The organism is Chitinimonas sp. (assembly GCF_036568685.1).
Taxonomy (GTDB): Bacteria; Pseudomonadota; Gammaproteobacteria; order Burkholderiales; family Chitinimonadaceae; genus Chitinimonas.
Genome location: NZ_DATCSC010000145.1, coordinates 1 through 57078, shown reverse-complemented (window position 1 = coordinate 57078; position 57078 = coordinate 1). Strand labels below are relative to the sequence as shown.

Annotated in this window: 51 protein-coding genes and 1 pseudogene (1 of these 52 only partly in view); 32 read left to right on the top strand and 20 right to left on the bottom strand. The window is 63.7% G+C overall.

Annotation, left to right across the window (positions count from 1 at the left end):
- From VIM95_RS21325 to VIM95_RS21295, 7 genes are all read left to right on the top strand, one after another.
- On the top strand, window positions 1-10 hold the 3' end of the coding sequence (locus tag VIM95_RS21325; protein WP_331989771.1) for a response regulator. 437 nt of this gene lie to the left of the window's left edge; 10 of the gene's 447 nt are visible here — the last part of the coding sequence; its start codon lies off the left edge, out of view; the stop codon is at window positions 8-10.
- Between the two features lie 9 nt (window positions 11-19).
- Window positions 20-2533 carry an EAL domain-containing protein gene (locus VIM95_RS21320; RefSeq protein WP_331989769.1) on the top strand — a complete coding sequence of 838 codons (2514 nt, stop codon included), beginning with the start codon at window positions 20-22 and terminating at the stop codon, window positions 2531-2533.
- On the top strand, window positions 2530-3690 hold the full coding sequence (gene nosP, locus VIM95_RS21315; protein ID WP_331989767.1) for a nitric oxide-sensing protein NosP: 1161 nt from the start codon (window positions 2530-2532) through the stop codon (window positions 3688-3690). Before VIM95_RS21320 ends, nosP begins: the two co-directional genes overlap by 4 nt.
- Entirely contained in the window at window positions 3683-4855 is a 1173-nt protein-coding gene (locus VIM95_RS21310) for a histidine kinase (RefSeq protein WP_331989765.1), read from the top strand. Before nosP ends, VIM95_RS21310 begins: the two co-directional genes overlap by 8 nt.
- Window positions 4856-4881: 26 nt before the next feature.
- Window positions 4882-5721, top strand: a complete 840-nt coding sequence (locus VIM95_RS21305; protein ID WP_331989764.1) for a response regulator — start codon at window positions 4882-4884, stop codon at window positions 5719-5721.
- A complete protein-coding gene (locus VIM95_RS21300; RefSeq protein ID WP_331989763.1) occupies window positions 5691-6500 on the top strand; it encodes an HDOD domain-containing protein in 810 nt (269 codons plus the stop codon). The genes VIM95_RS21305 and VIM95_RS21300 overlap by 31 nt, the downstream gene beginning before the upstream one ends.
- 398 nt (window positions 6501-6898) lie before the next feature.
- On the top strand, window positions 6899-9352 hold the full coding sequence (locus VIM95_RS21295; protein ID WP_331989762.1) for an alpha/beta hydrolase family protein: 2454 nt from the start codon (window positions 6899-6901) through the stop codon (window positions 9350-9352).
- A gap of 247 nt (window positions 9353-9599) precedes the next feature.
- Here the strand turns inward: VIM95_RS21295 and VIM95_RS21290 are convergent, their stop codons facing one another.
- The gene (locus VIM95_RS21290) at window positions 9600-10283 is read right to left on the bottom strand and encodes a hypothetical protein (RefSeq protein WP_331989760.1); all 684 of its coding nucleotides are present in this window, start codon (window positions 10281-10283) and stop codon (window positions 9600-9602) included.
- A gap of 305 nt (window positions 10284-10588) precedes the next feature.
- Here VIM95_RS21290 and VIM95_RS21285 point away from each other — a divergent pair, with 305 nt between their 5' ends.
- Window positions 10589-11071 carry a GAF domain-containing protein gene (locus tag VIM95_RS21285; protein WP_331989758.1) on the top strand — a complete coding sequence of 161 codons (483 nt, stop codon included), beginning with the start codon at window positions 10589-10591 and terminating at the stop codon, window positions 11069-11071.
- Window positions 11072-11123: 52 nt separating this feature from the next.
- Here the strand turns inward: VIM95_RS21285 and VIM95_RS21280 are convergent, their stop codons facing one another.
- The 4 genes from VIM95_RS21280 to gloB all read right to left on the bottom strand — a co-directional run bounded on the left by VIM95_RS21280 (window position 11124) and on the right by gloB (window position 15991).
- Window positions 11124-11885 (bottom strand): LytTR family DNA-binding domain-containing protein, encoded by a 762-nt coding sequence (locus VIM95_RS21280; protein WP_331989756.1) that lies wholly within the window; start codon window positions 11883-11885, stop codon window positions 11124-11126.
- A gap of 21 nt (window positions 11886-11906) precedes the next feature.
- Window positions 11907-13220 carry a sensor histidine kinase gene (locus VIM95_RS21275; RefSeq protein WP_331989754.1) on the bottom strand — a complete coding sequence of 438 codons (1314 nt, stop codon included), beginning with the start codon at window positions 13218-13220 and terminating at the stop codon, window positions 11907-11909.
- Between the two features lie 194 nt (window positions 13221-13414).
- A complete protein-coding gene (locus VIM95_RS21270; RefSeq protein WP_331989752.1) occupies window positions 13415-15010 on the bottom strand; it encodes a lytic transglycosylase in 1596 nt (531 codons plus the stop codon).
- 222 nt (window positions 15011-15232) lie between these two features.
- Window positions 15233-15991 carry a hydroxyacylglutathione hydrolase gene (gloB, locus tag VIM95_RS21265; RefSeq protein ID WP_331989750.1) on the bottom strand — a complete coding sequence of 253 codons (759 nt, stop codon included), beginning with the start codon at window positions 15989-15991 and terminating at the stop codon, window positions 15233-15235.
- Here gloB and VIM95_RS21260 point away from each other — a divergent pair.
- Window positions 15990-16739 carry a class I SAM-dependent methyltransferase gene (locus VIM95_RS21260; RefSeq protein ID WP_331989748.1) on the top strand — a complete coding sequence of 250 codons (750 nt, stop codon included), beginning with the start codon at window positions 15990-15992 and terminating at the stop codon, window positions 16737-16739. The two genes, gloB and VIM95_RS21260, sit on opposite strands and share 2 nt — an antisense overlap.
- Window positions 16740-16748: 9 nt before the next feature.
- On the opposite strand, the gene VIM95_RS21255 is transcribed toward VIM95_RS21260, so the two are convergent.
- Window positions 16749-17666, bottom strand: a complete 918-nt coding sequence (locus VIM95_RS21255; protein ID WP_331989746.1) for a MerR family transcriptional regulator — start codon at window positions 17664-17666, stop codon at window positions 16749-16751.
- A gap of 273 nt (window positions 17667-17939) precedes the next feature.
- Between VIM95_RS21255 and VIM95_RS21250 the strand changes: the two genes are divergently transcribed.
- The 4 genes from VIM95_RS21250 (at window position 17940) to VIM95_RS21235 (ending at window position 21359) form a co-directional block, all read left to right on the top strand.
- Window positions 17940-18263: a cytochrome c gene (locus VIM95_RS21250; RefSeq protein WP_331989744.1), complete on the top strand. Its 324-nt coding sequence runs from the start codon at window positions 17940-17942 to the stop codon at window positions 18261-18263.
- A gap of 12 nt (window positions 18264-18275) precedes the next feature.
- Entirely contained in the window at window positions 18276-18596 is a 321-nt protein-coding gene (locus tag VIM95_RS21245) for a cytochrome c (RefSeq protein WP_331989742.1), read from the top strand.
- 75 nt (window positions 18597-18671) lie between these two features.
- Entirely contained in the window at window positions 18672-19292 is a 621-nt protein-coding gene (locus VIM95_RS21240) for a GNAT family N-acetyltransferase (RefSeq protein WP_331989740.1), read from the top strand.
- A 420-nt stretch (window positions 19293-19712) separates the two neighbouring features.
- On the top strand, window positions 19713-21359 hold the full coding sequence (locus tag VIM95_RS21235) for a diguanylate cyclase (protein WP_331989738.1): 1647 nt from the start codon (window positions 19713-19715) through the stop codon (window positions 21357-21359).
- Window positions 21360-21451: 92 nt separating this feature from the next.
- On the opposite strand, the gene VIM95_RS21230 is transcribed toward VIM95_RS21235, so the two are convergent.
- The 5 genes from VIM95_RS21230 to VIM95_RS21210 form a co-directional block, all read right to left on the bottom strand.
- Window positions 21452-22747, bottom strand: a complete 1296-nt coding sequence (locus tag VIM95_RS21230) for a DUF4397 domain-containing protein (protein ID WP_331989736.1) — start codon at window positions 22745-22747, stop codon at window positions 21452-21454.
- 339 nt (window positions 22748-23086) lie between these two features.
- Entirely contained in the window at window positions 23087-24541 is a 1455-nt protein-coding gene (gene glgA, locus VIM95_RS21225; RefSeq protein WP_331989734.1) for a glycogen synthase GlgA, read from the bottom strand.
- 37 nt (window positions 24542-24578) lie between these two features.
- Complete coding sequence (glgC, locus tag VIM95_RS21220; RefSeq protein WP_331989732.1) at window positions 24579-25859, bottom strand: glucose-1-phosphate adenylyltransferase; 1281 nt, start codon at window positions 25857-25859, stop codon at window positions 24579-24581.
- Window positions 25860-25986: 127 nt separating this feature from the next.
- Window positions 25987-26298 carry a GNAT family N-acetyltransferase gene (locus tag VIM95_RS21215; RefSeq protein ID WP_331989730.1) on the bottom strand — a complete coding sequence of 104 codons (312 nt, stop codon included), beginning with the start codon at window positions 26296-26298 and terminating at the stop codon, window positions 25987-25989.
- Window positions 26299-26514: 216 nt separating this feature from the next.
- Window positions 26515-28146: an alpha-D-glucose phosphate-specific phosphoglucomutase gene (locus VIM95_RS21210; RefSeq protein ID WP_331989728.1), complete on the bottom strand. Its 1632-nt coding sequence runs from the start codon at window positions 28144-28146 to the stop codon at window positions 26515-26517.
- A gap of 464 nt (window positions 28147-28610) precedes the next feature.
- Between VIM95_RS21210 and VIM95_RS21205 the strand changes: the two genes are divergently transcribed.
- From VIM95_RS21205 to VIM95_RS21195, 3 genes are all read left to right on the top strand, one after another.
- Entirely contained in the window at window positions 28611-29735 is a 1125-nt protein-coding gene (locus VIM95_RS21205; protein WP_331989726.1) for an ABC transporter substrate-binding protein, read from the top strand.
- 200 nt (window positions 29736-29935) lie between these two features.
- Window positions 29936-30508: a glycine zipper 2TM domain-containing protein gene (locus tag VIM95_RS21200; RefSeq protein ID WP_331989724.1), complete on the top strand. Its 573-nt coding sequence runs from the start codon at window positions 29936-29938 to the stop codon at window positions 30506-30508.
- A gap of 16 nt (window positions 30509-30524) precedes the next feature.
- On the top strand, window positions 30525-31232 hold the full coding sequence (locus VIM95_RS21195; protein WP_331989722.1) for a hypothetical protein: 708 nt from the start codon (window positions 30525-30527) through the stop codon (window positions 31230-31232).
- Here VIM95_RS21195 and VIM95_RS21190 read toward each other — a convergent pair.
- The 5 genes from VIM95_RS21190 to VIM95_RS21170 form a co-directional block, all read right to left on the bottom strand.
- Window positions 31229-31756, bottom strand: a complete 528-nt coding sequence (locus tag VIM95_RS21190; RefSeq protein ID WP_331989720.1) for a GNAT family N-acetyltransferase — start codon at window positions 31754-31756, stop codon at window positions 31229-31231. The genes VIM95_RS21195 and VIM95_RS21190 overlap by 4 nt on opposite strands.
- Window positions 31757-31826: 70 nt before the next feature.
- On the bottom strand, window positions 31827-33698 hold the full coding sequence (locus tag VIM95_RS21185) for a S9 family peptidase (RefSeq protein WP_331989718.1): 1872 nt from the start codon (window positions 33696-33698) through the stop codon (window positions 31827-31829).
- A gap of 110 nt (window positions 33699-33808) precedes the next feature.
- Window positions 33809-34333: an AAA family ATPase gene (locus VIM95_RS21180; protein ID WP_331989716.1), complete on the bottom strand. Its 525-nt coding sequence runs from the start codon at window positions 34331-34333 to the stop codon at window positions 33809-33811.
- A 9-nt stretch (window positions 34334-34342) separates the two neighbouring features.
- Window positions 34343-35113: an exodeoxyribonuclease III gene (gene xth, locus VIM95_RS21175; RefSeq protein WP_331989714.1), complete on the bottom strand. Its 771-nt coding sequence runs from the start codon at window positions 35111-35113 to the stop codon at window positions 34343-34345.
- 148 nt (window positions 35114-35261) lie between these two features.
- Window positions 35262-35777 (bottom strand): glutaredoxin family protein, encoded by a 516-nt coding sequence (locus VIM95_RS21170; protein ID WP_331989712.1) that lies wholly within the window; start codon window positions 35775-35777, stop codon window positions 35262-35264.
- A 182-nt stretch (window positions 35778-35959) separates the two neighbouring features.
- On the opposite strand from VIM95_RS21170, the gene VIM95_RS21165 reads away from it, so the two are divergent.
- The 6 genes from VIM95_RS21165 (at window position 35960) to VIM95_RS21140 (ending at window position 42366) form a co-directional block, all read left to right on the top strand.
- The gene (locus VIM95_RS21165; protein WP_331989710.1) at window positions 35960-36823 is read left to right on the top strand and encodes a DUF2520 domain-containing protein; all 864 of its coding nucleotides are present in this window, start codon (window positions 35960-35962) and stop codon (window positions 36821-36823) included.
- The gene (tsaA, locus tag VIM95_RS21160; RefSeq protein WP_331989708.1) at window positions 36820-37515 is read left to right on the top strand and encodes a tRNA (N6-threonylcarbamoyladenosine(37)-N6)-methyltransferase TrmO; all 696 of its coding nucleotides are present in this window, start codon (window positions 36820-36822) and stop codon (window positions 37513-37515) included. The genes VIM95_RS21165 and tsaA overlap by 4 nt, the downstream gene beginning before the upstream one ends.
- Window positions 37512-39542, top strand: coding sequence for an ATP-dependent DNA helicase RecG (gene recG, locus VIM95_RS21155; RefSeq protein WP_331989706.1), 2031 nt, complete (start codon window positions 37512-37514; stop codon window positions 39540-39542). The genes tsaA and recG overlap by 4 nt, the downstream gene beginning before the upstream one ends.
- 102 nt (window positions 39543-39644) lie before the next feature.
- Window positions 39645-40391 (top strand): transporter substrate-binding domain-containing protein, encoded by a 747-nt coding sequence (locus VIM95_RS21150; RefSeq protein ID WP_331989704.1) that lies wholly within the window; start codon window positions 39645-39647, stop codon window positions 40389-40391.
- Window positions 40388-41188 (top strand): NUDIX hydrolase, encoded by an 801-nt coding sequence (locus VIM95_RS21145; protein WP_331989702.1) that lies wholly within the window; start codon window positions 40388-40390, stop codon window positions 41186-41188. The genes VIM95_RS21150 and VIM95_RS21145 overlap by 4 nt, the downstream gene beginning before the upstream one ends.
- Window positions 41189-41487: 299 nt before the next feature.
- A complete protein-coding gene (locus tag VIM95_RS21140; protein WP_331989700.1) occupies window positions 41488-42366 on the top strand; it encodes a Kdo hydroxylase family protein in 879 nt (292 codons plus the stop codon).
- Window positions 42367-42652: 286 nt separating this feature from the next.
- On the opposite strand, the gene xseA is transcribed toward VIM95_RS21140, so the two are convergent.
- The gene (xseA, locus tag VIM95_RS21135) at window positions 42653-44008 is read right to left on the bottom strand and encodes an exodeoxyribonuclease VII large subunit (protein ID WP_331989698.1); all 1356 of its coding nucleotides are present in this window, start codon (window positions 44006-44008) and stop codon (window positions 42653-42655) included.
- Window positions 44009-44346: 338 nt separating this feature from the next.
- Here xseA and VIM95_RS21130 point away from each other — a divergent pair, with 338 nt between their 5' ends.
- From VIM95_RS21130 to VIM95_RS21085, 10 genes are all read left to right on the top strand, one after another.
- The gene (locus tag VIM95_RS21130) at window positions 44347-44955 is read left to right on the top strand and encodes a MotA/TolQ/ExbB proton channel family protein (protein ID WP_331989696.1); all 609 of its coding nucleotides are present in this window, start codon (window positions 44347-44349) and stop codon (window positions 44953-44955) included.
- Between the two features lie 12 nt (window positions 44956-44967).
- The gene (locus VIM95_RS21125) at window positions 44968-45381 is read left to right on the top strand and encodes a biopolymer transporter ExbD (RefSeq protein ID WP_331989694.1); all 414 of its coding nucleotides are present in this window, start codon (window positions 44968-44970) and stop codon (window positions 45379-45381) included.
- Window positions 45382-45456: 75 nt separating this feature from the next.
- The gene (gene lpxK, locus VIM95_RS21120) at window positions 45457-46491 is read left to right on the top strand and encodes a tetraacyldisaccharide 4'-kinase (RefSeq protein ID WP_331989692.1); all 1035 of its coding nucleotides are present in this window, start codon (window positions 45457-45459) and stop codon (window positions 46489-46491) included.
- Window positions 46472-46657, top strand: coding sequence for a Trm112 family protein (locus VIM95_RS21115; protein ID WP_331989690.1), 186 nt, complete (start codon window positions 46472-46474; stop codon window positions 46655-46657). The genes lpxK and VIM95_RS21115 overlap by 20 nt, the downstream gene beginning before the upstream one ends.
- The gene (gene kdsB / locus VIM95_RS21110) at window positions 46654-47427 is read left to right on the top strand and encodes a 3-deoxy-manno-octulosonate cytidylyltransferase (protein WP_331989688.1); all 774 of its coding nucleotides are present in this window, start codon (window positions 46654-46656) and stop codon (window positions 47425-47427) included. Before VIM95_RS21115 ends, kdsB begins: the two co-directional genes overlap by 4 nt.
- A 116-nt stretch (window positions 47428-47543) precedes the next feature.
- Window positions 47544-48200, top strand: coding sequence for an adenylate kinase (adk, locus tag VIM95_RS21105; protein WP_331989686.1), 657 nt, complete (start codon window positions 47544-47546; stop codon window positions 48198-48200).
- Window positions 48201-48342: 142 nt separating this feature from the next.
- Window positions 48343-48963 (top strand): PAQR family membrane homeostasis protein TrhA, encoded by a 621-nt coding sequence (trhA, locus tag VIM95_RS21100; RefSeq protein ID WP_331989684.1) that lies wholly within the window; start codon window positions 48343-48345, stop codon window positions 48961-48963.
- A gap of 313 nt (window positions 48964-49276) precedes the next feature.
- Window positions 49277-49846 carry an SRPBCC domain-containing protein gene (locus VIM95_RS21095; RefSeq protein ID WP_331989682.1) on the top strand — a complete coding sequence of 190 codons (570 nt, stop codon included), beginning with the start codon at window positions 49277-49279 and terminating at the stop codon, window positions 49844-49846.
- Window positions 49847-49864: 18 nt separating this feature from the next.
- Window positions 49865-51124, top strand: coding sequence for a 6-phosphofructokinase (locus VIM95_RS21090; RefSeq protein WP_331989680.1), 1260 nt, complete (start codon window positions 49865-49867; stop codon window positions 51122-51124).
- A 122-nt stretch (window positions 51125-51246) separates the two neighbouring features.
- Entirely contained in the window at window positions 51247-51654 is a 408-nt protein-coding gene (locus VIM95_RS21085) for a hypothetical protein (RefSeq protein WP_331989678.1), read from the top strand.
- 56 nt (window positions 51655-51710) lie between these two features.
- Here the strand turns inward: VIM95_RS21085 and VIM95_RS21080 are convergent, their stop codons facing one another.
- The 3 genes and pseudogenes from VIM95_RS21080 to VIM95_RS21070 form a co-directional block, all read right to left on the bottom strand.
- On the bottom strand, window positions 51711-53534 hold the full coding sequence (locus VIM95_RS21080; protein ID WP_331989676.1) for a phosphoenolpyruvate carboxykinase (GTP): 1824 nt from the start codon (window positions 53532-53534) through the stop codon (window positions 51711-51713).
- 225 nt (window positions 53535-53759) lie between these two features.
- Window positions 53760-56315: a TonB-dependent receptor gene (locus VIM95_RS21075; RefSeq protein ID WP_331989674.1), complete on the bottom strand. Its 2556-nt coding sequence runs from the start codon at window positions 56313-56315 to the stop codon at window positions 53760-53762.
- 517 nt (window positions 56316-56832) lie between these two features.
- Window positions 56833-57078: pseudogene (locus VIM95_RS21070) on the bottom strand (tRNA (adenosine(37)-N6)-dimethylallyltransferase MiaA); the annotation flags it as partial.

Sequence of the window (57078 nt, the reverse complement as noted above, 5' to 3'; positions counted from 1 at the left end):
TGCCCGCTGACTGATGACCATGGACCAGAGCACATTGATCAAAGTCTTGCTGCTGGAGGACCTCGCGGTCGACGCGGAGTTGGCCCGGGACGCGCTGCAGCAGGCGGGACTGCGCTTCGAGATGCAACATGTCGCCGAAGAAGAAGACTACCTGACCGTGTTGCAGTCGGGCTGGCCCGATATTGTTGTCGCCGACTACTCCTTGCCACGCTTTGACGGCCCGCAAGCGCTGGCATTGCGCGCCAGGACGGCACCCGATGTACCGTTCGTATTCCTCACCGGTTCCCTGGGGGAAGAAAGGGCGGTGGAAACCCTGCGCAGCGGTGCCACCGACTATGTGCTGAAAACCAGCCTGCCCCGACTGCCGGTCGCTGTGCTACGCGCACTGGCCGAAGCAGACGCGGCCCGCGATCAGGCACGGGTCAAACGGGAGCTGGAGGAGAAGAGGCAGCTGCTGGAAGCCGTCCTGACGACGACCGGGGCCCTGATCGTCGTCCTGAACAACGATGCCCGGATCAGCCAGCTCAATCCCTCGGCAATACATAGTTCGGGCAGGAACTACGAGTCGCTGCTGGGGCAGCCATTTGTATCGGTATTTGCCAACCAGGACGAGCGCGACTGGGTAGACACGCAACTGGCCAGGCTGGGCGAACTCAATACCGACGACGCGCGCAACGTAACCTGGCGTAGCCGCATCGGCGTCTCTTCCATCCAATGGGCGGCCAGCCGCTTGCCCAAGCTTGATGGCCAGGCACCGTTCGCCGTACTGGCGGGCATAGACGTGACCGAGCAGGAAATTGCCGAACAACAGGCCCATTTCCTACGCCACTATGACAGCCTGACCGGCTTGCCGAACCGGGACCTGCTCAAGCATCGCCTCACGCTGATGCAACTGGGTAGCGGCGAAAAGCAGCAGGCGCTGGTACTGATCGGCGTCGATCGCCTGGCCGACATCCGTGACAGCCTGGGCAGCGCCATCAGCAATCAGCTGCTGCACGACATCGCCCGGCGCCTGAGTACTTGGCAGCAACCGACCGAGTGCGTGGCCAGGGTGGGTGACATCAGCTTCGCCCTGATCCTGGAGGTTGCCAACGAAGCCGAATTGATCCGGCAGCTTCGACAGCTGCTGGCCATTCTGCGCAACCCGCATCATCTGAAGGGGCGTGACTTCTTCCTGCCGGCCTATATCGGGGCCGTCATGCATACGCCCGATGCAGACCCAGAAGCCATGTTGCAATCCGCAGAAGCGGCGCTGCACCGCGCAACAGGGGCGATGGGCGAGGGCTTCCAGCTCTATGAAAGCACACTCTCCGTCGAAGTGACCGAACGGCTCATGCTGGAAGCAGAGCTACGCGTCGCCCTGCGGGACCCGGCGCAACTGGAGCTGCACTATCAGCCGCAGGTCAGCCTCAAAAGCGGCCAGATCGTAGGCGTGGAAGCCCTGCTGCGATGGCAACACCCCAGACTGGGACTGCTTCCTCCATCGAAGTTTATTGCGTTCGCAGAATCCTGTGGCCTCATCGGGGAGCTGGGCAGGCTGGTACTGCACACCGCCTGCCGGCAAGCGCAGGCGTGGCAAGACGCCGGCCTGCCCCAGGTCACCATGGCCGTCAATCTGGCGGCGGCGGAATGGTCCAATCCCCAGCTCCTGGCGCAGGTCACCGACGCCTTGTCGCAGAGTGGTCTGGCGCCCGGCCACCTGGAGCTGGAGCTGACCGAATCGACCTCCATGCACGACCCGGACTCCACGATAGAGACCATGGCCCGGCTGAAGGAAATGGGCATACACGTGTCCATAGACGATTTCGGCACGGGTTACTGCAATCTCAACTACCTGAAACGGTTTCCCGTGGACAGACTGAAGCTGGACCGCAGCTTCGTGCAGGACATTACCGTCGACCCGGATGACCTGGCCATCTCCCGCACCGTGGTCGCCATCGCCCACCAGCTCCGCCTGGAGGTCGTGGCCGAAGGGGTCGAAACCGAAGGGCAGTTGGCGCTGCTGGCCGCCATGGGCTGCGACATCATCCAGGGCTACTATTTCAGCCGCCCCCTGCCTGCCGACGCCTGCGCTCGGCTGCTCGCCGAGCGCCCCACGCTCACCCTGGGATCATGGCGCAGCAATCGGCGGACCTTGCTGCTGGTAGACGACGAAACAGGGGTGTTGACCGCCGTCCAACGGCTGCTGCGCGGCCACGACTACCGGGTGCTCGCCACACAGAACCCAGCCGAAGCATTCGAGCTGCTCGCTACACATAGTGTCGGCGTCGTCATTTCCGATCAACGCATGCCGGAATTGAACGGCACTGAGTTCCTGAACCGGGTCAAGGATATGTACCCGGACACGATACGCATCATCCTTTCCGGCTACACCGATCTGCAAACCATTACCGACGCGGTGAACCGCGGCTACGTGTACAAGTTTTTGACCAAGCCCTGGGAAGACCAGACCCTGCTTGAGGCCATTGCCGACGCCTTCGAAAAGCACGAGTCCAATCTCCCCCAAGGCCAGGGAACCAGGAGGACCGAATGATGGGCCGTGCCACTACCTTCCGCAGTACACAAACGAGCAATATCGATCCGGTCGCCGCCGCGCAGGAGTTCCATGCCGGTGTGTTCCAGCCCGACATGGAACTGGTGCTGTTCTTCTGCTCCAGCCACTACCACCTGCCTTCGCTGGCACAGGAGCTGAACCATTTGTTCCAGGGCGTGCGCCTCGTCGGCTGTACCACGGCCGGCGAGATCGGGCCGGCCGGGTATTTGAGCCGCGGTATTACCGGGCTCAGCCTCTCCAAAGGAGAGTTCTGCGCGGAACTCGGTCTGCTGGAGGACCTGCAAGGGTTCAGTGACACCCAGGGCCAGGCCCACGTCCACGAATTGCTGCAGCGGTTCGAGCGCCGTGCGGCCGAACCTGCCGCAGCCCATCCTTTCGCGTTCCTCTTGATCGACGGCCTCTCCATGCGGGAGGAGGTGGTCAGCCGCTGCCTGCAAAACTCCCTGGGGCGTATTCCCCTGGTGGGCGGCTCCGCGGGCGACGATCTCAAGTTCGAGCGGACCTATGTTTTCTACCAGGGAAGATTCCGCAGCAATTGCGCCCTTCTGGCCTTGATTTCGTCGGTACATCCCACACGCATCTTCAAGACCCAGCACTTCACGGCCACCGAGGAACGCCTCGTCGTCACCGCGGCGGATACAAGCCGGCGGGTGGTCTATGAAATCAACGGCCTGCCGGCTGCACAGGAGTACGCCCGGCTGGTCGGGGTTCCCGTGGAGGCACTGTCGCCCGCCCTCTTTGCCGCCAACCCCATCGCCGTGGTCATCGACGGCACGGAATACGTGCGTTCGATCCAGAAAGCCGGCAGTGACGGCTCGCTGACCTTTTACTGCGCCATGGATGAAGGCCTGGTGTTACGCATCACCCGCGGTGGCAATCTGATGCACAACCTGACCCAGTCCTTCCGGCAGATCAAGTCGGAAATCGGCGAGATCCAGCTCGTGCTGGGCTGCGACTGCATATTGCGCAATCTGGAGATATCCCAGAGCGAGCTGAAGCGGGCCGTCGGCGAGGTATTCAGACTACAGGGCACAGTCGGGTTCAGCACCTACGGTGAGCAATACCATGGTGTGCATGTGAACCAGACCTTTACTGGCGTAGCCATCGGCTATGCCAAGGAGCAACGCCATGGTTGAGCGGGCAATACTGCGCGCCCCGGCAGAAGGGGTGGAGCTGCAGGCGGAAGTAGTCCGCCTCAACAAGATCGTGTCCGCGCTGATGCATAGGGTGGAACGCAGCATGGACGGCGATGGCTCCGATTTCAGCGTCTTCCAGACCGCGGTGATGCTGGACCACGAAGTGCACATGCGTACCCGTGCACTCCAGGCCGCCTTGCGCGAGAACGAACAGATCAACGACGCCTACCGGCTTGCCCAGCAGCAGATGCAGCTGGAAATACTCGAACGCAGGCAGATCCAGGAGATGCTTGAGCAGGAACAAGCCGAGCAGGAGGCGTTGATCAAACAGCTGGAAGACGCGCATAGCCAATTGCTGCAATCGGAGAAGCTTGCCTCCATCGGCCAGTTGGCGGCGGGCGTGGCACATGAGATCAACAACCCCATCGGCTTCGTCAATTCCAACCTGAACACGCTGAAGGGCTACGTGGGCAAGCTGCTGGAGCTTATCGCCGTCTACCAGTCGCTCGAGTCCATGCTCCCCCAGGACACCAGCCTTCACCAACGGCTCGCCAACGCCAAGAAAACCAGCGACTTCGAATATCTGCAGGAAGACATCGGCCTGCTCATCGCAGAATCCATCGAAGGCACATCGCGGGTCCGCCGCATCGTCCAGGACCTGCGGGACTTTTCGCGTGCCGGCGAGATGGAATGGCAGACCGTCGATATCCACCAGGGGCTCGACAGCACGCTGAACGTGGTGTGGAACGAGATCAAGTACAAAGCGGAGGTCGTCAAGCAGTATGGCGAACTGCCCCCGGTAGAGTGCCTGCCCTCCCAACTCAACCAGGTATTCATGAACCTCCTGGTGAACGCCGCCCAGGCGATACCGGAACGGGGCCAGATCGTCTTGCGCAGCGGGGTCAGGGGCGAGGAAGTCTGGATCAGCATCGCAGACAACGGCGCCGGCATCCCTGCACACGTCCTGCCCCGCATCTTCGACCCATTCTTCACCACCAAGCCGATCGGCACCGGTACCGGCCTGGGATTATCGGTCTCCTACGGCATCATCAGCAAACTCAGTGGCCGTATCGAAGTGGAAAGCCAGGTCGACGTCGGCACCACCTTCACCATCTGGTTGCCGATACATCACAGGCCCAGTGACGATGCCAAGCAGGCCCATTGAGACGACAAGGCCGGTCAAAGCCCACCATGGAAGAAAAACCCAGAACCCTGTTGCTGGTCGACGACGAGGCCAACGTCCTGTCGGCACTGACCCGACTCTTCCGGTCCGAGGGATACAGCGTGATACGGGCCGGCGGCGGGCAGGAAGGGCTGGCAGCCTTGTCCCGCCAGGCCGTGCAGGTCGTCATTTCCGACCAACGCATGCCTGGCATGACCGGCGTGGAATTCCTGCGCAAGGTCAAGGCAAGCTATCCAGACACCGTCCGCATCGTCCTCTCCGGCTATACCGACCTGCAATCGATCACCGATGCGATCAACGAGGGCGCCATCTACAAGTTCATGACCAAGCCCTGGAACGATGAGGAACTCAAGGCCGTCATTGCCGAAGCATTCGTCGTTCACGAGGCCCTGTCCAACCATGAGCAGCAGATGCAGGAGCTGGTGCACAAGGCCGAGCACGACGCGATGTACATGGAGAACCTGATCGCCCAGGCGGAATCGACGGACAAGCTCAATCTACAGCTACTGACGATGGTGCAGGAGATGGTAGAGCTCATGCCTGTTCCACTACTCGGGATCAGCAGCGAGGGCGAGATCATGCTGGTCAACCGGGCGGGGAGCTCGGCCTTCGGTGTCTCGGCCTCGCCCGGGAGTCCCGCCTCGCGCTGCCTCCCGGAATCGGTCCTGGCCACCATGTCTGGAGATTGGCCAACCGGAGCGGGTACCTATGTCACGGCGCCTGATCTCGAAGGCCGGCTGAGACGCTTCTTTGTGGCACGTTTGGGACGTTGGTCGCATGCCGACGGTTATTGTGTACTGCTAGGGGAAACAGACGAATGGATGCCCAAACCTTCGAATCGTGGCTAAGGGACCCGGTCTACTTGCCAAGCAGCCGCAGCGTGGTGTGGGAATTGCTGCGCTCGCTCGACAAGCCCGATGTGCCGACGGCGGAGGTACAGGAGCTGGTCAGCCGTGACCAGGGACTGGTAGCGCGCATGCTCAAGCTGGCCAATTCACCTTTCTTCGGTGTATCGCGCCAGGTCAACTCGCTGCCCGATGCGGTGGTCGTGCTCGGGCTGATGAATGTCAGGCGACTCGCCATTGCCGCCTCGCTGCTGGAAGAAGAAGCCGAACTGCTACAGAGCTATTGGAAACATTCGCTCCGCATCGCCTACTTGAGCGAGAGCATCGCGCACTACACCCGCGCCACGCCGGCGATCTGTTTTGTCTACGGGCTATTGCGGCATATCGGTCTGCTGGTCTTTTACGGTCACGACGCGGCTTTCGGCCCCAAGCTGATCCATCCCCAGGAGCAGGGTCCCATCCTGCTCGCTGAACAGCAACAAACTTACGGTTTTGACCACCTGAAGCTTGGCTGCCAGTTGTTGGAGTCGTGGCGCCTGCCCTCGCAACTCAGCGACGCCATCTCGCGTTGCTACGCCGAGCCCCCTGCACCGTACTCCAGCATCGCGCTCTGCAGTCAGATTGCCGATCATTGGGTGACCCATGCAGCACGCGAGGACGGCGAAGACTTCACGCTGCCGCAGTGGATGCACGAGCAAGGCGTGCTCCATCCACAGTGCCTGACCGATCTGGCAAGCGAACTTGGCCGGGTAGATGAAGGCATACGCCGGCAGTTTGGCTAAGTGCCACAGAGCGTGGCGCCCCGCCGCGCCTGGACGACACTGAGGACGACACCTCGCCCCAAGCAATATCGCACAAACCAAAAATCAAAGGCCCTGCAGGCAATTACGCAAGGGCTCTTTATTTGAAAGCGCCGACAGCTCCAAGGGCAGCATCTCAATGCCAGGCATGCGCTCATCCAGAAATAGCCCGGTCCTGCCGGGCTTTTTCACATCTATGCTGCAAGCTCATCCCCACCTGATCGTGTCGGCTTTAGCTGCCGGACTACCACCATGTTTGCCATTCATCGTTCTCTAATACAGCTCATCGCAAGAACTTGCACCAACAGTCCCAGCGGGCATGCTGCCGGGTCCGCGCGCCTTCTTCCGGCTCGCGACCTTGCCACGAACCTGGAGACTCCATGCGTCGCCCCCTTCGTACTCTCGCCCCGGCGCTTATGGCCGGTCTGATCGGCGCCAGCGGTCTGGCCGCCCCTGCCCCCGCCAGCGGCTATCAACTGCCGGCCCCTGAGCTGCAAGCCCTGGTAGACGCCCCGCGCGGCCCGCTGTTTTCCATCGGTCCCAAGCGCGGCACCGCGCTCTTGACCGGTCTACCCGGCTTGCCGGCCATTGCCGTGGTGGCCCAGCCCGAGCTCAAGCTCGCCGGCCTGCGCATCAACCCCAAGGTTCGCGCCGCCAGCCGTTTTGACTTTGGCGACAGCCTGAGCCTCCTGGACGTCAAGACCGGTCAGACCCGCCCCGTCAGCGGCTTGCCCAAGAACCCACGCATTGCAGACAGCGCCTGGTCGGCCGACGAGCGCTACGTCGCCTTCAGCCTCTGGGGCGACGATGGTGTCGAGCTGTGGCTGCTCGATGTAGAAAAGGCCAGCGCCCGCCCACTGCTGCGCGACCATCTGAACGCCATCGTCGGCAGTGGCTTCACCTGGCTCAATGGCAGCCAAAAGCTGCTGGTGCGCCTCGTGCCAGCCAAGCAGGCGGCGGCGCCGGAAGCGGTCACCATCCCGAGCGGCCCCAATACCCAACAATCGCAGGGCGGCAAGGTATCGCAGACCCGTACCTATCCCGACATGCTCAAGACGCCGGCCGACGCCGACCTGCTCGACTGGCAGCTGCAAGCCCAACTCGGCGTAGTGGGCATCGATGGCAAGCTGGAGCGTATCGGCCCGGTCGCCACCCTCTTGGGCGCGCAGCCCTCGCCGGACGGTAAGCACATCCTCACTGCCCAGCTGCATCGTCCCTATTCCTACCTGGTGCCCTTCATCCGCTTCCCGCGTGCGGTCGAGGTCTGGGACATCCACGGCAAGAAGCTCAAGTCCATCGCCGACCAGCCCCTCCTGGAGCGCATGCCCTCGGGCAATGACGCGGTCCAGGACGGCCCTCGCGACTTCGCCTGGCGCAACGACGCCCCGGCCACGCTGTACTGGGTCGAGGCCCAGGATGGCGGCGACCCGGCCAAGGAAGCCACGGTGCGTGATCGCGTCTACCTGCAGGCAGCCCCCTTCAGCGAAGCGCCGCGCAAACTGATCGACCTCGCCTGGCGCTTCAACGGCATCGTCTGGGGCCGCGACGACCTGGCCCTGGTCGACGAAGGCTGGTGGAAGAGCCGCGACACCCGTACCTGGCGCGTCCAGCCGGGCAAGGCCGATGCCGCGGCCGAACTGCTGTTCGCCCGCAAATCCGAGGACCGCTACGCCGACCCGGGTGACCCGTCTACCCAGCTCAACGCCTTTGGCCGCCCGGTACTGCGCACCACGGCGGACGGCAAGTCGCTGTTCCTCCTGGGTGACGGTGCCAGTCCTGAGGGTGATCGCCCCTTCCTCGACCGCTATGACCTCACCAGCAAGCAGAGCACCCGCTTGTGGCGCTCAGCCGCGCCCTACTACGAGCGCGTGTTGGCCCTGCTGGACAACGAAGGCCATCGCGTCGTCACCAGCCGCGAATCGGTCGACGAGCGCCCCAATTTCTACCTGCGCGACCTCGGCCAAGCCGGCGAGCCCAAGGCGCTGACCCAGTTCCCGCACCCCACCCCGCAGCTCAAGGGCGTGCAGAAGCAGCAGATCAAGTACAAGCGGGCCGATGGCGTGGAACTCAACGCCGTGCTCTATACCCCGCCCGGCTACGACGCCAAGCGGGACGGTCCGCGTCCGCTCCTGATGTGGGCCTACCCGCAGGAGTTCAAGACCACCGAAGCCGCCGGCCAGGTCACCGACTCGCCCTACCGCTTCAACCGCATCAGCTACTGGGGCCCGCTGGCCATGCTGGCGCGCGGCTATATCGCGCTCGACCATCCGGCCATGCCTATCGTCGGCGTGGGCGACAAGGAGCCGAACGATACCTATATCGAGCAGCTGCGGATGGATGCCGAGGCGGCGGTGGACGAAGTAGTGCGCCTGGGCGTGACCGACCGCGACCATATCGCCGTCGGTGGCCATAGCTACGGCGCCTTCATGACTGCCAACCTCTTGGCCCATACCCGGCTGTTCCGCGCCGGCATCGCCCGCTCCGGTGCCTACAACCGCACGCTCACCCCGTTCGGTTTCCAGGCCGAGGACCGCAATTTCTGGGAGGCCAAGTCGGTGTACCAGACCATGGCGCCGTTCAACTATGCCGAGCAGATCAAGGACCCGCTCCTGATGATCCACGGTGAGATGGACAACAACCCCGGCACCTTCCCGGTTCAGAGCGAGCGCATGTACCAGGCGCTACAAGGTCTCGGTGCCACCACCCGCCTGGTGATGCTGCCCAATGAAAGCCACGCCTACCGGGCACGCGAGTCCATCCTGCACATGCTGTGGGAACAGGATCAATGGCTGGAGACCTATGTGAAGAACGCGAAACCGCGGAAAACCAACTAGGAATGGCTTAGATCAGGCGCCCGGGAAACCCGGGCGCCTGCCGCCGGCGAAACGGAAGCAGCGGTCTTTCTTGATCTAGCCCCCGCCCCCTCCGCCCCGCCCGCCGGCGGGGAACCTCGCTACGCTCGCCGCGGTACTGATAACGGTCTGCTTTTCGAGACAAACGCACCGCGCGAACAAGCGAAGTAAGGCGCCAGACGACAGAAAGGCCGGGTTACTACCCGGCCTTTTTCGTATATGCCGGTTACTACTGCGGCGAACAGGTACCGAACTGCGTGACCGTCGGCGAGTTGCGCAGAAAGCTCTTTTTAATGATGGGCGTATAGGCGCAATACACCCCCTTGTTGGTGTAGTACATGGTCACCCGGTTGCTGCCCTCCTGTTGCTCTCTTATCTCCAGCACCACCAACTCGCTCAACTGGTTGTCGAAGCTCTTGGCCAGCGCGGTCAGTACCGGCGGCGGTAGCTTGCGCAGGTTTTCCGGCAGCTCGGCCCTGGGCAGCAGGTGTTGCCGCTGCTCCCCCTCGCGCTTGAGGCTGGCCTCGGCATCGCGTACCCCGGCCAGCGCCCGCTCGGTCAGGCTGGTGGCCGGCAGCGCTTCCGGCAGGCTTAGCGTGGCGGGCGCAGGCGTCGAGGCAGAGGGTTGGGCCGGAACGACCTCAGTCGTTGCCGCCTTGTCCTTCGGTTCTGTGCGGCGTACTGGCTGTACCGATGGCGCAGTGACCACCGGGCGCTTTTGCGGCTCGGGCTGGGCCGGCCGGCTTTGCGGCTGCCATAGCTGCAAGCGTACCTGCAAGGGCTCGCTAGGCAGCGTCACCCGCTGGGTCACCCCGCGCCAGCACAAGATCAACAGCACATGCAGCAATAGCGAGATGCTGATCGCGTAACGACCATTCCGCCGAGGATACGCTGTCGCCAGCGGTGGGCTCATGGTCATGCTCACCATCCGACCACCTCACCGGTAAACCGCACCATGGCGCCGGGCAATGGCGCTGACGGCCCTACTTGCAATACCTTCGGCACGCCATCATCTACATGCCAAGCCGTGCTAGTGCCGTGCATTGCAGGACCTGCGAAAGCGGGCCCGGCCTGACACCGGGGGCACAACCGTTGCTCCATGCTTCCCTCCAGATTATTTTCTTGTCGCGCTCCGACTGCCTTATTCGGCGGGCGTTCCGCGGCAGTAGCGAATTTTTCCGGTGCTATCATTGCGCACCGTCAGAAAGGACCCCCGCCATGTTTGAAACCAGCGACCGCACCCGCACGCCCAACTACGAGGAGCTGGACAAGCAGCTGGCCGCCCTGTTCGAGGGTGAGCGCAACTTCATCGCCAACGCCGCCCAGTTCTCGGCCTTCATCTACCAGACCCTGGACGCACTGAACTGGTCGGGCTTCTACCTGGCCCACGGCCAGGAGCTGGTACTCGGCCCCTTCCAGGGCAAGGTCGCCTGCGTGCGCATCCCCTTCGGTCGCGGCGTCTGCGGCACCACCGCCGTCAAACGCGAGACCGTGGTAGTGGCCGACGTGCACGCCTTCCCCGGCCACATCGCCTGCGACGCCGCCTCCAATTCGGAAATCGTGCTGCCGGTAATCCAGAACGGCGAGCTGATCGGCGTGTTCGACATCGACAGCCCCGAGACCAACCGTTTCTCCGATGCCGACCGTATCGGCCTGGAAAAGCTGGTTGCCCGCTTCGCCGCCATGACGGACAAACCTTGACCCGGAGTCACATCGCTGCACCCACCCGGTGCAGCGCTTATTGCCGGAACGCCTACATTGCCTTGAAACGCCAGGCATAGGCCTGGCTGACCTTCAGGCGCTCGGGCCGGCCGCGCAATTCCACCGTGATCCGGCCCAGCTCATCGCGGCGGGCGCGGGCAATCGCCTCGGCCCGTACCACCACCCCGCGGTGGATCTGCCAGAACTGCTCAGGGTCCAGGCCAGCAACCAGCTCGCGCAAGGGCTTGCGCACATGCGCCTCGTCCTCGCCGCTCACCACCCGGGTGTACTTCTCGTCCGATTCAAAAAACAGGATCTGCTCGATCGGGAACAACTTGATCGTGTCGCCCACGCTGGCGCTGATCCAGCGTATGCGTTGCTCGGTCTCGACCTGCGGGCGCAGGCGCCGGTCCAGCTCGGCCATGAGCCGACCGATGTCAGGCGCGGTTTCTGACAAACGCAGACGCTCACGCAGGCGCGTTACCGCCTGCTCCAGCCGCGCCTTGGCGACGGGTTTGAGCAGGTAGTCCAGCGCCCCGGCAGCAAAGGCCTCGACCGCGTATTGGTCGTAGGCGGTGGTAAATACCGCATGGCAGCGGCCGCTGACCGCGTGCGCCACATCCAGGCCAGACAGCCCCGGCATGCGGATATCGAGAAAGGCCACATCCGGCTGCAAGCGCTCTATCGCCTCCAGCGCATCGGCCCCATGCTCGCATTCGGCCAGTACCTCCAGCTCCGGCCAGCATTCGGCCAACATACGGCGCAGCTCGCTGCGCAACAGGTCTTCATCTTCGGCAATGATGGCGGTGGGCATCAATCTCTCCAGATTCTCAGTTCAAGGTGCCAGGGGCAGCTGTATGGCCGCCCGCACGCCGCCTTCGGGGCGGGCCTTCAGGCTCAGGCTGGCGCGCTTGCCGTAAAGCTCACGCAGCCGCTCGTCGATATTGCTGAGCCCCAGGCCGCTACCCGAGGTATGGCCACCAAAGCCCACGCCGTCGTCGCAGACCGACAACTCCAGATAGGGCTCACCCGCCAGCTCCAGGCAGCTGGCACGCACTTCGATGTGGCCTGGCCCGATCTTGGGCTCGATGCCATGCTTGACCGCATTCTCCACCAGCGAGATCAGGAGCAGCGGCGGCACCGAGCGCTCAGCCAAGCCCGGTTCCACCTCCACGCTGAAGCTCAGCCGCGGTATGCGGGCTCGCATCAGGCCCAGGTAGGCTCGGGCGGTATTGAGCTGGGCCGAGAGACAGGCCTGGGCGCTGCTGCCATCACTGCGTAGCTGCGGTACCGTGGCGCGTAGATAGTCCACCAGGTGGTCGATGATGGCGGCCGCCCTGCCCGGGTCGGAACTGATCGCCGAGCGCACGCCAGCGAGGGTATTGAACAGGAAGTGCGGTTCCACCTGCGCCGCCAGGACCGATAGCCTCAGCTCGGCCTGGTGGCGGGCGGCCTGGGCCCGCGCCAGCTCCTCACGCTGCAGGGCCTGAGCCAGCCGGCCACGCTGGCGAAAATAGGTAATCAGATGCCAACCACCGCCCAGCCAGAACACCAGCAGGTAGACGCTGCCCCTACCCAGCACCGTACCCAGCAGCTGGGGGTCGAAGCCGGAGGAGGTCGCCTTGCCCCCCTGCGCCGCCGCCTTGGCAGGGCCCTTGGCCTGCGCATCCAACCCGTTGATGGTGGCCGAGCCACCCACCTGTACCGCGAGCTGCACCTTGTCGGCACCAAACAGCGCCCGCTTGATCACGTAACTCCCACCCTCAGACAAGCCCGAGCTGACCAGCATGCCAAACAGAATGGCCAAGACAACCGCCCAGCCTTCGCGTGCTGCCGACCAGCCACGGCGACACGCCAGCACCCCCAGCCACGGCCCCAAGGTGCAAAGCACCAGACCTGCAACTCCCAGCGACACCAAGGGCACCAGGTAAACCCGCCAGTCACCGCGTGCCCCCAGGATGAGCAGACCGAAAAGGACGATTAGCACCAGCAAGGTGCTGACCAAGGGTAGGGTGCGGTAGCGGTACCAAGTCGCGCTGAATACGGGGTAGTTGCCGGCACGGCTGAACCAGCCGGCCGTCTGCAGCGATACCTCGGCCGGCAAGGGCTGGTCCTGTTGCCTGTCCTCTGCTGTCACCGAGCTGTCCATCTGGGCCGTCCGTCATATTAAATACCGAGGCCGAGCATAGAGGGCTTTGCCCCTTCCGGGCAAAGGGGCGACGAAATACCCCTAGGCGGTGACAAAATAGGACGCCAACGGCATGAAACCGACGGGTCAAGTCCTAAAAACAAGAAACCCCGCACCGGGCGGGGTCTCTGACAGCAGCGTTACAAACAGCCGTGCTATCCGTTGTCCCGGATTTCCAGCTTGTAGCCCACCTTGAGCGCCGACTTGCCGGCGACCTTGTTCCACTTCATCAGCTCGGCCACGGTCACATCATGCTTGCGGGCAATGGTGTCGAGCGTATCGCCACGCTTGACCACATAGCGGACCAGCTTGGGGCCGGCCTTGTCGAGCTTGGCCTGGCGCAGGCCAGGCTTGCTGTCCGGGTCGCGTAGCACCAGTTTGCGGCCCACCGGCACCTTGTCCGACTTCAGGCCGTTGAGCTTCTTCAAATGATCGGTACTGATGCCATGACGGTTGGCGATCGACGCCAAGGTGTCGCCACGCTTCACGGTATAGCTGGCCGGCAGCACGCTCACCGTCGCTTCGGGCGCCGAGTCCGCCGAACGGGTGGCCCCGGCGATCAGGGCCGCCAGATTCTGCCGCTCGCTCACATCCACGCTGTCGCGAATCGGCACCAGGATGGTCTGGCCGCTGGCACTACGGGCGCCACCGAGCTTGTTGACATCGCGCAGCTCGGCCACGGCAATGCCGAATTTGCTGGCGATGCCATCGAGCGATTCGCCGCGCTTGGTCACATAGGGCTGCCAGGACAGGAGCGGCTTGTCGTAGGTCTGCAGATTGCGTTCGAAGGTATCGACCTTGTCGACCGGCAGCAGCAGCTTGCGGTCGTCCTTGTGGGCGAATACCGGGCGGATCAGGCCGGGATTGAGCTGCAGCAGCTCTTCCACCGTGGTGCCAGCGAGCTTGGCCGCCAGCTGCAGGTCCATATGCTTGCCGGTCGAGACGGGCTGGAAGTAAGGCTGGTTGGGCATGGCCGGGATGCTCAGGCCAAACGCCGCCGGGTTGGCGATGATATTGCGCACCGCCAGCAGCTTGGGCACGTAGTTCTCGGTCTCGCGCGGCTTGCGGATGGTATCGAAATCATCCTCCATGCCACGGGCGCGGGTCTTGGCCAGCGCGCGGCCCACACCACCCTCACCCCAATTGTAGGCGGCCAGCGCCAGCTGCCAGTCGCCGAACATATTGTAGAGGTCCTGCAGGTAGTCCAGCGCCGCGTAGGTGGCGGCCATCACATCCTGCCGGCCGTCGTACCACCAGGTCCGCTCCAGACCATAGCGCTGGCCGGTCGAGGGGATGAACTGCCACAGGCCCGAGGCCGAAGCCTGGGATTCCGCCTTGGGAACGAAGGCGCTCTCCACGATGGGCAACAGCGCAATCTCGGTCGGCATGCCGCGCTTCTCGACCTCGCCGACGATAAAGTACAGATAGCGGCGGCTACGCTCGACCACCCGCTGGATGTACTTGGGGTTGTTGGCATAGAAGCGTTCCTGGGCACGCACCGCCGGCGTGTCCACGTCTTCCATCTTGAAACCCGAGCGCACGCGCGCCCACAGATCGGTCTGGTCGGCCGGTGCGAGCAGGGGCGAACCGGCATTGTCGGTTGGGCCGGCAGCGTCCGGCAGCGGCGCCAGCTGCGGCTGGCTGGCCACGGTCCCGGGCGGCGGCACGATCTCGTCAGCCTGGCTCAGCGGCGCAAACAGGGCGGCGACCAGGGCAAACAAGGGTGCGAGGCGGAGATCGATTTTTTGCATGGGCAACAATGAAAAAGGCGTGTCGCAACGGAACAAACGCGGGGACACGCCAGATTGAAAACTGCCGCGATGGTAGGGCGACAAACAGCCAGCGTCAACCAAAAATGCCTTACGAATCAATATGGAATGCCCATATGGCAATGCGCATATCCAGGCAGCATAACGCGATCAGGTGGGTTGACCGGCTGTCGGTCCAGACCTGCGGCCTGACGATCGGCCAACTCAGCGAAAACCATCTTTCCAACGCCTGAGCGCGGCAAAGACTTCAACCGGCTCATCGTTTGCCGCGCCCTGGCCACGTGCTGCGGCACGCACCGCCGGTTCGGCCCAGCGCAGGAAAGGGTTGGTGGCCCGCTCCAGTGCCAGTGTGCTCGGCAAGGTCGGCTCACCGCGTTCACGGCGCGCAGCATCGGTCCGGCTGCGCCACAGCAGCTCGCTATTGCCGGGTTCCACCGCCAGCGCAAAACGCTGATTGGACAAGGTGTATTCATGGGTACAGCACACCAGCGTCTCTGCCGGCAGCGCCAACAGGCGGGCCAGTGAATGCTGCATCTGCGCCGCCGTGCCCTCGAACAAGCGACCGCAACCGCAGGCAAACAGCGTATCGCCGCAGAACAGCACACCCTGGCCGTAGTAGGCCAGGTGATCCAGGGTGTGGCCGGGCACCGCCAGCACCTCAAAGCGCAAGTCCATGTCGGCCAGTTGCAAGCTGTCGCCGTCAGCCAGTGATTGCGTAACCATGGGGATGCCCGCCGGGCCGTAGACCGGACAGCCCCAGATTGCCGCCAGTTCTGCCACGCCGCCGGTATGGTCGCCATGATGGTGGGTCAGGAGGATGGCCGACAGGGTCAAACCCAGCTCGGCCAGCCGCGCTGCCACGGGTGCCGCGTCCCCCGGGTCCACCACCAGCGCCCGCTCGCCCTGTCGCAGCAGCCAGACGTAGTTGTCCTGCAAGATAGGAACAGGCAGGATGGATAGCATGAACGTCTCCCTCGATGATGACTTGCTGGCACCGGTCCGCTACGCCCGCTGGCTCGACAGCCCGCTCGGCCAGTACGTGCTGACGCGCGAGCAGGCCTTTTTCGAGCGGGCGGTGGCCGATGTGTTCGGCTACTACGCCGTGCAGCTGGAGCTGCCCGGTATTGATCTCTTGGCCACCAACCGCATGCCAACCCGTCTGACCGCCGGCCTCTCGGAAGGTTGCCAGCTCGCTTGCGACCCGGCACAGCTGCCCTTCCCGGCCGCCAGCGTCGATCTCCTGATCCTGCCTCACACCCTGGACTTCCACGGCGACCCCCGCAGCGTGCTGCGCGAGGCGGAGCGGGTATTGGTGCCCGAAGGCAGGCTGATGCTGACCGGCTTCAACCCCTGGAGTCTATGGGGCGCAGCCAGGCTAGGCAAACGCCGTCGCGGCATCCCCTGGCAAGCGCAGTTCCTCGGCCTGCCAAGGGTCAAGGACTGGATGGCGCTGTTGGGGCTGGAGCTCGAAAGCAGTCGCGTCTGCTGCTATGCGCCGCCACTCACGCACGTGGGCTGGCAGGAAAAACTGGCTTTTATGGAGAGAGCCGGTGATCGCTGGTGGCCGGTAGGCGGCGGCGTCTACTGCCTGGAAGCGGTCAAACGGGTGCGTGGCATGCGCTTGATTGCACCGGGCTGGAAGAAAGCCCGCGCCCGCGTACGCCCGGTGGCGGTGGCCGTGCCGGACCGGCACAGTCCGCACGAACAATAGTCGCCTCGCTCAGCGCTCGGCGTGTTCCGTCCGCCAGGCCTGCACCACCGGGACCAGGCTGGTCAGCCGGTCCATGCGCAGCACCCCGTCAGGCAGGCGCTTGAGCCCGCTGGCACCCGCCCCACCCAGCCATAGTGCTACGCCGGCTGGGAGCCGCTGCCTCAGTGCGTGCACCAGTTCCATCGCCTCCCGCGTGGGGAAGGTCGAGGACAGCGATAGCGCCAACACATCACAACCCAATTCCACGCTCGCCTCGGTCATATCCTCCAGCGGCAGCGACACGCCCAGCGACCAGGTCTGGCAGCCCTGCATGCGCAGCATGGCCTCGACCATCAAGAGACCCAGGCCGTGCTGCTCGCCCGACGGCGTGGTCAACAATACCCGGGGAGGAGCCAGCGGTTGGTTCAGCGCATTGATCGCCGAACGCACCGTCTGCGATACCAGTTCCACATAGGCATGCTCCTGCCAGGCACCGATCTCGCCGGCGAACCAGGCCTCACCCACCCGGGCATTGGCCAGCGGCATGAACTCGGCCACAAACTCGCGCAGCCCGCGCACCACCAGCTCGCCTTGCAGATAGCGCTGCACCGCGGCCAGATCATGCTCGGTCAGGCAGCGGACCAAAGGGTCCACATCGGCCCGGCCCTCGGCCTGTTCGCTACCCCTGCTGATGCGCTCCAAGAGCTGCGACAACTCGGCCGCTTCGCTACGGACGATCTTGCTCGGCCGCAGCCCCCGGTCCAGGAGGCGCCGCACCAGGCGCAGCTTCTCCACCTGCTCGGGCGGGTAGACACGATCGCCCTGTGCATCCCGCGCCGGTTGCGGAAAGCCATAGCGGCGCTCCCAGATCCGCAGCAATTCCTTGCTGAGTCCGGTTTCACGCTCGACCGCGCTGATATTCAGACCAAGAGATTGGTCAGCTTTCATGACGATGCTCTTCAGAAAGAGGTGTCCAGCCATCATAACAGTGAATGCTAATGCAAGCGGTTGCCTGCGCGGCATACTGTGGCGTTTCGCCTTCAGTCGGCAGTCACACTAAGCATCTGATTGCACGGACAACAGGGGCCCTATGGTACGGCAATGCAACGCAATGCGTCGCCACGGCCGGTGCGTTGTCGACAAGACCGAGAACCTCGCTACAATGCAGCGGATTCCGGCGACTCCCGCCGCCGGGGCACGATACCAACATGGGAGGTGACAATGCATCACAAGCCGCAATGGCTGGCGTTCACGCTGGCCCTGGCGCTGCCCCTGGCCGCGCACGCAGTGACCGGCGACCCGCAAGCCGGCGCCAAGAAGAACTCGATGTGCGTGGGCTGCCACGGCATACCGGGTTACCAGACCGCATACCCCGACGTCTACCACGTGCCCAAGATCGGTGGCCAGCACGCCGAATACCTGGCGGCCGCCCTGCAGGGCTACAAGACCGGGTCGCGCAAGCATCCCACCATGACCGGCATCGCCGCGCAGCTGTCCGAGCAGGACATTGCCGACCTTGCCGCCTACTACGCCGGCAAGAAGTAAGGGGAGACCATCATGAACGCACGCCTCGCCCTTATCCTGTTGGCTGGCCTCGCACTGAGCAGCCAGGCTGCCGACCTTGCCGCCGGCCGCACCAAGGCCGAACAGGTCTGTGCCGCCTGCCACAATGCCGACGGCAACAGCACCAACCCGCAGTACCCGGTACTGGCCGGCCAGCACGTGGACTATCTGCGCAAGGCCTTGCGCGACTACCAGAGCGGTGCGCGCGGCAATGCCATCATGGCACCGATGGCGCAGGCCCTGTCCAAGGCCGATGTTGAAAACGTCGCCGCCTGGTTCGCGTCGCAGCCCAGCAAGCTCAATATGCAGCGTTGAGTTGCGCCCGGCTTGAAACACCACCAACGGGCCGGCTTATCGGCCCGTTTTGCATCACAGACAACGAAACGCACCATGACCGCACCCGCCGCTCCCGTACTCCGCCATACACAGTTCATCGTCCGCCTGGGTGAGCCGGGCGACGCCGAGGGACTGCGTACCTACCTGCTGGCCAACCGCAGCGCCTTCGCCCCGGTCGAGCCACGCCGGCCAGAGAACTTCTACAGCCTGGAGTTCTGCCTGATGCGGCTGGCGCTCAACCGCAGCCACTACCAGGAAGGTCGTAGCGTCAGTATGCTGGTATTCGAGCCCGACAACCGCACCGTGATCGGCACCATCAATTTCACCAATCTGGTCGGTTACCCCTATCACGGCGCCACCCTGGGCTACTCGCTGGCGCAGACGCACTGGGGCCGGGGCCTGATGCGCGAGGCGCTTACGCTGACCCTGGCCTGGATCTTCGAAAGCCACAATCTGCACCGGGTCACCGCCAACCACCTGCCAGACAACGAGCGCAGCGCGCGCCTCCTGGCTCGGCTGGGCTTTCGCCGCGAGGGCTACGCCCCAGACTACCTCCTCATCGACGGCGTCTGGCGCGACCACGTGCTAACCGCCCTGACCTCCGATACCTGGACCGCACGCGACACCTCGGCCGAACTGGTCTGGCAGGGTACCGGTCGGCCATCCCCCATCTGAGGGATGGCCCATGGGCCGATCTGCCGCTATGCTGCCCGCACCGGCGGCTGACCGTATGGCGGTGGAACCAACATTGTCCGTACCAATCAGAGAATAATGATTTAGAGCCTGCCATGAATTTAAGTGACTGAAAAATCATTTAATTCAACGCACTGACGAGCGTCAGCGTGGTTCCCCGCAGCGGTGGCTGCCAGCGTTCTTGGCGCTGTAGCGCCTGGAACCTGTGTGTGCAAAGCTGCGGGAAGGGTGTGGATTAAAACAGGGAAGGGGCTGCTGTAGCAGGCGTCCTTGCCGCGTAGCGCCAGGGTCTCGCTGGCGCCGACGTTACCTTCCGCCCCCATCAGACCTAAGTTCATAACAGGCTCTTAGACCGCCCGGCATAGAGGCGGGACGCGGGTGCCCACCCAACCGGAGGTATGCATGCTAGACGGGCTGACTCAGCTTTTCGCCAGCCAGGGCTTCATCCCCCATGGCTATTGCTTTGCCTGGTCGTCCAGCCTCTTGTGGACCTATGTCATCGCCAACGCCGCCATCGGCCTCGCCTATTTCAGCATCCCGCTGGCCCTGGTGGTGCTGATACGCCGTCGCACCGAGCTGCGCTTCAACAGCGTGGTTGCCATGTTCGCGGCCTTTATCCTGGCCTGCGGTTCCACCCACTTCCTCGACATCATCACCATCTGGCAACCCATCTACTGGCTCGACACTTGGGCCAGGGTATTTACCGGTGCCATCTCTCTGGTCACCGCGGTGATGCTCTGGCGGCTGATCCCGCAGATCCTGGCCATCCCCAGCCCGCAGCAACTGGCCAGTGCCAACCTCAAGCTCTCCGAAGAGATCGCTGCCCGCAAGGACAAGGAGCAGGAACTGACCCGCAGCGAGGAACAGCTGCGCGCGCTCTACAGCAACCTGGAGGCCAAGGTGGAGGAACGCACCGCCGAGCTGGCCGAGGCCAATGCCCGCCTGCAGGCAGAGGTAACCGACAGGCAGCGCATGCAAAACGAACTGCAGGTGCTCAACCGCAAGCTGGAAGAGTCGATACGCCAACAGGCCTCACATGCCAACGAGATGGAACAGCTCAACATGATGGGCGACCTGATGCAGAGCTGCGTCTCGGTCCAGGAGCTGACCCAGGTGCTGGGCAACTTCGCCGCCGGCTATTTGGAGGCCCCCTCGGGCGGCGTCTACCTGCTGGATGAGGAAGCCGGCCTCGCCGCCATCGAGTGCCAATGGGGTACCCTGCCCGAGGTGGAGAAGGTCTTTCCGCCCAGCGGCTGCTGGGCGCTACGACGTGGCCAGATCCACCCTACCGACCCCCTGCAGCAACACCTGCACTGCCAGCATGTAAGCGACGATGCCGACCATATCTGCATCCCCCTGATCGGCAACGGCGAGACCCTGGGTCTTTTGCACCTGCGTGAGCCACGTGGCCTGCACGCCCCGGCCTTTCTGGAAGGCGTTGCCAAGCGCGCCGCCCTGGCCCTGGTCAGCCTCAAGGCGCGCGAGGCGCTCTTCAATGAAGCCACCCATGACCCGCTGACCAACCTCTATAACCGCCGCTACCTCGATACCGCCCTCGACGACGCCGAAAAACGCGCCCGCCGTAGCGGCCGCACCGTCGGCCTGATGATGCTGGACCTCGACCACTTCAAGTCGGTCAACGACAATTACGGCCACGAAGTCGGCGACCAGGTGTTGCGCGAATTCGCCACCCAGCTGCGCGCCAGCCTGCGCGTCGGTGACGTGGCCTGCCGCTATGGCGGCGAAGAATTCACCGTGCTGCTCAACGGCGCCACCTTGCAAGCCACACGGCAGCGTGCAGAGCAGTTCCGCCAGGCGGTGGAGAAGGTACGTATTCCCTACAAGGACAAGGTCCTGACCTTGACCGTCTCGGTCGGCATTGCGGCCTTCCCCGAGGACGGTGCCAATCTCCACGAGATCCTGCAGGCTGCCGACCGCGCGCTCTACGGCGCCAAGCACAGCGGCCGCAACAAAGTGGTCGCAGCCGGGGAAATCGCCGCAGATGAGACTGCCCACAAGCAGGAGACCCCCGCCGGAGAAGCGATCTGAGCCTCCGGGGGGCGTCAGGAGAAGTAAAGGCAAACGCCCCGGTAGCTACACCGGGGCGTTTGCTTTTACGACACTTGCAGCTACGCAGGGGCTCAGTTGGTCTTGAAGACCACCGCCTTATAGCTATTGGCCGCGCCAACCAGGGCAAAGGTATAGGCCCCACCGGCGACCAGGGTATCGGTCGTCAGCTGCGCCAGCGCCGCACCATTGCTGCTGGCATTGAAGGTCACCGGGTAGGAGAGCGCATCCAGATCCACCGAAGCCGAGCGGTTACCGGCGGCGATATTGCTCAGGAGCGGCTGGTAATTCACCACCGCGTCCACCGAGGCCTGGTCCGGAGTCGCGTTGACAAAGCGGCCACGCGCGCGGCTGCTCGATACCGCCAGATTGCTGTCCTCGAACACCAATGCCGTTGCAGCGCTCGACAAGCCGCTGGAGAACACCGTGTAGTCACGGCCCGGCTGGAAGGTCTGGGACTGGCTGATAAACGCCGCCCCGGTGCTCTCATTGCTGAAGTTCAGGGTGTGCGTGCCGGCGGACTGGATCACATAGTTGGTCACGCCGGCAAAAGGCACAGCCTGGTAGGCGGCGGTGCCATCGAGCGAAATCCGGCTGCCGCTGACATCGGGGCTACCCTGCACCACCCGCAACCGGGCCAGGGTGTTGGGCACAATAACTGCCGAGCCGTCGTCAGGCTTGATACGCATGACCGTCGGCAGCTGGCTGCTACCCAGGGTATGCAGCACCAGCGTGGTGGCGGTCGCGCTGTCGAAGGTCATGGTGGTGTCGAACACCACGGTCTTGGTGCCCGACAGCGTCAACCGCACCCGGTAGCTGCCGCTGGCCGTCTCGCTGCTGTAGGCCGACATGCTGCCGGCAGCGTAGGCATAGACCGTCGGGGTGAGGTTGGAGAGATCGTCACTGGCGCCGGTCACATACAGATCGAACCCCGACAGGTTGTCCGCCGCCAACAGGGTACGGACCACAAACTTGCCGCTGCTGACCGTATAGGCCTCGTCGGTGAAGCTCGCGTACTTCATGCCCACGGCCGAGCCGTAGAGATAGGTCGTGGTATGGCTCTTCTGCGCCGGCGCCAGGGTGAAGGAACCCAGCAAGGCATTGCTGGCGTTGTTGATCTTGATGGTGTAGCTGGCTGCCCAGGCATTGTCTTGGTAGCTGCTGGACTGCTCGAACGGCAGGCTGGAGAGCTGCGTGGCGTCGTCAAGCAGCACACTGACCGTTGCCTGGTCGGTCATCAGGTTCACAAAGCGCAAGTTGGCGTGGATGCTGTCATCCCCGCTCTTGAGCCCGTTGCAGCCGGCGAGACCCAAAGTCGCCAAACCAAGCATCGCCAGCCCCAGACTGGCCAAAGTGGACCTACCTTGCATCAACTGCTCCCTATCGCGTTAAAGCTACGACGCCTGCCCATCAGGCGTGATGTGGGCGACGATAAGGAACAGTTGTTCACCAAATATGTGCCAAGTGTTTGGCCCCGACAGACAGCTGTTACAAGCCATGACCGCGTGTAAGTACCCGTAAGGCGCTTAACAGCGGTGCCAAATCAGATCTGCCACTCAAGGACCTGGCATGCCTCACCCAATCGGTCATCGCAAGGACTGAGCGTAGGCCAGTTCGCAGGTCGCCATGCTGCATCCGAGGAACCCCATTGCCCGCTGATCCCGCCGCTTGGCATTAGCGACTGAAACACTTGCACACACCTGGCCGGCTCAACCCAGCGCGCTCTTGTAGAGGGCCAGATAGTCGCGGGCGGGGCCTTCCCAGCCGAAGTGTTGTTGCATGGCCTGGCGACGGACTTCGCGCCAGAGCTGGGGTTTGCCGTGCAAGGCAAAGGCCCGGCGTACGGCGGCGTCGAAGTCGGGCTGGGTAAAACGTTCGAACACAAGGCCGGTGGCAGTGTGGGCCGCCAAGTTCTCAAGCGACACGTCGCTGACCGTATCGGCCAGGCCGCCGGTCCGGCGCGCCAGCGGTAACGCACCGTAGCGCATGCCATACATCTGGGTCAGGCCGCAGGGCTCGAAACGCGAGGGCACCAGCACCACGTCGCAACCGGCAAAGATGCGGTGCGATAGCGGTTCATCAAAGCCCAGCCTTACCGCCACCCGCCCGGCATGACGCTGCGCCAGCTGGCGGAACCCCTCCTCGAGTGCCGGCTCACCACTCCCCAGCACCAGCAGTTGGCCTCCCTGCGCCAGCAAGGCCTCGGCACCCGCCAGCACCAGGTTGAGCCCCTTCTGCTCGGTCAAACGGCTGACTACGCCAAAGAGCAGCGCACCCGGCTCTGCGGCCAGGCCCAGCTCAGCCTGCAAGGCAGCCTTGCAGCGCGCCTTGCCCAAGGGCCGCTCGGCATCGAAGTGCGCCGGCAAGGCCGGATCACTGGCCGGGTCCCAGACCTGTTCATCCACCCCATTGAGGATGCCGCGTAAAGCATCGGCACGGTAGCGCAGCAAGCCATCCAGCCCACAGCCGTGCTCGGCCGCCTGGATCTCCTCGGCATAGCTCGGACTCACGGTCGCAATGCGGTCGCTGAACTGCAGCCCGGCCTTGATAAACGAAAGCTGGCCATGGAACTCCAGGCCATCGAGGCGGTAGAACTCGGCCGGCAGACCCAGCTCGGCATAGTGCGTGGCCGGGAAGACCCCCTGATAGGCAAGATTGTGGACAGTAAACACGCTCGCCGCCGGGCGGCGGCCATCACGCAAGGCAATCTGCCGCAGATAAGCCGGCGTGAGGCCGGCATGCCAGTCGTGGCCATGCAACAGCTGTGGCCGCCAATCCGCCAACAGGCCTTCAGCCAGTTGGGCCGCCACCCAGGCCAACAGGGCAAAGCGGCGGTGGTTGTCGGCATAGGGGTGCTGGTCCGCATCGGCGTAGGGGTTGCCGGTACGGTCATAGAGGCCGGGTGCGTCGATCACATAGGCCGGTACGCCGCTAGGCAGCCTGCCCTGCCACAGGGTCAGCGTATCGCTGCCAAAACGAACCGGCAGGCTGGCCGCCAGCTTGGCATCCTGAAGGCCGGCACGGACGGCCGGAAAGCCCGGCAGCAAGACCCGTGCATCGCTACCCAATGCGCGCTGAGCCTGCGGCAATGCCCCCACCACATCGGCCAATCCACCGGTCTTGAGCAGGGGGTAGCACTCTGCCGCAATGTGCAAAACACGCATCTATCCGACTATCCTCGTCTGCTTGGGCCTGACTGCCTCAGACCTTGAGCCCGTTCAACATCTCACGGGTGATCAGCACCACCCCGCCTTCGCTACGGTAGAAGCGCTTGGTATCGCGCTCCGCATCTTCGCCCACCACCAGCCCGGCGGGTATCTTGCAGCCGCGGTCTATCACCACCTTGTGCAGCCGGGCGCCCTGACCGACCTCCACGTCCGGCAGCAGTACCGCCTGGTCGATCACGCAATGGGCATGGATGCGCACCTTGTTGAACAACACCGAATTGGTGACCTGCGCCACCGACACAATGCAGCCGCCCGAGACGATGGTGTTGTAGACCCGGTGCTCGCCACCGGCATCCTGCACGAACTTGGCCGGCGGCAATTGCTCCTGGTAGGTCCAGATCGGCCAGTTGCGATCGTACAGGTCCAGTTCGGGCGTGATGGACGCCAGGTCCAGATTGGCCTCCCAATAGGCGTCTATGGTGCCCACATCGCGCCAATAGGGCTTGGCGTGCGGGTAGCTGGAAACGGACGAGAGCCCGAAGGGATGCGCCACCGCCTTGCCAGCCGCCACGGCCGCGGGAATCAGGTTCTTGCCGAAGTCATGCTCGCTGCCGGCGTCCTGGATATCGGCCTCAAGCAGCCGGTACAGATAGTCGGCATCAAAGATATAGATGCCCATGCTGGCCAGGGCCTTGTCTGGCTGGTCCGGCATGGCCGGCGGATTGGCTGGCTTCTCGACAAAGTCGATGATCTTGCGTTGCGCGTCGACCGCCATCACGCCAAAGGCACTGGCCTCGTCCAGGGGCACCTCGATACAGGCCACCGTCACGCCGCCCTTGATGCCGAGCTTGTCCAGGCTCTGCACATGGTCCAGCAGCATGCGCGCGTAGTCCATCTTGTAGATATGGTCGCCAGCCAGGATCACCACATACTCGGGCCGGTAGCTGCGTACGATGTCGAGGTTCTGGTAGACCGCATCGGCCGTGCCGCGGTACCAGCTGTCCTCATCCACCCGCTGCTGGGCCGGCAAAAGGTCGATGAACTCGCCCATCTCCGAGCGGAACATGGCCCAGCCGCGCTGCAGATGGCGCAACAGCGAATGCGACTTGTACTGGGTGACCACACCGATGCGGCGTATGCCGGAATTGAGGCAGTTGGACAGCGCAAAGTCCACGATGCGGAACTTGCCGCCAAAGTACACCGCCGGCTTGGCGCGTTTGTCGGTCAGTTGCTTGAGCCGCGAACCCCGACCACCGGCCAGCACCAACGCGATACTGCGACGCGGCAGCTGCCGCGCAATGATCAGATCGTCCACACCCACCCCCATCGGTCTCCACCATCGCCCCGGTACGGTTGCCAGGGGCGGGCGATTTGCCTGCTATCACCTACAGCATAGGCCTAGCCTTGCGGCGGCGATACAGGTGCCGGTTTGGTGCAGCGGCTCAGCGCGGCAGTAGCAGCAGATAGTCCAGCTCGTGCAAGGGCATGCCGGTCAGCCAATCATTGCAACGTCGCTGTCCGCCAAGTTGCCAGCCCGCCAGCTCATAGCACCGCCGGGCGTGCAGGTTGGCCTCCATGCACCACAGGCACAGCACCGTGGCGCCCAGCTGCCGCGCCTCCTCCGCCACGGCAGCGAGCAGCGCCTGCGCCAAGCCCTTGCCCCAGCCCTTGGGATGCACATTGAGCGCCCAGAGTTCCAGCTCTGCCAGTACTTTGGCGTGGTTCGCCCAGCGTCGCCTGACCCAGCACCTCACCGTCCAGCTCCGCCAGCAAGAGCCGAAAGCCGGCCGGTGGCTGCGTCAGCCGCTCACGCAAGCCCTCAACACCCACCGTCGGATCCAATGCTGCCAAATAGCCATCCGGCATCAGGCCGCGATAGCCCGCCTGCCAGGCCGCCACCCGTATATGCGAGATAGCCGCCGCATCCCCCGGCTTTGCCAGCCGCACGCTGACACCGTTTTGCATCGGCATCAGGTAATGACGTCCGCCTGGGCCCGGCCGGTATGGGCCACGATGCCCGCCAAGGCTTCGGCCGCCGCCGCAACCGGTGCCAGCGCGACTTGCACCGGTTCGTCATGGCCAGCCGGGTTGGCCACATAGCGCTCCAGATAGACCCGCAAGGTCGCCCCCTCGGTACCGGTGCCCGAGAGCCGGAACACCGCCCGTGCACCACCTTCGAACTCCACCCGCACGCCCTGCTTCTCGCTGACCGAGCCATCCACCGGGTCGGTATAGGCAAAGTCGTCAGCCAGGCTGACGGTGAGCCCGGCCACGACCTGGCCCTGGAGGCTGGCCAGACGTGCACGCAGCCCGGCCATCAGCGCATCACCGGCCGCCTGCGGCAGGCCCTCGTAATCATGGCGGCTGTAGTAGTGCCGGCCAAATTCGGCCCAGTGCGCCCGCACGATCTCCGCCACAGACTGCCGCCGTACCGCCAGCAGATTGAGCCAGGCCAGAGCCGCCCAGACGCCGTCCTTCTCTCGCACATGGTCCGCACCGGTGCCGTAGCTCTCCTCACCGCATAGCGCGATGCGGCCGGCGTCGAGCAGATTGCCGAAGAATTTCCAGCCGGTCGGCACTTCGAAGCAGGCAAAGCCGCGCGCCTGCGCCACCGCATCCAGCGCCCGCGAAGTCGGCATGGAGCGCGCCGCACCAGGCAGACCGGCCCGGAACTGCGGCAACAGATGGGTATTGGCCGCCAGGATCGCCAGGCTATCCGATGGGGTCACCACCATATTGCGACCCAGGATCATATTGCGGTCGGCGTCGCCATCGAAGGCAGCAGCGAAGTCGGGCGCGCTCGCCCCCTGCATGGCCTCGACCAGTTCGGCGCAATAGACCGGGTTGGGGTCAGGGTGTCCACCGCCAAAATCGGCCTGCGGTGCCGCGTTCCGCACGCTATTGATGGGAGCCCCCAGAATGTCCTCGAACAACTGGACCGCGTAGGGGCCACCTACCGCATGCAAAGCATCGAAGCGGACCTTATGGCCCTCACGCAGCCAGGCGCGGATGGCATCGAAATCGAACAAGCGCTGCATCAGCGCAGCGTAGTCCGCCACCGGGTCGACCACTTCGACCTGCAGCCCGTCCAGCGTCGTCTCCCCCAGCCGGGTCAGGTCGAGATCGGCCGCATCGCTGATCTGGTAAGCCGTGATCTGCAAGGTCGCGGCATGGATGGCCTCGGTCAGTTGCTCATTGGCCGGGCCGCCGTTGCCGGCGTTGAACTTGATGCCGAAATCGCCTTCGGGCCCGCCAGGGTTGTGCGAAGCCGAGAGGATGATGCCGCCAGCCGCACCACGCTGCCGGATCAGGTGCGAAGCCGCCGGCGTGGAGAGCAGCCCCAGCCGGCCCACCAGCACGCGGGCCACGCCATTGGCTGCCGCCATCTTCAGTATGGTCTGGATGGCTGCCGCATTGTGGTAGCGCCCGTCCCCGCCCAGCACCAGGGTCTGGCCACGCAATCCGGGTACGGCCAGGAAAATGGCCTGGACGAAATTCTCCAGATAGTGCGGCTGCTGAAACACCGCGACCTTCTTGCGCAGGCCCGAGGTACCCGGTTTTTGTCCGGCGATGACGCCGCTCGCAATGCTGATGCTGCTCATGATCCATTCCAGGGTGATCACCGTGCCGGTGGCAAGGTCAAAAAGGCCATTGGTAGCAAGGCCCGCAGTGGGGATTATCCACCCACCGGGCAGGCGGTCGGCAAATTTACCACCCCGTCAGGTACCCGCTTCATCACCACGAAATATTAGAAGTGTTGAATATGCCCAACACCGACCAATGCTGCGAGATACCGTCTATCGCCTGCTGCTACGGCGCTCAAGCTGCCTTTGTATAGGACGATCCGACCCTGCATTGGAAAATATAGTTGCGCGGTATTCATATTGCATACGATGCTTACCCTTGTGCCGCGACCCCTCACGCTGAGGCGGGCCCAAACCCGCCGGTTCGCGACGCCTGCCAGGGACAGCCTGTCCCAGCCGCCTGACCGCCGGCGGACCCGTTTGCCTCAGTCCTCGTGCAGCGTGGCGATGCGAATGAAATCAATAAGTTGGGATAGCATTTTATGAAAGCAGCACTCTGGAGCGGTTTGCTCGCGGCTTCCACCCTGTTACATGCAGAGACCGGCGTTACCGATAGCGAGATCCTGATCGGCCAATCGGCCGCCACCACCGGTGCCGCCGCAGAGCTCGGCAAAGGCGTGGCCCGTGGCGCCGCCGCCTACTTCGACCAGATCAACAAGAAGGGTGGCATCAACGGCCGCAAGATCCGTCTGATCACGCTGGATGACGGCTACGAGCCGGACCGCGCCGCCGCCAACACCAAGAAGCTGATCGAGAGCGAGCAGGTCTTTGCCCTGTTCGGCTATGTCGGCACCCCGACCTCGAATGCCTCGCTGCCGGCCATCAACCAGGCCCGCATTCCGTTTATTGCGCCCTATACCGGCGCCGACAGCCTGCGTAACCCGTTCAACCGCCATATCTTCAATGTGCGCGCGAGCTACCGCGACGAGGCCGAAGAGATTGCCAGCTCCATGGCCAAGCTGGGCATGAACACCATCAATGTGTTCTACCAGAACGATGCCTACGGCCAATCCGGCCTCAAGGCCATGACCGAGGCGGCGGCCAAATACAAGCTCACCATCAATGCCACCGCTACCGTGCAGCGTAATAGCGTGGAGGTTGCCAAGGCGGTAGACGAACTGGTCGCCAAGAAGCCGGCCAACGCCATCTTCATGGTCACCGCCTACAAGTCCAGCGCCGCCTTTATCACCGCCGCCCGCGCCCGCAACTTCATGGGCCCCTACTACAACGTCAGCTTCGTGGGTACCGAGGCGCTGGTGAACGAGCTCAAGCAGGACGGCAGCGGCGTGATGGTCTCGCAAGTCATGCCCTCACCCTACAACGCCATCAAGCCGGTGGCCATGGACTACCAGAAGGTGCTCAAGGCAGCCGATGTGAACACGGTCGACTACCCCAGCATGGAGGGTTATCTGGGTGCCCGCATCCTGGTTGAAGGCCTCAAGCGCGCCGGCCGCGATCTGACCCGCGACAAGCTGATCAACGCGCTCGAATCGCTGGGCGATTACGACCTTGGCGGCTTCCGCGTCAAATTCAGCGGCAGCAACCACAATGGCTCGCAGTTCATCGACATGACGGTGCTGGACAGCAACGGCAAGATCCGCAGCTAAGACGCGCATCGCCCGCCATGCGCCCGGCTCAGTCCGGGCGTTTTCGTTCAGGTGTCAGCGGCAGGCCGGCCTGGTGCGTTAACAGACATAGGCCTCACCGCAGCTGTTACAGCTGTTTACAAGCCCATGGGCGGTGGCAAAACCTGAGCAACGCCTGGCGGCTAGATTGAGGGTATATCCACCCGCAAGACCAAGCCGTCATGCCTACCCCAGCCCCTATCCGTATCGCCCTGCTCACCCTGACCGCCAGCCTCCTGCTGGCTGCCTGCGCCGCGCCGCCACACCGCAGCTATCGCACGGTCCGTCAGGTCGAGCCCGTGGCGCCGCCCCCTTCCAGCCGGGTCTATTTCTACCCCGACCAGGGCCAGTCGCCCGAGCAGCAGGATCGCGACCGCTACGAGTGCAATGGCTGGGCGGTCAGGCAGAGCGGCTTCGACCCCAGCCTGCCGCAGCCCAACGTCAGCCGGCACATCCTTAGCCGGCCTGATCCGGAGCCGGGCCGCGACACCGCCGCCGGTACCGTGGTCGGCGCCATGGTCGGCGCGGTCGCCTCCGACCCGCACCACACCGCCGAGGGTATGGCGGTCGGCGCCCTGGCCGGTGCGGTGATCGGCGCCGTCTCCGACCAGAACCGCAAGGAAGCCGCAGACCGGGCCGAATCGGCCGCCATCGAGCGGGAACAAAGCCGCAGCGACCGGCTCGCAGGCAATATCAACGATTACCGTCGAGCCATGAGCGCCTGTCTGTCCGGTCGCGGATATACGGTTCGTTAGTCATACGGAGATCATCATGCTACGCCCCGCCTTACTGGCGACCCTTCTGACTGTTTCTGCGCTGAGCGGCATCGTACATGCCGCCCCCGGCGATATCGGCAGCAGCCGCCAGCTTGCAGCCGACCGTGGCGGCCGGGAGCAGATCGCCCCCTTTACCCACAGCGACCGCACGCCACCCCGACCGGGCACCACCGATCCGCGGCCCGGCGATAGCCGCTGGGACCACGATGGCCGGCCCGGCTATAACGGCGGCCCGCACAACTACCCGGGCGACCGCTGGTATGGGCCGCGCCCGCCACACGTGATCTATCGCCCGGTCTACGGTACCCATATCACCTTCCTGCCCGGTGGTTACCGTACCGTCTTCTACGGCGGCCTGACCTACTTCGTGGTCGACGACATCTTCTACCGGCGCGAAGCCGATAGTTATGTGGTGGTCGCCCCACCCGACGGTTACCGCTATGTGGAGGACGACGACGAGGGTCCATCCGGTGGCAGCGGGGGCACCGACCGCGAGCCCTACATCTATCCAAACCGCAACCAGGACGACAAGCAGCAGGCGCTGGACCGCTACGAGTGCCATCGCTGGGCGGTCAAGCAGACCGGCTTCGATCCTACCGAACCGGGTGGCGGCGTCAGCCGCGGCGATGCCTGGCAGAAACGCGACGACTACCGCCGTGCCGAATCTGCCTGCCTGGAAGGGCGGGGTTATACGGTGCGTTAGACCAGGTCAGCCGGACGGGAGGCCAGCCAGTGCGATTCCGGCAGGCCATCTTCATCCAGACGCTCCAACAGATGGCTGAAGCCTAGCTTGGCCAGCACCGCCAGTGAGGCGGCGTTGGCCGGGTCCACCGTCGCCAGCACTGCCGCCAGCGCAGTATGCCGCCAGGTCCATTGCAGGATGCCACCCGCCAGCTCGGTCGCGTAGCCTTGTCCCCAGCATGGGGGGGATAGGGCGTAGATGATTTCGGCCCGGTCGGGCTCCGGGGTATGCTCGCTGCGTATCAATCCGGCCCAGCCGACCACCTGTCCATCCTCGCGCCGGGTCACCGCATGGGTACCAAAGCCCCAGCGCTCGATATTGGCATTGGCCTTCCCTATCCAGGTCTCGGTCAGCTCGCGGCTCAGTAGGCTGCCATCCCCTACCCAGCGCATGACCATGGGATCGGACGTCAGTGCACAGAAGTCGTCCAGATCCGTACTTTCCCAGCGCCGCAGGCTGAGCCGAGACGTTTGCAACCACACCATCCTGTTTCCTTTCCCGGCCAGGCCAGGGCGGGCATCCCGGATACCCGCCCCGCCATGACACCCCTGGCGATCAGGTGCCGAGGTGTTTCTTGAAGAAGCGCTCCATCGCCTCATAGGCGTCGAAACGGTTCTCCTGATTGGCAAAGCCGTGACCTTCGTTGTCCTTGACGATGTATTCCACCTCTACGCCGCGTTGCTTCAGGGCGTCGACAATCTGGTTGGACTCGGCAATGTTGACGCGCGGGTCCTTGGCACCCTGCAGCACCAGCAGCGGCGCCTTGATCTTGTCGACATGGAATACGGGCGAGGCCGCCTGCATCAGCGCCTTGTCCTTCTCCGGGTCGCCCACCATCTCGTGCAACTGGTCCAGCATGGGCTTCCAGTAGGGCGGTATGGTGTTCATGAAGGTAAACAGATTGCTCACCCCCACGTAGTCCACCGCGCAGGCGTACAAGTCCGGCGTAAAGGCAGCCCCCGCCAGGGTCGCGTAACCACCGTAGCTGCCGCCATAGATACAGACGCGCTTGGGGTCGGCCATGCCTTCCTTGATCAGGTAGTTCACCCCATCGGTCACATCATCCTGCATGGTCTTGCCCCACTGCTTGAAGGAGGCCTCCCAGAACTTCTTGCCATAGCCGGTCGAGCCACGGAAGTTCATCTGCAGCACCGCATAGCCACGGTTGGCCAGGAACTGCGCCTCCGGGTTGAAGCCCCAGCTGTCGCGCGCCCAGGGGCCGCCGTGCGGATTGACGATCACCGGCAGGTCCCGCGCATCGCGCCCGGTCGGCAGGGTCAGGTAGCCATGGATGGTCAGGCCATCGCGGCTCTGGTACTGGATGGGTTTGATGCTGGCCATCTGCGCTTCCGGCAGCCAGGGAGAAAGATCACCCAGCTTCTCCAGCTTGTCGGCCTTGGGGTCGTAGTAATACCGGCTGCCGCGCGTGCGGTCGTTATAGGTCGAGACGATCCAGGCATCCTCGTCCTTGTTGCCTTGCAGATTGATCTCGTAGCCGGGCAGCTTGGCCTGCAGCTTGCCGATCAGTTGCTCGGTCTGGCTATCGAAGAAGTACCGCTCCGGCTTCCAGGTCTGGAAAGTCGCGCTGGTCAGCACCTTGCGCTTCTTGGAGTAGCGCAGGCCCGAGACATCCACGTCATCACGCTGGTAAACCAGCTTGAGCTCCTTTCCGGTAGCCGGGTCCAGCTCGACGATGGCCACCTTGTCGCGCCCAAGGTTGGAAGCGGCATAGAGTCGCTGGTTGTCGAAGGTGAAGAACAAGGGCTCGACCTGGTCCTTGAAGCTGGTGGTCAGCACCACCTTGAAGGGCGACTTCTCATCCTTGCGGTAAAGCAAGGAGCCGTTCACGCCATCGGTGGTCTGCGCCATGCGGATACGACCGGCATGGTCGGTGATCCAGCCAGTGATGTTGCCGGGGTTCTCGGCCACCAGGGTGAGCTTGCCGGTCTTCACGTTCAGACGGTACGCGTCGAACACCTCGGCCTTGCGCTTGTTGAGCCCCAGGAGCACATCGGTCGGGTGGTCCTCCAGGTCGTCGATCAGCTCGACCCGGACCTTGTCGAAGGGTGTCAGATCCTTGGTGGCCTTGCCGTCGCGGTCCACCGCGTAGAGGTGGAAGTTCTCGTCGCCCCCATTGTCCTTGAGGAACAAGAGGTGATCATTGCCCTTCCAGAAATACTGACGGATATCCCTGTCCTTGACCGCGGTGATCGCCTTGGCCTCGCCGCCGCGCGGCATCACATGGATATTGAGGCGGTTGTCGACCGGCTTGGTGAAGGAGATGTAACGACCATCCGGGGAGAGCTGGAAATTGGTCTTGTCGGGGTTCTTGAAGAAGTCCCGCACCGGAATCTGCGGCGCGGGCTCCGCCAGCGCCGGCATAGCAACGAACAAACCAGCAACGGCAGCGGCAAGGATGCGTTTCATGCAAGTTTCTCCTGATGGTTACACCTTGGGGGTGACAAGCCATGGTAAACATACCAATCGGTATGTTCAACTTCTGCCAAGGGGAGTGTTGCAAACCTTGCCGTACAGCCTTAGTCCAAGAGGCAATTACCGTCACGCAGACCTTGCAGCACAGTCGCCACATGTGTCGCCACCGCGGCCTCGCTGCCGATGCGCAACACGAGACAACGCTGCGCAGCCAACCAAGCCTCGTGTCTCGCCAGGCTGCGCCCCTCGGCCAGCCCCGTATCGTAGGCGGCAGCCCAATCCAGAAAACCGGGCCTAAGCGTACCTCCACGCTGCAACTCGCGTGCCTCAAGCCTGGCCAATCGAATGGGTGTAGGTAGATAGAGGAAGACCACCGCGTCGAAACTGGCTTCCAGCACCGTATCCCAGCCCATGGGCGAGCCAGCGAGCACAGCACGGGGCGCCGCTTGCAGTGCTCCATTCAACAGGGCCAACCGCGCCTCCGCACCCCGCTTGCGGCTATAGGGTTGCGCATCTGGCAGCCAGTAGAAGTCATCGAGTTCCAGGCTGCGGGCATCAAGCACGTCGGCCAGCGCCCGCGCCAAGGTGGAGGTGCCCGATCCGGCAGCACCGGTCACCAGGATGCGCACCGGTCCGACCTAGAACTTGAGGGTGGCGATCACCGGTGCATGGTCGCTGGGCCGTTCATGCTTGCGCGGCACCTTGTCGATCTCGCAGGCCGTACAGCTCGCAGCCAAAGGCTTGGACAGCAGCACGTGGTCGATACGCAGGCCGGCATTGCGCCGAAAACCCGCCGCCCGGTAGTCCCACCAACTGAAGGCCTTCTCCTCCTGATCGAACAGCCGGAAGCTATCCACGAGGCCAAGGTCCAGCAGCTTCTGGAAGCGTTCACGCTCCGGCGGGCTGACCAGCACCTCGCCTTCCCACTTGGCGGGGTCGTACACGTCACGGTCTTCCGGCGCGATGTTGTAGTCACCGACCAGCGCCAGCTTGGGGTACTTTGCCAGCTGCGCCTCAGTCCAGGCGATCAGCGCATCCAGCCAGGCCAGTTTATAGGGGTATTTTTCCGAATCCAGCGCCTGACCATTGACCACGTAGGCGCCGATCACGCGCACCCCCTGAACGGTTGCCGCGATCACCCGCCGCTGCGGGTCCTCGTAGTTGGGCAGGTTGTACTGCAGGTCTTCGAGCGGCGCGCGGGATACCAGGGCCACGCCGTTGTAGGTCTTCTGCCCGGTGAACGCCACATGAAAGCCAGCCGCCTCGATCTCCTCGCGCGGAAAGGCGTGATCCTCGAGCTTGGTCTCCTGGATCGCCAACACCGTCAGTTCGGGTCGGGCAGCCAGCCATTCCAGCACCTGCGGCAGGCGAACTTTCAGCGAATTGACGTTCCAGGTGGCGATCTGCATGGGCGGGAATCCTGTGGTAGCGAGCAAAGGGCAAGGCAGGCAGTACTCGATGCCGGTCTAGGCCCGCATTCTAGCGCGTCTGGCCGGCCTGCCCCCAACATGCAAAACGGCGGCACTGGGCCGCCGTTCTATGGATAGCTGAGTACGATCAGGGCGTCTTGGGCGCCGGCTGGCTACCGGGCGCCTGGCCCTTCAGGGTCGGGTCCGGGGTCTTGCTATAGCCACCGGCATCCAGCGCGGCATCCCAACCACCTTCCTGGTAGCCCTTGATCACCTTGTCGCCGATCTGCAGCACCGGCACGACGCCATCACCGGCAATCTTCTTCAGCTGGTCGAAGTCCGCCGGGCTGGCTTGCGGGTTGCGCAGGCTGTAAGGCACGCCACGCTTGGCCAGCAGGCTGCGGGCGTTATCGCAGTTCTCCCCGCAGTTGTTGCTCCAAAGCACGACCGGGTTCTTGCGGATCGCTTCGCGGGTCGAGAAGGTGCCGCCACTGGTCTGAACCACGTTGGCCTTGACGTCCTTGGTATCGGCCTTCTGCCCCGGGGGCGGCTGGTCAGAGAACACCACGTTGCCGTTGGCATCCTTGTACTGATAGATCTTGGCTGCCTGGGCCAACGGCAGCAGGGCGACGCACAGCAATGCGGATAAAACGACTTGCTTCATAAGGGACTCCAGACGCCGGCAAGGCGATGACGTTGGAATTATATGCGAAGCCTGCCCACTCGGGCGATAGCTTTCGGAACCCAGGCACTCCCTTCCTCATTCTCCCCCTGTTGGCGGCAGAACGGCAGCCCGGCGTGCGATAATCGCCATCATCTACATAGCCACCCCAAACGCCACGCGCCATGCCGCTTCCGACGCTCAATCTGATAGGCCCCGGCCGCCTGGGCCTGACCCTGGCCAGCCTGTGGCAGCGCCACGGCGTGCTGCAAATCGGTGGCTTGCGTGCACGTCAGACCAGCACGGTAGCCGCCGCCCAGGCAACCCTGGGCACCGGCCTGGATTGCTCGGATTCGCCCCTGCCGCCTTGCGACTACACCCTGATCGCCACCCCGGACGATGCCATTCCCGCCGCCGTGGCGATGCTGATGAAAGAGCCTGGACTGGCTGTGGATAGTGTCGTCTTCCACGCCAGCGGCGCGCTTAGCAGCGAGGTCCTGGCACCGCTGCGCAGCCGCGGCATACACGTGGCCAGCATCCACCCGTTGCGTTCCTTTGCAGCTGGCGCGATGCCGGCTACGCTGGCCGGTACCTGGTGCGGCTGCGAGGGTGATGCACAGGCCCTGGCGAGGCTGGGCCCGCTGTTCGATGCATTGGGAGCGCATCGCTTTCAACTCGAATCGGCCCACAAGACCCTCTACCATGCCGGCGCCGTGCTGGCCTGTAACGATCTGATCGCGCTGATGGAGACCGCCCTGCGCTGCATGGCTGCAGCCGGCGTGCCGCGCGAACAGGCCTGGCCGGCCCTGCGCCCCTTGATCGACGGCACCCTGGCCAACCTTGATCGTCTAACGCCGGCCGCCGCGCTGACCGGTCCCATCGCGCGCGGCGATCGTCAGACCGTGCTCCGCCAATTGACGGCCACCGCCGAGCTCGACCCGGCCGTTGCCGCGGTCTATCGCAGCCTGGGCCAGGTTGCGCTGCAATTGGCCCGCCTCTCTGCCGAGCAGGAACAGGCACTGGGCGCCCTTCTGGAGGCACGGCCATGAGCAGCTGGACCTTGCAGCCGGTCGGACGCATCGAGAGCTGCTTCAAGGAAAAATTCGCCATCCCGCGCCAACCCGGGCTCTGCCCCTCGGCCGAGGCCACCCTCCATCTCTTGCCACCCTACGACCAGGCCGATGCGGTCCGCGGCCTGGAACAGTTCAGCCATGTCTGGCTGAGCTTTGTCTTCCACGAGACCGCCAGCCAGGGCTGGCGCCCGACGGTGCGCCCACCCAAGCTAGGGGGCAACCAGCGCATCGGCGTGTTCGCCACCCGCTCCACCTTCCGGCCCAATCCCATTGGCCTGTCGGTGGCCCGCCTGCGCGGCATCGAGACCCAGGGCGGCGTACGCCTCCTACTAGCCGGCGCCGACCTGCTGGACGGCACGCCCATCCTCGACATCAAACCCTATCTGGCCTATTCCGATGCCCTGCCCGAGGCCTCCAACGGCTACGCCGATGACGGCAGCGCCCCCATGCCGGTCCGCTTCAGCCCCGAGGCCGAGCAGGCGCTGGCCGGCATCGCCCTGCGCCGGCCAGGCCTGCGCCAGCTGATCATCGAGGTCCTGGCACAGGACCCGCGCCCAGGCTACGCCGAGGATGCCGCAAGGGAGTACGGCATGACGCTCTACGAATACAACGTCCGCTGGCGCTGCGATGCCGAGGGCGCCTGGGTCAGCTCGGTCCAAGCCGCATGAGCCTGGATTTCAGCCTCTTCCCCAAGACGGTCAGCAGCCGCCTGGCCAAGCTGGGCATCAAGCGCCCCTTTGATTTGGTACTGCACCTGCCGTTGCGCTATGAGGACGAGACCCATCTGTTCCGCATCGTCGATGTTCCCATGGGTGCCCCGGTGCTGGTCGAGGGTGCCGTCGTCCATGCCGAGGTCACCTTCCGCCCCCGTCGCCAACTGGTTGCACGGATCGAGGATGGCTCCGGGGAACTCTATGTGCGCCTCCTGAACTTCTATCCCAGCCAGCAGCAGCAATTGGCAGTCGGCCGCCGGGTCCGCCTCCTCGGCGAGATACGGCGTGGCTTCTTCGGTGACGAGATGGTCCACCCCAAGGTCCGCAGCGTGGGTGAACACACCGCCCTGGCCGAGTCCCTCACCCCGGTCTACCCCACCGTCAACGGCTTGGCCCAACCGGCGCTGCGCAAGCTCGTCACCATGGCGCTCAAGCAATGCCAGCTGGACGACACCCTGCCGCCGGCCATCCTGCGTGACCTGGGGCTCTTGCCCTTCGACAAGGCGGTGCGGCTGCTGCATCACCCCACGCCCGACATCGCACAGATCGCGCTGACCGAGCGCACCCACGCCGCCTGGCTGCGGCTGAAATTCGACGAACTGTTGGCCCAGCAGCTGTCCATGCGCCTCGCCTACCAACGCCGGCGCGAGCAGTCGGCACCGGTATTGCACCCGCCCGGTGAGTTGGCCCGCCAACTCCTGGCCACCCTGCCCTTCGGCCTCACCGGCGCGCAACAGCGCGTACTGGCCGAGATCCGCCGCGACCTTGGCTCCCCGCATCCCATGCAGCGCCTGCTGCAGGGCGACGTCGGTGCCGGCAAGACCATCGTCGCCGCACTGGCAGCACTCGATGCCATCGAATGCGGCTACCAGGCGGCATTGATGGCGCCCACCGAAATCCTGGCCGAGCAGCACTATAAAAAGCTCTCGCAATGGCTGGCTCCCTTGGGCATCGAAGTCGCCTGGCTGGCCGGCTCGCTCAAGCCCAAGGCCAAGGCCGCTGCCATCGCCCAGGTCGAGGACGGCACCGCTCGCCTGGCGGTCGGTACCCATGCCCTGTTCCAGGAGTCGGTCAGCTTCGCCAAGCTGGGCCTTGCCATCGTCGATGAGCAGCACCGCTTTGGCGTGCATCAGCGCCTGGCGCTACGCGGCAAGGGCGGTTCGCCGCACCAGCTGATGATGTCGGCCACGCCCATCCCGCGTACCCTGGCCATGAGCTACTACGCCGACCTCGACGTCAGCGTCATCGACGAACTGCCGCCCGGTCGCACGCCGATCAAGACCCGCCTGGTCAACGATGCCCGTCGCGAAGAGATGATCGAATTCGTTCGCAAGGTCGGCCAGGAAGGCCGCCAGGCCTATTGGGTCTGCCCCTTGATCGAAGAATCCGAAGCGCTGGAACTGCAGACCGCGCTCGATACCCACACCGCCCTGGCCGAGGCCCTGCCGGAATTCCAGGTCGGGCTGGTACATGGCCGCCTCAAACCGACCGAGAAAGCCGAGGTCATGGCTGCCTTCGCCGCCGGTGAATTGCAGGTACTGGTCGCGACCACCGTGATCGAAGTCGGCGTAGACGTCCCCAACGCTACCCTGATGGTGATCGAGCATGCCGAGCGCATGGGCCTGGCGCAGCTGCACCAACTGCGTGGCCGGGTTGGCCGGGGCGCACTGGAATCGAGCTGTGTGCTGCTCTATAGCGCCCCGCTCGGTGAGGTCGCCAAGGAACGGCTCAAGGTCATCTTCGAGACCACCGACGGCTTTGTGATCGCCCGCGAGGATTTGCGCATCCGCGGCCCCGGCGAGTTCCTTGGCGCCCGCCAGTCCGGCGTACCCATGCTGCGCTTTGCCGACCTGGAGCGGGATACCGAGCTTTTGGAGCAGGCGCGCGACGTGGCCGCCCAATTGCTGGAAAAAGCACCGCAGGTCGCCGACGCCCATCTGGACCGTTGGCTGGCCGGGCGGGAGGAGCTGCTGAAGGCCTGACGCCGCCAACATCGGCGGGCTCTGTCACTATTGACCTGCCCAAGCCGGGGCCATCTACGTTATAAAGCCAACAACGACCCGGCTACGACGACGCGCCGCTGCATGCTCCGACTGCTGCTCATTTTCTGTCTGCTGCTCCTGGTACCGCTACAGGCAGCGGAGCTGCGCTTGCGGCTTGGCGTGATCGCGGTCCCACCCTATGGCTACGAGAATGACCAGGGGCAACCCGATGGCGCCTTCTACCAGTTGAGCCTGCAAGTGACCCGCCAGGCCGGCCTGCCAGCCGACGCTGCACTCTACCCACCGGCCCGGCTGTATGCACTGATGCAACATCAGCAGCTGGACCTTGCCATCAGCAGCCTGCGGCTGGACCAGCAGATGGGCATGAGCAACCTGGGCAAGCTGATGCAGATGGAGGGCGTGCTGCTCTACCGGCGGCAACTTCCCATCACCCCGCACACCCTGGCCGATTTCAAGCCCTATCTGATCGGCAGGCTGACCAACAGCTGTCCGGTGCTGCAACGCGAAGGTCACCGGTACTATGATTTGAGTGATTACAAGCAGGGCATACGCATGCTGGCTGCTGGCCGGCTGGATGCCCTGTGTGGTGACTCCGGCGCGGTGGGGCATGTAATGCGTAGCGAATTCGGCGGCAAACAGCCCTTCGCACCGCCCTTTGTCTTCCTCCGTACCGACGTCTTCCTGTTCGCCAACCCGGCGCTCAGCCCGGAAGTACGCAACAAGCTGGCGGCCAGCGTAGCTGGCCTCAACCGTGAAGGAGAGACCTTGCGCATCGTAGGCCGCTATCTCGCCCAGGGCGCCGCCAATGCGGCGGGCAAGCAACCATGAGCACCGAGACCCTGCGCAAGCAGATCGCCGATTGGCGCGCGCAACAACCGTCAACGAGTGTGGAGGGCCTGATCCGCTGGACCGTGGAAGGCCTGCCAGCCGGCTGGATACGCCCGGCCATGGCCAGCCGCCTGCTGGAAAGTGGCCTGTTCCTGCAGATCGAAGGCGGCCTCACGCTCAATGACGAACTGGGCGGCCCGATCAGTCGCAGCCACGCCCTGCAACTGTTGGCCGAAGTCCTGCGCGGCGAGGGTTTGCTGCAGGGCTGGCGTAGCGAAGCCTACGACTGGCTGGACGACTGGGGACGGGTCCGCTTCAGCCTGGAACGCAGTGCCTTCCGCCCCTTGGGGCTATGCAGCCGTGCCGTGCACGTGAACGGCTATGTCGAAGATGGCGGCCTATGGCTGGGTCGCAGGGCGACCCACAAGGCGGTAGACCCAGGCCGGCTGGACAACCTTACCGCGGGTGGCATTGCCAGCGGCGAAACAGTCGAGGATTGCCTGATCCGCGAGCTGGCCGAAGAAGCTGGCATTCCCGCCTGGCTGGCCGGTTTTGCCCGCCCTACCGGCATGGTCCGCTCACGCCGCCTCGAACCGGACGGCCTGCACGACGAACTCCTTTACTGCTACGACCTTGCGCTGCCGGCCGACTTCGTCCCGACCAACACCGATGGCGAGGTCAGCAGCTTCGAATTACTGGACCCCTTTGCCGTTGGTCATCGCCTGAACGACATGACCTGGGATGCGGCAGCCGTCACCGTGGAGTGGCTGGGGCGCTGGGTGGAAGGCGAAGTATAGGGTTCGGCCGGCACTGCGCCGGAGGCGCCCGGGGGCACCCGCCAGGAGTAGGCCGAAGTAATAAGTCACCGGAAGGTGGCAACGACTTCGCTCACCCAGGCGCTCATCAGTGGTGAAGCCCGAGACGGTGGCCCAGCCCTTTATCGCCCCCCCTCCGCCCCCGCCTAGCCGCTTTGCCTCGACCTTTACCAAGCGCCGGTAGGACTTGATTCCACACAAGCTTGGCAGCCGTCGCGCTCGCTGTCCTGGTCGTCGCGGGGCATAATTGCGGCCGGCTTATATTGCGTAGAAGGCACACCATGTCGCAGATCATCACCGTAGCGGGCAGCCAGTGGGACGGTAGTCAGTTCTCCGAACAGCCGCAGACGCTGCTGCATGAGCTCGAGTCCGGCAAGGTGCTGTACTACCCCACCCTGAAGTTCGCACTGAGCCCGGCCGAGCAGGCCCTGCTTGATCCGCGCTACGCCGACCCCAAGCGCAAGAACATCAGCCTGGAACCGGATGGCCAGACCCTGCGCGGCGTGGCGGGCGATGCCGCCCAGACCGAGACGGTACGGGCCATGATGGCCCGCTTCCAGGCCGACGCCCGCCATCTGATCGAATGGCTGTGCGCGCCCTACCTCGAACACCTGCGCCCCGCCCCCACCAGTCTGCGGCTACACCGGGTCGAGACCCGCCAGACCTCCTGGCGCAAGGATGACAGCCGGTTGCACGTGGACGCCTTCCCCTCCCGACCGTTGGCGGGTGAGCGCATCCTGCGCGTGTTCATCAATATCCACCCAGGCAGCGAGCCACGCGTCTGGCGCGTAGGCGAACCCTTCGAGACGGTCGCCAAGCACTTCCTCCCGCGCCTCGCTGCCCCCCTGCCCGGCAGCGCCGCCCTGCTCAAGGCGCTCAAGATCACCAAGAGCCGCCGTACCGCCTATGACCACTACATGCTGGGCCTGCACGACGCAATGAAGGCCGACATGGACTACCAGCAGCGCTGCGGCCAGGAAACCATGCCCTTCCCACCCGGCTGCGCCTGGGTCTGCTTCAGTGACCAGACCTCGCACGCGGTGATGAGCGGCCAGTTCATGATGGAGCAGACCTACTTCCTGCCGCCCAAGGCCATGGCCTTCCCGGCGCTGTCGCCGCAGAAGGTGTTGGAGGGCTTGTTTGCAAGGGCCCTTGTGTGAGCCTGCTTGGATTCACCCACAGCGCGTGACGGATGAAAGCAGCGAAGCGCCCGGAGGACCCGGGCGTTTTGCATTTCTGGATGAGGAAAGAGCGGCTCACATCTTTATCGAGCCCCTGCCCCTCCCGCAGCTTTGCAGGCGCAGGTTCTAGGCGCTAAAACGCCAGGAACTCTGGCAGCCGCTCCACCGGTGGGGGACCTCGCTGCGCTCGCGGCGGCAGCGCGCACACCGCGGACAACGAAAGTACCCACGCGGGCGCATTCGGACCAGAGTTGCCGTACGTCGCTTAAAACAACGAACCCTGCTCCACCGGCGCTTCGCTGACCACGGCGCCGGCTTCGCCCTGGGCGAAGCGCAGGCGCAGGTATTGGCCGCCGCGCAGGGTGGCAGCGTCGCGGACCAGTTGGCCGTCGCGGGTTTCGACCAGGCTGTAGCCGCGGGCCAGTACGGCTTCCGGGTTCAGCGCCGTCAGGCGGTCGGTGAGGCGGTCCAGGCGTGCTTGGCGGCGTTCGCCGTTGCGCAGCAAGGTCTGTTGCAGGCGCTGTTGCAGTTGTTCCAGTTCACGCCGCGGCACGGCCGTACTCGGCTTGAGTACCTGGTGGCGTTGCTGCAGTGCATGCAGGCGCCAGTTGGCCAACTCCTTGTGGCGCTGTACCGCCCGTTGCAGGTCCTGCCTGGCCCTGCTCAGCCGCTCGCCCTGCAAGCGCAACCGCTCGCCCGGGTGCACCAGCCGCCGCGCCAGGAAGTCCAAGCGCTGCATGCGGCTCTCCAGCCGCTGGCTGGCGACGCGCTGCAAGCGGCCCTGCCACTGCCGCAGCAAAGCGATCTGCGCACTACGGTCCGGCGCCACCAGCTCGGCCGCGGCGGTCGGGGTGGGCGCGCGCACGTCGGCCACAAAGTCGGCAATGGTGAAGTCAGTCTCGTGCCCGACCCCGCTGACCACCGGTACCGGGCAATCGGCAATCGCGCGGGCCACCACTTCCTCGTTGAAGGACCACAGATCCTCGATGCTGCCGCCGCCGCGGCAGACGATCAGCACGTCCACCTCGGCACGGCTGCCGGCCGCCCGTATCATGGCCGCCAGCTTGTCGGCCGAACCCTCGCCCTGCACCGGCGCAGGGTAGAGATAGACCGGCAGCTGCGGTGCCCGGCGTCGCAGGGTGCTCAATACATCGCGCAGCGCCGCCGCCTTGGTCGAAGTGACAATGCCCACGGCGCGCGGTGCAGCCGGCAGCGGCCGCTTGCGTGCCGGTTCGAACAGGCCCTCGGCCGCCAGCCGCTGTTTGAGCTTCTCATAGGCTTCGTACAAGGCGCCCAGCCCGGCCGGGCGCATGGCCTCGATATTGAGCTGGTAATCGCCACGTGCTTCGTACAGGGTCACCACCGCACGCGCCTCGACCTTGAGCCCTTCACGGGGCTTGAAGGGCAGCAACATGGCGCGGTTGCGGAACATCACACAGCGCACCTGGGCACCGGCATCCTTGAGCGAGAAATAGCAGTGCCCGCTGGCTGCAATGGTCAGGTTGGAAATTTCGCCACTGACCCACAGTTGCGGCAACTCCCGCTCCAGCAAGCCCTTGACGGCGCGATTCAATTCGGTAACCGACCAGACCGGCGTCGGGCTTGACAGCATGTCGTTCATTTGGTCTCTGAGAGGCGTTTCATCCACATTGGCGAATATTGCCTGCTGTTGATGGTGAAATTTGACACACGTGTTACAGTGAACACTTAAATTATTGTTTTAAAAGAATTTATTTGTTTCGCTCTTTTTTTGGGCAAGCTAACAAAACACAGCCGGCACGGGCCTTTTCGGCCCGGATGCCAAGCTTACCCACACTTTTATCCACAGGCTTTGTGCACAAGCCCCGAATCCCTTATCGCCACAGGGGTTTAGCTGCCATATGACACATGCAAGGCTTGCCGGCCCCCGGCCACGCAGCTAAAGTGACGCGGTTTTTCTAGTATCCAGGACCCCGCTCCATGCTCGCCATTATCCAGGCTGCCGGTTGGCCGATCTACACGATCATCTTCGCCTCCATCATTGCGGTGGCCATCATCATCGAACGCCTGGTCACCCTGCGCCGTTCCCAGGTACTGCCCGATGGCCTTTTGGCCCTCACCGTACAGGAGCTCAAGCAAAGCGGCGTCACCGCCGACATGCTGACCCGGCTGCAGGCAAACTCCCCGCTCGGCCGGGTGCTGGCTGCCGGTCTCAAGAACGTCAAGAGCACCCGTGAGATCATGAAGGAATCGATCGAGGAAAGCGGCCGCGCAGTCGCCCACGATCTGGAACGCTTCCTGACCACGCTGGGCACCATCGCCACCGCCTCGCCGCTGCTGGGCCTGCTTGGCACCGTGATCGGCATGATCGAGATCTTCGGCGCCCAGTCGCCAGCCAGCGGCACCAACCCCGCGGTACTGGCGCATGGCATCTCGGTGGCGCTCTACAACACCGCCTTCGGCATCGTGGTTGCCGTCCCGGCCCTGGTCTTCTACCGCCACTTCCGCAGCAATGTGGACAGCTTCATCGTCGAGATGGAGCAGCAGGCCATCAAGCTGGTGGAAGTCGTCCACGGCGAACGCGGCTAAGAAGGAAGAACGATGAACTTCCGTCGCGGCCGCTACCGGGAAGAGCCGGAAATCAACTTCATCCCCTTGATCGACGTGATGCTGGTGATCCTCATCTTCCTGATGGCCACCACCACCTACTCCAAGTTCGCCGAACTCAAGATCAACCTGCCCACCGCGGCGTCCGACAAGCAGGATGCCAAGGCCCAGGAGATCGAGATCGCCGTGACCAGCGGCGGCGGCTACGCCATCAATGGCCAGCGCATCGCCTATCATGGTGCCGAGGAACTCGCGGCCGAGCTGCGCAAGCAGGCCAAGGGGCAGGATCCGGTGATCGTGATCAATGCCGATGGCAACGCCAGCCATCAGTCGGTGGTCAACGTCATGGAAGCTGCCCGCATGGCGGGCTATGGCCGGCTGACTTTCGCTACGCAGACACCCCAGTAGTCCAGCGCGCAGCGTCAATCCACACCCGAATTCCCGCCCCCGGCGGGAATGTTTTTTTGTAGCGCCGAAACCATCATGCAGACGCCCGCCTACTGGCAAACCCGCTTCCCCGCCTGCCTGCTGCTGCCCCTGAGCGCCCTGTTCAGTGCCTTGGCGGCGTTGCGCCGTGGCCTCTATGCGCTGGGTGTTTTGCGGCAACGTCGCCTGCCGGTATCGGTGGTCGTGATCGGCAACATCACCGCCGGCGGTGCCGGCAAGACGCCCACCGTGCTGTATCTCGCCGAGCAGCTGCGCCGCCATGGCCGCAAGCCCGGCATCTTGAGCCGCGGCTACGGTGGCAGCGAGACCGGCCCTGCCGAAGTACCAACGGACGGCACCGCCAGCCGCTATGGCGATGAACCCGCCCTGCTGGCCCGCCGCAGCGGCTGCCCGGTCTTCATCGGCCGTGATCGCCATGCCACCGGCCTCGCCCTCCTGGCCCGACACCCCGATGTAGACGTGCTGCTTTGCGACGATGGTCTGCAACACTACCGTCTGGCGCGCGATGTCGAGATCGTCGTCGTCGACGGTAGCCGTGGCCTGCAGAACGGCTGGTTGCTACCGGCCGGTCCGCTACGCGAGACGGCCGGCCGGCTGGCCCGCTGTGACGCCCTGCTGGTCAACGGCGCAGCGCAAGTCCCCATTCCCCCGCACCCACGCCGTTTTGATATGCGGCTACAGCCGGCGGCAGCCTGGCGCCTGAAAGACCCCGCCGAGCGCCGACCCTTGGCCGACTTTGCCGGTCAGCCGCTCGCCGCCCTGGCCGGCATAGGGCACCCGGCGCGCTTCTTCGCCACCCTTGCCGCCGCCGGTCTCCAGCCCAGCCAGCATTCCTTCCCGGATCACCACCACTACACCGCTACCGACCTGCAAGCCATACAGGGCGGGGCTTTGCTGGTTACCGAGAAGGATGCGGTCAAGCTCACCGCCCTTTTGTCTGCGGGCGAATTGCCGCACGGTGGTAATATTTGGGCTGTTCCGGTCGAGGCGCAGATCGCCCCCGACCTTGCCGATTGGCTGATCGATCGGCTGCACACTGCAAAGAGTAAAGATGGACGCAAAACTGCTTGAAATACTGGTCTGCCCGATCTGCAAAGGTCCGCTGTTCCACGACAAGACCCGCCAGGAACTGATCTGCCGCGGTGACCGCCTGGCCTTCCCGGTCAAGGATGGCATCCCGGTCATGCTGGAGGGTGAAGCGCGCGAACTGCCGGCCGACGAGGAAGTGGGCCAGTGAGCTTTATCGCGCTGATTCCGGCCCGGCTCGCCTCTTCCCGCTTCCCGGAAAAGCCGCTGGCCGACATCGGCGGCAAGCCCATGGTCATCCGCACCATCGAACAAGCGCTGAAGAGCGGCGCCCACAGCGCCCACGTCGCCACCGACGACGCCCGCATCCACGACGTGGTCCTGGCGCACGGCTATTCGTCCCTGATGACCCGTAGCGACCACGCTTCCGGCACCGAGCGGCTGGCCGAAGCGGTCAACCTGCTGGGCCTGCCGGACGACGCCGCCGTGGTCAATGTGCAGGGCGACGAACCCCTGATCGAACCGGCCCTGATCGACGCTGTTGCGCAAATGTTGCAGCGCGACGAAAAACTCCCCATGACCACGGCCTGCCACGCCATTGCAAGCGCCGCGGACATGTTCAACCCCAATGTGGTCAAGGTCGTGCTTGACCACGCCGGCCGCGCCCTCTACTTTAGCCGGGCACCGATCCCCTACGCCCGCGACGCCTTCAACCAGACGCGCGAGGTGCTGCCGACCGACCTACCTGTCTACCGGCATATCGGCATCTACGGCTACCGCGCCGGCTTTCTGCGGCAGTACAGTACCCTGACCCCCACTGCGCTGGAGCAATTCGAGGCGCTGGAACAGCTGCGCGTGCTCTGGCACGGCTACCCGATCGGCGTCGCCGTCATGGGCCATGGCCCGGAGGCCGGCGTAGATACCCCGGCCGATCTGGAGCGGGTCCGCCAGCGCTGGGCCGCCCAGGCAGCCCAAGGCTGAACTACCTATTGGCGCGGTCCCTTGACCGCACCTCAAAGCATCAACCATGTTGGCGTCCGCTAGCGCCAACATGCTTTAAAGTATTTGAATAAACCAACGAAATCAGGACTCCTCCGATGCGATTGATACTGTTGGGCGCCCCCGGCGCCGGCAAGGGCACACAAGCCACCTTCATCAAGGAAAAATTCGGCATTCCGCAGATCTCCACCGGCGACATGCTGCGTGCCGCCGTCAAGGCCGGCACCCCGCTGGGTCTGGAAGCCAAGGCCATCATGGATGCCGGTGGCCTGGTGCGCGACGACATCATCATCGGCCTCGTGAAGGAGCGCATCGCCCAGCCGGATGCCGCCAAGGGCTTTCTGTTCGACGGTTTCCCGCGCACCATTCCGCAGGCCGACGCCCTGAAGGAAGCCGGCGTGGACATCGACTATGTGGTCGAGATCGACGTGCCCGATAGCGAGATCGTCGAGCGCATCACCGGCCGCCGCAGCCACCCGGGTTCGGGCCGTGTCTACCACGTCAAGTTTGCCCCACCCAAGGTCGCCGGCAAGGATGATCAGACCGGCGAAGACCTGGTCCAGCGCGATGACGACAAGGAAGAAGTGGTCAAGAAGCGCCTGGCCGTCTACCACGAGCAGACCGAAGTACTGGTTGGCTACTACGGCAAGCTGGCCCAGTCCGGCGACCCCAGGGCACCCAAGTACGTCAAGGTTGCCGGTGTCGGTGAGGTCGATGCCATCCGCGACAACGTCTTCAAGGCCCTGGGCGCCTGATAGCCCTAGCAGGATGCAACGACAGACAGGCGGGGATATCCCCGCCTGTTTGCATTTCGGCCCTACGTAACAAGCGTCCAACCGGAACCGACCGCCCCTACCCCGGTCTTTGCATCAACAGAACGAATAACAAGGACATCGGATGTACCACGGCGAGCGCTTCAACAGCATCACCCATCTGCTCGGCTCCGGCTTTGCCATCGCCGGCCTGGCGGTACTGGTCACCCTCGCAAGCCTGCAGGGCGATCCCTGGAAGATTGTCAGCTTCAGCATCTACGGCGCCATGCTGGTCGTGCTCTACCTGGGCTCCACGCTCTATCACAGCATCAAGCACCCGCCGACCAAGGCCGTGCTGCAGAAGATCGACCACTGTGCGATCTACCTCCTGATCGCTGGCACCTACACCCCCTTCGCCCTGGTCACCCTGCGCGGCGGCTGGGGCTGGACCCTGTTCGGGCTCAATTGGGGCCTGGCGCTGTTCGGCATCATCCAGGAGCTGACCCTGGGCCGCCGCACCCGTCTGCTCTCCATGATCCTCTACGTGGTCATGGGCTGGCTGGTGCTGATCGCCATCAAGCCCCTGATCACCGCCCTACCCAGCGCCGGCCTCGCCTGGCTGGCCGGCGGCGGCATCGTCTACAGCCTGGGTATCTACTTCTTTCTCAATGACGAGCGGGTGCCCCACTACCACGGCATCTGGCATTTGTTCGTCCTGGGCGGCAGCCTGTGCCAGTACGTTAGTATCCTTTTTTATGTGGCTTAGTCTCGAGAAGAGGTGAATGCAGGTAATGCGCCCAGGGAACCTGGGCGCTTAACGTGAGCGGGTTCTGAAACAGCGGATACTTCCTTTATCGCGCCCCTGCCCCCTCCGCCCCCGCCCGCCGGCGGGGGGACCTCGCTGTGCTCGTGGGCGTTTGCTCACAGAACACGAGCACTTAATGCACGGGCAAGTGCACCAAATCACTAACAAGTAAGCATATCGCTTGCAAACTCAGTATTCCGGCAACCGTCGGCCAGGGCGGCGGAGTCAGGCTTTTCCGACTACAATTCGCGCGTTTCCAAGCTGGGAGTCCGTCATGCGCCGCCTGCTGCCGCCCGTCCTGCTGAGCCTTGTCACCTTCGCGGTCAACGCCGCGGAGAGCGGCATTGAGCTCGCGGTCACCATCAAGGCACCGGTTGCCAAGGTCTGGCAGGCCTGGACCACCAGCGAGGGCATCAGCAGCTTCTTTGCGCCTGAGGCGCACGTCGAGGCCAAGCCGGACGGTCCCTTCGAGGTCTATATGGACCCCTACGGCGAGCCCGGTCTCAAGGGCGCCGACACCATGAAGGTGCTGGCCGTGGAGCCCGAAAAGCTGCTGTCCTTTACCTGGAACGCGCCGCCGCACCTGCCGGCCGCGCGGGCGCAACGTACCGTGGTCATCCTGCGCTTTGCGCCGGAGGGACAGGATACCCGGCTCAGCCTCAGCCATGTGGGCTGGGGCAGCGACGGTGAATGGCCCAAGGCCCGCGCCTATTTTGAAAAAGCCTGGCCTAACGTGCTCAAGAACCTGCAGACGCGTTTTGAGACCGGCAAGCCACAGGACTGGACCCAGTGGCGCGAACAACTCAAGCAATGGCACGCCAGCGAGGCGGCTAAGAAATCCTAACCATCCCCGAGACCTGACATGACCGTAAAGAACGCCTTCTACGCCCAATCCGGTGGCGTGACCGCCGTGATCAACGCCAGCGCCGCTGGCGTGATCGAGACCGCACGCCAGCATGGCGACAAGATAGGCAAGGTCTACGCCGGCCGTAACGGCATCATCGGCGCACTGACCGAAGACCTGATCGACACCTCACTGGAATCCGCCGAGGACATCGCCCGCCTCAAGCACACCCCCTCGGGCGCCTTCGGCTCCTGCCGCTACAAGCTCAAGAGCCTCGATACCCACCGCGAGCAGTACGAGCGGCTGATCGAAGTCTTCAGGGCCCACGACATCGGCTACTTCTTCTACAACGGCGGCGGCGATTCAGCCGACACCTGCTACAAGATCGCCCAACTGTCCGAAAAGATGGGCTACCCCATCCAGGCCATCCACGTCCCCAAGACGGTGGACAATGACCTGCCCATCACCGACTGCTGCCCGGGTTTTGGCTCGGTCGCGAAGTACGTGGCCACCTCCATTCGCGAGGCCGGCTACGACGTCGCCTCCATGGCCAAGACCTCGACCAAGGTCTTCATCCTCGAGGTCATGGGCCGCCATGCCGGCTGGATCACCGCCGCCTGCGGCCTGGCCGCCGAGCAGGAAGGCGAAGGTCCGCACATCCTCCTGTTCCCCGAAGTGGAGTTCGACGAAGCTGCCTTCCTGGCCAAGGTCAAAGCTACGGTGGAGAAATACGACCACTGCGTGATCGGCGTCTCCGAAGGCATCAAGAACAAGGACGGCCAGTTCCTCAGCGAAACCGGTCTCAAGGATGCCTTCGGCCATGCCCAGCTCGGCGGTGTCGCCCCCACCATCGCCCAACTGGTCAAGGACAAGCTCGGCTACAAATACCACTGGGCCGTGGCCGACTACCTGCAACGCGCCGCCCGTCATATCGCCAGCAAGACCGACGTCGAGCAGGCCTACGCCCTGGGCCGGGCCGCCGTGGAGATGGCCATGGACGGCAAGAACTCGGTCATGCCCGCCATCCGCCGCCTGAGCGACGCTCCCTACCGCTGGGACATCGCCGAAGCCCCGCTGTCGCAGGTCGCCAATGTGGAGAAATTCATGCCGCGCGACTTCATCACCGAAGACGGCTTCCATATCACCGAAGCCTGCCGCCGCTATCTCTCGCCGCTGATCGCCGGCGAGGACTACCCGCCATTCAAGAACGGCCTGCCCGACTACGTCCGCCTGCAGAACCTCGCCGTGGCCAAGAAGCTGCCCGAGTTCAAGCTGTAGAACCTGCGAGCCATACGCAGGGGCGTTCACCCCCTGCAGAGAACAGGCACCACTCCCGGACACCAGCCTTGCGGCTGGTGTGCCGGCTTGGCTTTGCAGCGGTGGCTGCATAAGCTTCACACATGAGCACCCACCCCGGCCCATCCGCAGCCTCTGTGCGAGACGTCGCCGACGCCGGCACGCCGCAGTTCTTCATCTCGCTGGTCAACACCGGCCGCGAGCCATTCCTCCTGCAGCATTGCCACACCTCCTCGGCCTGCGGCTGGGTACAGGAGCCCATCCCCGGCGAGTGCATCCTGCCCGGCGGCGAACGCGTCTGGTGCGGCATGCCCTGGGATATGGGCGAGACCATCACACTCGATCTAGTCCTGCACACCCCATCGGGTGCCGCCATCGCCATCCATTTCTCGCGCCGGCACCCGGCGCCGGCCGAAGCCAGCCTGGAGCTATCCCAAGGCCTGCAGGGTCAGGCCGAGTTGCAGCGCGCAAGCTCCAGCAGCCCCTTCTACATGGTCACCGTAGGTGCTTGAGGCGTAGCCAAGAAAAAAAGCCACCGCAAGCGGTGGCTTTTTTTGAGGTAGCGGCCTTAGCCCGCCAGCGCCGCGCTCAAGCGCTCGCGCCGTGCCGCCAGCGGTGCCGGCAGACGGTCGGCAAGCTTGGCCAGCCACTCGGCATGGGCCGCCAGCTCGGCTCGCCAGGCCTCGGCGTCAAGCTGCATCAGCGCTGCAAACTGTGCTGGCGTCACTTCATCCAGGCCACGCCAGTCGATGTCCTCGTAACCCGGCATCCAACCCAGCACACTCTCCTGCGCCTCGGCACGCCCCTGCACGCGGTCTACCATCCACTCCAGCACCCGCATGTTCTCGCCAAAGCCAGGCCACAGGAACTTGCCGTCCTCGCCCACGCGGAACCAGTTCACGCAGAAGATGCGCGGTGCCTGCGGCAGGCGGCTGCCAACCTCCAGCCAGTGCCGGAAGTAGTCACCCATGTGGTAACCGCAGAAGGGCAGCATGGCGAAGGGGTCGCGACGGGTCTGGCCCTGCGCGCCCATGGCGGCAGCGGTGGTCTCCGAGCCCATGGTGGCGGCCATATAGACACCAGACTCCCAATCAGCCGCTTCAAACACCAGCGGCACGGTGGAGGAGCGACGACCGCCGAAGATAAAGGCCGAGATCGGCACACCATTGGCATCGTCCCAAGCGGCATCGAGCGAGGGGCACTGGCTGGCCGAGACGGTGAAGCGGGCATTGGGGTGCGCCGCCTTGCGGCCGGTCTCGCGGGCAATCTCCGGTGTCCAGTCCTTGCCTTGCCAGTCGATCAGATGGGCCGGCGCTTCCTTGCTCATACCCTCCCACCACACGTCGCCGTCATCGGTCAGCGCCACATTGGTGAAGATCACGTTCTCGCGCAGCATGGCCATGGCATTCGGGTTGGACTTCTCCGAAGTACCCGGCGCCACACCGAAGTAGCCATTCTCCGGGTTGATGGCATACAGCTTGCCGTCGGCACCCGGCTTGATCCAGGCGATATCGTCGCCCACCGTGGTCACCTTCCAGCCCGCGTAGGTCTTGGGCGGGATCAACATGGCGAAGTTGGTCTTGCCGCAGGCGCTGGGGAAGGCCGCCGCTACATAGGACTTCTCGCCCTTGGGGCTTTCCACGCCCAGGATCAGCATATGCTCGGCCAGCCACCCCTGGTCACGCCCCATGGTGGAGGCAATGCGCAGCGCAAAGCACTTCTTGCCCAGCAGGGCGTTGCCGCCATAGCCCGAGCCATAGGACCAGATCTCGCGGGTCTCGGGGAAGTGGACGATGTACTTGGTGTCCTTGTTGCAAGGCCAGGCCACGTCCGGCTGACCCTTGGCCAGTGGCGCGCCGACGCTATGCACGCAGGGCACGAAGTCGCCATCCTTGCCCAGTACGTCGTAGACCGCCCGCCCCATGCGGGTCATGACACGCATGGAAGCAACCACATAGGGGGAATCGGTCAGCTCGATGCCGATGTGGGCGATATGCGAGCCCAGTGGCCCCATGCTGAAGGGGATCACGTACAGCGTACGGCCGCGCATGCAGCCCTCGAACAAACCGTTCAGCGTCTGCCGCATCTCGGCCGGCGCCATCCAGTTGTTGTTGGGGCCGGCGTCTTCGCGGCGATCGGCACAGACAAAGGTGCGGTCTTCCACCCGAGCCACATCCGAAGGGTCGGAGAAGGCTGCGTAGGAATTGGGGCGCTTGGCCGGGTTGAGCTTGACCAGGGTGCCGGCCGCCGTCATCTGCGCCAGCAGCCGCTCATTCTCCTCGTCGGAACCATCCACCCAGTGGATGGCATCGGGCTGGGTCAGGGCGGCAACCTTGGCAACCCAGTCGATCAAGGCTTGGTGTTGGACGTAAGCGGGGGGAGCGAACTGCATGGAATCCTCTGCATTGGTAGCTGAGATCCACCCGACTACGCCAAAATGACTGCGCCGGGCAGAGACTTTCCCACTAATTCTCGCAAATTCAGACGGATAAGTCCCCAAAAAAAGTAGCAAGCAGATGCTTGACTACCTTGCAGACCCTATCTACAAGCGCCCCGGATGCCATAAAAAAAGCGTGGGGCCTAAGCCCCACGCTCCCGTTTCCGACTACTTGTTCGCTTAGAACTTGTAGTTGGCGGTCAGGCGGTAGTAACGGCCGCGCAGATCGTACTGGGTGAAGTCGAAGCCATTGCTGGCGTCCGAAGCATCGTAAGGCGGAATGCGGTTGAACGCATTCAGTACCGAGAAGGCCACACCAAGGTGCTTGTTCACGTCGTAGTTGGCGTAGAAGTCGGTGGTGACTTGACCGGCTACGCGGTCCTGGCCATCAGCCTGCTGCTGTTGCCAGCCCGAGGTGTAGTTCAGCTTGACCTTAGTGGTCCAGTCAGCCTTGTCCCAACCCAGGGTGAGGCTACCCTTGGTCCGCGGCAGCGAACCGTAACCGTTATTGCCGGCGTACTCCACCGCTTCCTCGCCCAGTGCCGGCGGGGTCTTGTAGGACATCAGGTAAGTCACGTCCAAGGCGGTGGTGAAGCGGCCGTACTCGGTTGCCTTGGAACGATAGGTCAGGTTGATGTCCGTACCCTTGGTCTCGACATAGGCCAGGTTCTTATAGCCCGAGGTAATGTACGAGATGTTCTGGGTGACCGGGTCACGCACGATGAACTTGGCAAAGGCCGGGTCAGTTTCGTGGTTCTCGATGAACTGGAACGAGTCAGACGAAACCAGATCCTTTTGACGAATCTTATAGACGTCCAGGCTGGCGTTAAAGTTCGCCGAAGGCTCGATCACGATACCGATGTTGTAATTGCGCGAGTGTTCGGCCTTCAGGTCCGGGTTGCCGGTGTAGACACCTGCGATATTGAAGGACTTACCCCTTTGCGACGCGGTAGGGTGATTGCGGTCGATAACCGAGGTAAAGAAGGTCGCGCTGGAACGCGAGTTTTCTGCCAAGGTCGGTGCACGGAAGCCTTTGCCGGCCGAAGCGCGGAACAGGATTTCCTTGATCGGGGTCCACTTCAGGCCCAGGGCTGGCGAGAATGCCGAACCGAAGTCGCTGTAATCGTCACCGCGGCCAGCCAGGGTCATTTCAAGGTTCTTGACAATGGGGGCGTTCAATTCGAAGAACACCGCCTTCACGTTACGCGAACCCGTAGTGGCAGTAGAACCCTGACCCAGCACCAGACCTTGCGTGAGGTTGGCATCTGGACGGTCATTCAGCGACTCGCGACGATAATCGAAACCCAATGCAGCGCCCAGGGCACCGGCCGGCAGTTCAAGCAGCTCGCCGGAAACCTTGGCATCGAAAGTGTCGAGTTTGGATTCGGCGACGCGGGTCACCGTCAGGCGCAACTTATCAGCTTGCCCGTTGGTGTTGGCGCCCGGGTTCAGGAAATTGTAGCTACCATCGGTGATCATCTGCTTCAACACAACAGCGTTCACGCGGTTGTAGTTGTCCTGATGTTCCTTGTTTTTGGCCGTGGTGACTGCGGATTCCCAGCTCCAGTCACCGAGGGTGCCCTTCAGGCCAGCCAACAGGCGGTAAGCGTCGGCCTTGATCTTGGCGCTACGCGGCCCAACGTCGAAGAAAGTGTAACCGATCGCGACCGGGGCCGCGTCCGGGTTGGACGGGTTGCCCACGGGCAGGCGGTAGTCTTCCACCGTCACACCACCCGTGGCCGGATTAAAGTGGATACCCGAGTTGGTGATAGCGGCAGGAGTAAAGGTTTGCTTGGTCTCAGTGGATGAAACAAAGGCTTCGGCAAAACCCTGCAGTCCTTCGCTGAAGTCGAAGGTGCCACGCAGGAAGCCGTTGGCGCGCTCAGTCTCCGGCAGCATGCTCAGGAACGGTGCCGGGTTGTAGGCACAGGCGGTACCATTCAGATCAAACAGCGAAGCATCCAGATTGACGCCAGGGCCAATACACTTGGCAAACGCTTCACGGTTCAGTCCACGACGGTAGGTACCCGCAGCGGTGGACCAACCGAACGTCCCGCCCGGCTTGTCACTGAAGTCCTGATTCTTGGTGGAATCACGGTCAGCCAGGGTGTTGCCGTCGCGGTGAAAGTAGTCGAACGAGGCCAGCACGTTGTAACGGTCAGTGGCCGGATCACCAATACCACCGGTCACGGCAACGTGGGTTTCACCCAGGTCGTTCTCGCTCGAAATACCGTAGCCACCGGACATTTCCAGGCCTTGGTAGTTCTTGCGCAGGATCACGTTCACCACGCCTGCGATAGCGTCGGAACCGTAAACAGCAGAAGCGCCATCCTTCAGGATTTCAACGCGCTCAATGGCCGAAGCCGGGAGGCTGTTCAGGTCGAAATAGGTATCTTGCAGGTTCTGTGCGAAACCGTAGTTGGCAGCACGACGGCCGTTCAGCAGCACCAAGGTGGCCTTCTGGCCCAGACCGCGCAGCGAAACGCCCGATGCACCCGGCGAGAAGGAGTTGCTGAACACTTCGTTGTAGCTGCCGCCGGTGTTGGCGCTAACGGAGCGCAGCACTTCGGCCACGGTGGCCTTGCCGCTCTGCTCGATTTCCTTGCGGGTCACAACGGTCACCGGCGAGGCGGTTTCCTTGCTGACGCGCTTGATGTTACTACCGGTAACTTCAATCTTTTGCGTTTCGGCGGCTTCTTCGGCCAGTACCTGGGTACCAGCGCTTACACCGATCATTGTTATCGCAAGTGCGAGATTTTTAATCTTCACTTCTATTGCTCCCCTAGACAGCTGATATGGATTGGCCCATTGCATTCAGATGCTTAACAAGAGTGCCGTGAGACCCAATTCGTACTCTGCCAACCGGTGATCGACCGGTTCCGCAGAGCGACCGGGAAAAGATAGCCCATACGTTGCAGACATGTGACGGAGAGCAGCAAATTCGGCAAAAGCCGTTGCTAGGTCACAACAAACCGAGAGAAATGAAAATATATGTATTCTTAATTACGTATTTTTTTCAACAACTTAACAACAAATTCGGCGCGCATGTAACCTTGTTGCAACAAATAAAAATACCAATTGGTATGTTAATTAGTATTTAATTTGTAGTTATATTTCACAAAATAGAAAGTTATTTCAGCCTTGCCCACCGCGCTCTATTCAGCTCATATGGTCGCTGTTTTATTGCGCATTAGCCCTGCCAACGCCGCACGTAGTTTCATTACCAATGCAGCGGGCATGCCGCTAACAGGCACTAGCGCGTCAGCACATCCATAACTGTGGCTATCTGGGTCAGATCAGGCTCGACCGGCACCAGCTCGCGCATGCTGCGCAGCCAGGTGATCTGTCGTTTTGCCAACTGGCGGGTAGCATAGATGCCGGTGTCGCGCAGCCCGGCGAGGTCGATCTCGCCCTCCAGGTACTGCCAGGCCTGTCGGTAGCCCACGCAGCGCATGGACGGCATGTCCGGGTCGAGCTCATAGTGGCGGCGTAGCGCCAC

Coding starts and splice junctions, on each gene's coding strand:
- trhA (WP_331989684.1), top strand. CDS start 48,343: ATGTACCACGGCGAGCGCTTCAACAGCATCACCCATCTGCTCGGCTCC.
- VIM95_RS21075 (WP_331989674.1), bottom strand. CDS start 56,315: ATGATCGGTGTAAGCGCTGGTACCCAGGTACTGGCCGAAGAAGCCGCC.
- VIM95_RS21300 (WP_331989763.1), top strand. CDS start 5,691: ATGGATGCCCAAACCTTCGAATCGTGGCTAAGGGACCCGGTCTACTTG.
- adk (WP_331989686.1), top strand. CDS start 47,544: ATGCGATTGATACTGTTGGGCGCCCCCGGCGCCGGCAAGGGCACACAA.
- VIM95_RS21145 (WP_331989702.1), top strand. CDS start 40,388: ATGAGCACCGAGACCCTGCGCAAGCAGATCGCCGATTGGCGCGCGCAA.
- VIM95_RS21115 (WP_331989690.1), top strand. CDS start 46,472: ATGGACGCAAAACTGCTTGAAATACTGGTCTGCCCGATCTGCAAAGGT.
- xseA (WP_331989698.1), bottom strand. CDS start 44,008: ATGAACGACATGCTGTCAAGCCCGACGCCGGTCTGGTCGGTTACCGAA.
- VIM95_RS21270 (WP_331989752.1), bottom strand. CDS start 15,010: ATGCAAAAAATCGATCTCCGCCTCGCACCCTTGTTTGCCCTGGTCGCC.
- VIM95_RS21195 (WP_331989722.1), top strand. CDS start 30,525: ATGCTACGCCCCGCCTTACTGGCGACCCTTCTGACTGTTTCTGCGCTG.
- VIM95_RS21130 (WP_331989696.1), top strand. CDS start 44,347: ATGCTCGCCATTATCCAGGCTGCCGGTTGGCCGATCTACACGATCATC.
- VIM95_RS21255 (WP_331989746.1), bottom strand. CDS start 17,666: ATGAAAGCTGACCAATCTCTTGGTCTGAATATCAGCGCGGTCGAGCGT.
- VIM95_RS21095 (WP_331989682.1), top strand. CDS start 49,277: ATGCGCCGCCTGCTGCCGCCCGTCCTGCTGAGCCTTGTCACCTTCGCG.
- VIM95_RS21085 (WP_331989678.1), top strand. CDS start 51,247: ATGAGCACCCACCCCGGCCCATCCGCAGCCTCTGTGCGAGACGTCGCC.
- lpxK (WP_331989692.1), top strand. CDS start 45,457: ATGCAGACGCCCGCCTACTGGCAAACCCGCTTCCCCGCCTGCCTGCTG.
- xth (WP_331989714.1), bottom strand. CDS start 35,113: ATGCAGATCGCCACCTGGAACGTCAATTCGCTGAAAGTTCGCCTGCCG.
- VIM95_RS21245 (WP_331989742.1), top strand. CDS start 18,276: ATGAACGCACGCCTCGCCCTTATCCTGTTGGCTGGCCTCGCACTGAGC.
- VIM95_RS21285 (WP_331989758.1), top strand. CDS start 10,589: ATGTTTGAAACCAGCGACCGCACCCGCACGCCCAACTACGAGGAGCTG.
- VIM95_RS21205 (WP_331989726.1), top strand. CDS start 28,611: ATGAAAGCAGCACTCTGGAGCGGTTTGCTCGCGGCTTCCACCCTGTTA.
- VIM95_RS21320 (WP_331989769.1), top strand. CDS start 20: ATGGACCAGAGCACATTGATCAAAGTCTTGCTGCTGGAGGACCTCGCG.
- VIM95_RS21230 (WP_331989736.1), bottom strand. CDS start 22,747: ATGCAAGGTAGGTCCACTTTGGCCAGTCTGGGGCTGGCGATGCTTGGT.
- VIM95_RS21200 (WP_331989724.1), top strand. CDS start 29,936: ATGCCTACCCCAGCCCCTATCCGTATCGCCCTGCTCACCCTGACCGCC.
- VIM95_RS21190 (WP_331989720.1), bottom strand. CDS start 31,756: ATGGTGTGGTTGCAAACGTCTCGGCTCAGCCTGCGGCGCTGGGAAAGT.
- recG (WP_331989706.1), top strand. CDS start 37,512: ATGAGCCTGGATTTCAGCCTCTTCCCCAAGACGGTCAGCAGCCGCCTG.
- VIM95_RS21235 (WP_331989738.1), top strand. CDS start 19,713: ATGCTAGACGGGCTGACTCAGCTTTTCGCCAGCCAGGGCTTCATCCCC.
- VIM95_RS21250 (WP_331989744.1), top strand. CDS start 17,940: ATGCATCACAAGCCGCAATGGCTGGCGTTCACGCTGGCCCTGGCGCTG.
- VIM95_RS21295 (WP_331989762.1), top strand. CDS start 6,899: ATGCGTCGCCCCCTTCGTACTCTCGCCCCGGCGCTTATGGCCGGTCTG.
- VIM95_RS21140 (WP_331989700.1), top strand. CDS start 41,488: ATGTCGCAGATCATCACCGTAGCGGGCAGCCAGTGGGACGGTAGTCAG.
- VIM95_RS21275 (WP_331989754.1), bottom strand. CDS start 13,220: ATGGACAGCTCGGTGACAGCAGAGGACAGGCAACAGGACCAGCCCTTG.
- VIM95_RS21150 (WP_331989704.1), top strand. CDS start 39,645: ATGCTCCGACTGCTGCTCATTTTCTGTCTGCTGCTCCTGGTACCGCTA.
- VIM95_RS21090 (WP_331989680.1), top strand. CDS start 49,865: ATGACCGTAAAGAACGCCTTCTACGCCCAATCCGGTGGCGTGACCGCC.
- gloB (WP_331989750.1), bottom strand. CDS start 15,991: ATGCTATCCATCCTGCCTGTTCCTATCTTGCAGGACAACTACGTCTGG.
- glgA (WP_331989734.1), bottom strand. CDS start 24,541: ATGCGTGTTTTGCACATTGCGGCAGAGTGCTACCCCCTGCTCAAGACC.
- VIM95_RS21185 (WP_331989718.1), bottom strand. CDS start 33,698: ATGAAACGCATCCTTGCCGCTGCCGTTGCTGGTTTGTTCGTTGCTATG.
- VIM95_RS21305 (WP_331989764.1), top strand. CDS start 4,882: ATGGAAGAAAAACCCAGAACCCTGTTGCTGGTCGACGACGAGGCCAAC.
- VIM95_RS21170 (WP_331989712.1), bottom strand. CDS start 35,777: ATGAAGCAAGTCGTTTTATCCGCATTGCTGTGCGTCGCCCTGCTGCCG.
- VIM95_RS21240 (WP_331989740.1), top strand. CDS start 18,672: ATGACCGCACCCGCCGCTCCCGTACTCCGCCATACACAGTTCATCGTC.
- VIM95_RS21260 (WP_331989748.1), top strand. CDS start 15,990: ATGAACGTCTCCCTCGATGATGACTTGCTGGCACCGGTCCGCTACGCC.
- VIM95_RS21290 (WP_331989760.1), bottom strand. CDS start 10,283: ATGAGCCCACCGCTGGCGACAGCGTATCCTCGGCGGAATGGTCGTTAC.
- nosP (WP_331989767.1), top strand. CDS start 2,530: ATGATGGGCCGTGCCACTACCTTCCGCAGTACACAAACGAGCAATATC.
- VIM95_RS21310 (WP_331989765.1), top strand. CDS start 3,683: ATGGTTGAGCGGGCAATACTGCGCGCCCCGGCAGAAGGGGTGGAGCTG.
- VIM95_RS21210 (WP_331989728.1), bottom strand. CDS start 28,146: ATGAGCAGCATCAGCATTGCGAGCGGCGTCATCGCCGGACAAAAACCG.
- VIM95_RS21125 (WP_331989694.1), top strand. CDS start 44,968: ATGAACTTCCGTCGCGGCCGCTACCGGGAAGAGCCGGAAATCAACTTC.
- VIM95_RS21080 (WP_331989676.1), bottom strand. CDS start 53,534: ATGCAGTTCGCTCCCCCCGCTTACGTCCAACACCAAGCCTTGATCGAC.
- VIM95_RS21280 (WP_331989756.1), bottom strand. CDS start 11,885: ATGCCCACCGCCATCATTGCCGAAGATGAAGACCTGTTGCGCAGCGAG.
- VIM95_RS21165 (WP_331989710.1), top strand. CDS start 35,960: ATGCCGCTTCCGACGCTCAATCTGATAGGCCCCGGCCGCCTGGGCCTG.
- tsaA (WP_331989708.1), top strand. CDS start 36,820: ATGAGCAGCTGGACCTTGCAGCCGGTCGGACGCATCGAGAGCTGCTTC.